Origin of the sequence: Nostoc sp. DedQUE05 (assembly GCF_034530955.1) — a bacterium.
Lineage (GTDB): Bacteria > Cyanobacteriota > Cyanobacteriia > Cyanobacteriales > Nostocaceae > Nostoc.
In genome coordinates, this window is sequence record NZ_JAVRCB010000041.1 from 1 (window position 1) to 57,671 (window position 57,671).

The 57,671-nt window shown below is 41.8% G+C and carries 49 protein-coding genes and 3 pseudogenes (1 of these 52 running past the window's edge); 22 read left to right on the top strand and 30 right to left on the bottom strand.

Features of this window, described 5'->3' with window-relative positions:
• Window positions 1–116: 116 nt before the first annotated feature.
• The 3 genes from RMZ42_RS25770 to RMZ42_RS25780 form a co-directional block, all read right to left on the bottom strand.
• Complete coding sequence (locus tag RMZ42_RS25770; RefSeq protein WP_322674086.1) at window positions 117–545, bottom strand: hypothetical protein; 429 nt, start codon at window positions 543–545, stop codon at window positions 117–119.
• A gap of 215 nt (window positions 546–760) precedes the next feature.
• Window positions 761–1,666 carry an FAD-binding domain-containing protein gene (locus tag RMZ42_RS25775; protein WP_322674087.1) on the bottom strand — a complete coding sequence of 302 codons (906 nt, stop codon included), beginning with the start codon at window positions 1,664–1,666 and terminating at the stop codon, window positions 761–763.
• Window positions 1,667–1,722: 56 nt separating this feature from the next.
• On the bottom strand, window positions 1,723–1,860 hold the full coding sequence (locus RMZ42_RS25780; protein WP_322674088.1) for a hypothetical protein: 138 nt from the start codon (window positions 1,858–1,860) through the stop codon (window positions 1,723–1,725).
• A gap of 11 nt (window positions 1,861–1,871) precedes the next feature.
• Between RMZ42_RS25780 and RMZ42_RS25785 the strand changes: the two are divergent.
• From RMZ42_RS25785 to RMZ42_RS25805, 5 genes and pseudogenes are all read left to right on the top strand, one after another.
• A pseudogene (locus RMZ42_RS25785) lies at window positions 1,872–1,943 on the top strand (4-Cys prefix domain-containing protein); the annotation flags it as partial.
• Between the two features lie 138 nt (window positions 1,944–2,081).
• Window positions 2,082–2,288 (top strand): annotated as a pseudogene (locus RMZ42_RS25790) (WD40 repeat domain-containing protein); the annotation flags it as partial.
• A 155-nt stretch (window positions 2,289–2,443) separates the two neighbouring features.
• A complete protein-coding gene (gene bcp, locus RMZ42_RS25795) occupies window positions 2,444–2,923 on the top strand; it encodes a thioredoxin-dependent thiol peroxidase (protein ID WP_322674089.1) in 480 nt (159 codons plus the stop codon).
• A gap of 107 nt (window positions 2,924–3,030) precedes the next feature.
• Window positions 3,031–3,657: a restriction endonuclease subunit R gene (locus RMZ42_RS25800; RefSeq protein ID WP_322674090.1), complete on the top strand. Its 627-nt coding sequence runs from the start codon at window positions 3,031–3,033 to the stop codon at window positions 3,655–3,657.
• 5 nt (window positions 3,658–3,662) lie between these two features.
• Window positions 3,663–4,820, top strand: a complete 1,158-nt coding sequence (locus RMZ42_RS25805; protein WP_322674091.1) for an IscS subfamily cysteine desulfurase — start codon at window positions 3,663–3,665, stop codon at window positions 4,818–4,820.
• A gap of 48 nt (window positions 4,821–4,868) precedes the next feature.
• Here RMZ42_RS25805 and RMZ42_RS25810 read toward each other — a convergent pair whose 3' ends face one another.
• Together RMZ42_RS25810 and RMZ42_RS25815 are read right to left on the bottom strand one after the other, a co-directional pair.
• Entirely contained in the window at window positions 4,869–6,644 is a 1,776-nt protein-coding gene (locus RMZ42_RS25810) for a GmrSD restriction endonuclease domain-containing protein (protein ID WP_322674092.1), read from the bottom strand.
• A 108-nt stretch (window positions 6,645–6,752) separates the two neighbouring features.
• The gene (locus RMZ42_RS25815) at window positions 6,753–7,694 is read right to left on the bottom strand and encodes a 1-aminocyclopropane-1-carboxylate deaminase/D-cysteine desulfhydrase (protein ID WP_322674093.1); all 942 of its coding nucleotides are present in this window, start codon (window positions 7,692–7,694) and stop codon (window positions 6,753–6,755) included.
• A 219-nt stretch (window positions 7,695–7,913) separates the two neighbouring features.
• Between RMZ42_RS25815 and RMZ42_RS25820 the strand changes: the two genes are divergently transcribed.
• The 6 genes from RMZ42_RS25820 (at window position 7,914) to RMZ42_RS25845 (ending at window position 16,469) form a co-directional block, all read left to right on the top strand.
• On the top strand, window positions 7,914–9,644 hold the full coding sequence (locus tag RMZ42_RS25820) for a diflavin flavoprotein (RefSeq protein WP_322674094.1): 1,731 nt from the start codon (window positions 7,914–7,916) through the stop codon (window positions 9,642–9,644).
• A 122-nt stretch (window positions 9,645–9,766) separates the two neighbouring features.
• Window positions 9,767–10,279: a phosphate-starvation-inducible PsiE family protein gene (locus tag RMZ42_RS25825; protein WP_322674095.1), complete on the top strand. Its 513-nt coding sequence runs from the start codon at window positions 9,767–9,769 to the stop codon at window positions 10,277–10,279.
• 260 nt (window positions 10,280–10,539) lie between these two features.
• Window positions 10,540–12,276 carry a diflavin flavoprotein gene (locus RMZ42_RS25830; RefSeq protein ID WP_322674096.1) on the top strand — a complete coding sequence of 579 codons (1,737 nt, stop codon included), beginning with the start codon at window positions 10,540–10,542 and terminating at the stop codon, window positions 12,274–12,276.
• Between the two features lie 410 nt (window positions 12,277–12,686).
• A complete protein-coding gene (locus RMZ42_RS25835) occupies window positions 12,687–13,553 on the top strand; it encodes a GNAT family N-acetyltransferase (RefSeq protein ID WP_322674097.1) in 867 nt (288 codons plus the stop codon).
• 47 nt (window positions 13,554–13,600) lie between these two features.
• Window positions 13,601–13,729, top strand: coding sequence for a hypothetical protein (locus tag RMZ42_RS25840; protein WP_322674098.1), 129 nt, complete (start codon window positions 13,601–13,603; stop codon window positions 13,727–13,729).
• Between the two features lie 940 nt (window positions 13,730–14,669).
• A complete protein-coding gene (locus RMZ42_RS25845) occupies window positions 14,670–16,469 on the top strand; it encodes an iron uptake porin (protein WP_322674099.1) in 1,800 nt (599 codons plus the stop codon).
• 202 nt (window positions 16,470–16,671) lie between these two features.
• Here RMZ42_RS25845 and rpmA read toward each other — a convergent pair whose 3' ends face one another.
• Complete coding sequence (rpmA, locus tag RMZ42_RS25850; protein ID WP_099099325.1) at window positions 16,672–16,968, bottom strand: 50S ribosomal protein L27; 297 nt, start codon at window positions 16,966–16,968, stop codon at window positions 16,672–16,674.
• A 29-nt stretch (window positions 16,969–16,997) separates the two neighbouring features.
• The gene (gene rplU / locus RMZ42_RS25855; protein WP_289800080.1) at window positions 16,998–17,405 is read right to left on the bottom strand and encodes a 50S ribosomal protein L21; all 408 of its coding nucleotides are present in this window, start codon (window positions 17,403–17,405) and stop codon (window positions 16,998–17,000) included.
• Window positions 17,406–17,951: 546 nt separating this feature from the next.
• Between rplU and RMZ42_RS25860 the strand changes: the two genes are divergently transcribed.
• Together RMZ42_RS25860 and RMZ42_RS25865 are read left to right on the top strand one after the other, a co-directional pair.
• Entirely contained in the window at window positions 17,952–18,185 is a 234-nt protein-coding gene (locus RMZ42_RS25860) for a Nif11-like leader peptide family natural product precursor (RefSeq protein WP_322674100.1), read from the top strand.
• A gap of 318 nt (window positions 18,186–18,503) precedes the next feature.
• Window positions 18,504–19,598: a DNA polymerase beta superfamily protein gene (locus RMZ42_RS25865; RefSeq protein WP_322674101.1), complete on the top strand. Its 1,095-nt coding sequence runs from the start codon at window positions 18,504–18,506 to the stop codon at window positions 19,596–19,598.
• Between the two features lie 117 nt (window positions 19,599–19,715).
• Here RMZ42_RS25865 and RMZ42_RS25870 read toward each other — a convergent pair whose 3' ends face one another.
• Together RMZ42_RS25870 and bchI are read right to left on the bottom strand one after the other, a co-directional pair.
• Entirely contained in the window at window positions 19,716–20,012 is a 297-nt protein-coding gene (locus RMZ42_RS25870; protein ID WP_322674102.1) for a hypothetical protein, read from the bottom strand.
• Window positions 20,013–20,184: 172 nt separating this feature from the next.
• Window positions 20,185–21,309, bottom strand: a complete 1,125-nt coding sequence (bchI, locus tag RMZ42_RS25875; RefSeq protein ID WP_322674103.1) for a magnesium chelatase ATPase subunit I — start codon at window positions 21,307–21,309, stop codon at window positions 20,185–20,187.
• Between the two features lie 402 nt (window positions 21,310–21,711).
• Here bchI and RMZ42_RS25880 point away from each other — a divergent pair, with 402 nt between their 5' ends.
• A complete protein-coding gene (locus RMZ42_RS25880) occupies window positions 21,712–22,977 on the top strand; it encodes a glycoside hydrolase family 10 protein (protein WP_322674104.1) in 1,266 nt (421 codons plus the stop codon).
• A gap of 93 nt (window positions 22,978–23,070) precedes the next feature.
• Here the strand turns inward: RMZ42_RS25880 and RMZ42_RS25885 are convergent, their stop codons facing one another.
• Window positions 23,071–23,772, bottom strand: coding sequence for an ATP-dependent Zn protease (locus tag RMZ42_RS25885; RefSeq protein ID WP_322674105.1), 702 nt, complete (start codon window positions 23,770–23,772; stop codon window positions 23,071–23,073).
• A gap of 116 nt (window positions 23,773–23,888) precedes the next feature.
• Window positions 23,889–24,284, bottom strand: coding sequence for a hypothetical protein (locus RMZ42_RS25890; RefSeq protein ID WP_322674106.1), 396 nt, complete (start codon window positions 24,282–24,284; stop codon window positions 23,889–23,891).
• 66 nt (window positions 24,285–24,350) lie between these two features.
• Between RMZ42_RS25890 and RMZ42_RS25895 the strand changes: the two genes are divergently transcribed.
• The 6 genes and pseudogenes from RMZ42_RS25895 to RMZ42_RS34805 all read left to right on the top strand — a co-directional run.
• Window positions 24,351–25,037: a response regulator transcription factor gene (locus tag RMZ42_RS25895; protein ID WP_322674107.1), complete on the top strand. Its 687-nt coding sequence runs from the start codon at window positions 24,351–24,353 to the stop codon at window positions 25,035–25,037.
• Window positions 25,038–25,105: 68 nt separating this feature from the next.
• Window positions 25,106–26,341 carry a HAMP domain-containing sensor histidine kinase gene (locus tag RMZ42_RS25900; RefSeq protein WP_322674108.1) on the top strand — a complete coding sequence of 412 codons (1,236 nt, stop codon included), beginning with the start codon at window positions 25,106–25,108 and terminating at the stop codon, window positions 26,339–26,341.
• Between the two features lie 307 nt (window positions 26,342–26,648).
• Window positions 26,649–26,990 carry a hypothetical protein gene (locus tag RMZ42_RS25905; protein ID WP_322674109.1) on the top strand — a complete coding sequence of 114 codons (342 nt, stop codon included), beginning with the start codon at window positions 26,649–26,651 and terminating at the stop codon, window positions 26,988–26,990.
• A 296-nt stretch (window positions 26,991–27,286) separates the two neighbouring features.
• On the top strand, window positions 27,287–27,502 hold the full coding sequence (locus RMZ42_RS25910) for a DUF2945 domain-containing protein (RefSeq protein WP_322674149.1): 216 nt from the start codon (window positions 27,287–27,289) through the stop codon (window positions 27,500–27,502).
• A 9-nt stretch (window positions 27,503–27,511) separates the two neighbouring features.
• Window positions 27,512–27,838, top strand: a complete 327-nt coding sequence (locus RMZ42_RS25915; protein WP_322674110.1) for a DUF3140 domain-containing protein — start codon at window positions 27,512–27,514, stop codon at window positions 27,836–27,838.
• Window positions 27,839–27,861: 23 nt separating this feature from the next.
• Window positions 27,862–28,011 (top strand): annotated as a pseudogene (locus RMZ42_RS34805) (response regulator); the annotation flags it as partial.
• Between the two features lie 224 nt (window positions 28,012–28,235).
• Here RMZ42_RS34805 and RMZ42_RS25920 read toward each other — a convergent pair.
• From RMZ42_RS25920 to RMZ42_RS25930, 3 genes are all read right to left on the bottom strand, one after another.
• Window positions 28,236–29,081 (bottom strand): GNAT family N-acetyltransferase, encoded by an 846-nt coding sequence (locus tag RMZ42_RS25920; protein ID WP_322674111.1) that lies wholly within the window; start codon window positions 29,079–29,081, stop codon window positions 28,236–28,238.
• Window positions 29,082–29,416: 335 nt separating this feature from the next.
• The gene (locus tag RMZ42_RS25925) at window positions 29,417–31,705 is read right to left on the bottom strand and encodes an FUSC family protein (RefSeq protein WP_322674112.1); all 2,289 of its coding nucleotides are present in this window, start codon (window positions 31,703–31,705) and stop codon (window positions 29,417–29,419) included.
• A 152-nt stretch (window positions 31,706–31,857) separates the two neighbouring features.
• Window positions 31,858–34,425, bottom strand: a complete 2,568-nt coding sequence (locus RMZ42_RS25930; RefSeq protein ID WP_322674113.1) for a dynamin family protein — start codon at window positions 34,423–34,425, stop codon at window positions 31,858–31,860.
• 143 nt (window positions 34,426–34,568) lie between these two features.
• Here RMZ42_RS25930 and RMZ42_RS25935 point away from each other — a divergent pair, with 143 nt between their 5' ends.
• Window positions 34,569–35,855: a hypothetical protein gene (locus RMZ42_RS25935; RefSeq protein WP_322674114.1), complete on the top strand. Its 1,287-nt coding sequence runs from the start codon at window positions 34,569–34,571 to the stop codon at window positions 35,853–35,855.
• An 805-nt stretch (window positions 35,856–36,660) separates the two neighbouring features.
• A complete protein-coding gene (locus RMZ42_RS25940; protein ID WP_322674115.1) occupies window positions 36,661–40,194 on the top strand; it encodes an NB-ARC domain-containing protein in 3,534 nt (1,177 codons plus the stop codon).
• A 231-nt stretch (window positions 40,195–40,425) separates the two neighbouring features.
• Here the strand turns inward: RMZ42_RS25940 and hemL are convergent, their stop codons facing one another.
• The 16 genes from hemL to hemF (RMZ42_RS26020) form a co-directional block, all read right to left on the bottom strand.
• Window positions 40,426–41,730 (bottom strand): glutamate-1-semialdehyde 2,1-aminomutase, encoded by a 1,305-nt coding sequence (gene hemL, locus RMZ42_RS25945; protein ID WP_416211835.1) that lies wholly within the window; start codon window positions 41,728–41,730, stop codon window positions 40,426–40,428.
• A gap of 140 nt (window positions 41,731–41,870) precedes the next feature.
• Entirely contained in the window at window positions 41,871–42,455 is a 585-nt protein-coding gene (locus RMZ42_RS25950; RefSeq protein WP_322674116.1) for a heme-binding protein, read from the bottom strand.
• Between the two features lie 37 nt (window positions 42,456–42,492).
• Window positions 42,493–43,236: a DevA family ABC transporter ATP-binding protein gene (locus tag RMZ42_RS25955; RefSeq protein ID WP_322674117.1), complete on the bottom strand. Its 744-nt coding sequence runs from the start codon at window positions 43,234–43,236 to the stop codon at window positions 42,493–42,495.
• Between the two features lie 84 nt (window positions 43,237–43,320).
• Window positions 43,321–44,496, bottom strand: coding sequence for an ABC transporter permease DevC (gene devC / locus RMZ42_RS25960; RefSeq protein ID WP_322674118.1), 1,176 nt, complete (start codon window positions 44,494–44,496; stop codon window positions 43,321–43,323).
• A gap of 148 nt (window positions 44,497–44,644) precedes the next feature.
• On the bottom strand, window positions 44,645–45,829 hold the full coding sequence (locus tag RMZ42_RS25965; protein WP_322674119.1) for an ABC exporter membrane fusion protein: 1,185 nt from the start codon (window positions 45,827–45,829) through the stop codon (window positions 44,645–44,647).
• Between the two features lie 128 nt (window positions 45,830–45,957).
• Entirely contained in the window at window positions 45,958–46,995 is a 1,038-nt protein-coding gene (hemF, locus tag RMZ42_RS25970) for an oxygen-dependent coproporphyrinogen oxidase (RefSeq protein ID WP_322674120.1), read from the bottom strand.
• 204 nt (window positions 46,996–47,199) lie between these two features.
• Complete coding sequence (locus RMZ42_RS25975; RefSeq protein ID WP_322674121.1) at window positions 47,200–47,355, bottom strand: hypothetical protein; 156 nt, start codon at window positions 47,353–47,355, stop codon at window positions 47,200–47,202.
• A gap of 104 nt (window positions 47,356–47,459) precedes the next feature.
• The gene (locus RMZ42_RS25980) at window positions 47,460–48,371 is read right to left on the bottom strand and encodes an alpha/beta hydrolase (protein ID WP_322674122.1); all 912 of its coding nucleotides are present in this window, start codon (window positions 48,369–48,371) and stop codon (window positions 47,460–47,462) included.
• Window positions 48,372–48,419: 48 nt separating this feature from the next.
• Window positions 48,420–49,412, bottom strand: coding sequence for a porphobilinogen synthase (hemB, locus tag RMZ42_RS25985; protein WP_322674123.1), 993 nt, complete (start codon window positions 49,410–49,412; stop codon window positions 48,420–48,422).
• A gap of 156 nt (window positions 49,413–49,568) precedes the next feature.
• Window positions 49,569–50,555, bottom strand: a complete 987-nt coding sequence (gene hemC, locus RMZ42_RS25990; RefSeq protein WP_322674124.1) for a hydroxymethylbilane synthase — start codon at window positions 50,553–50,555, stop codon at window positions 49,569–49,571.
• 5 nt (window positions 50,556–50,560) lie between these two features.
• Window positions 50,561–51,613 carry a uroporphyrinogen decarboxylase gene (gene hemE / locus RMZ42_RS25995; RefSeq protein WP_322674125.1) on the bottom strand — a complete coding sequence of 351 codons (1,053 nt, stop codon included), beginning with the start codon at window positions 51,611–51,613 and terminating at the stop codon, window positions 50,561–50,563.
• A gap of 127 nt (window positions 51,614–51,740) precedes the next feature.
• Window positions 51,741–52,859 (bottom strand): aromatic ring-hydroxylating dioxygenase subunit alpha, encoded by a 1,119-nt coding sequence (locus tag RMZ42_RS26000; protein WP_322674126.1) that lies wholly within the window; start codon window positions 52,857–52,859, stop codon window positions 51,741–51,743.
• 40 nt (window positions 52,860–52,899) lie between these two features.
• Window positions 52,900–54,324, bottom strand: a complete 1,425-nt coding sequence (locus RMZ42_RS26005) for a glutamyl-tRNA reductase (protein WP_322674127.1) — start codon at window positions 54,322–54,324, stop codon at window positions 52,900–52,902.
• A 97-nt stretch (window positions 54,325–54,421) separates the two neighbouring features.
• Window positions 54,422–55,855 (bottom strand): FAD-binding protein, encoded by a 1,434-nt coding sequence (locus RMZ42_RS26010; protein ID WP_322674128.1) that lies wholly within the window; start codon window positions 55,853–55,855, stop codon window positions 54,422–54,424.
• 5 nt (window positions 55,856–55,860) lie between these two features.
• A complete protein-coding gene (locus tag RMZ42_RS26015; protein ID WP_322674129.1) occupies window positions 55,861–56,487 on the bottom strand; it encodes an L-2-amino-thiazoline-4-carboxylic acid hydrolase in 627 nt (208 codons plus the stop codon).
• 844 nt (window positions 56,488–57,331) lie between these two features.
• A protein-coding gene (gene hemF / locus RMZ42_RS26020) for an oxygen-dependent coproporphyrinogen oxidase (protein WP_322674130.1) crosses the window boundary here: on the bottom strand, window positions 57,332–57,671 show its end. It continues 665 nt past the right edge of the window; 340 of the gene's 1,005 nt are visible here — the last part of the coding sequence; its start codon lies off the right edge, out of view; its stop codon occupies window positions 57,332–57,334.

A 57,671-nucleotide genomic window follows, 5' to 3' on the forward strand; every position in this document is an offset into this window, starting at 1 on the left:
CCCTCCCCTTATAAAGGGGAGGGAACTAGATTTTCTTGTTTCCCCCCTTGTAAAGGGGGGATTAAGGGGGGTAATTTGACTTGTATGTACACCGTAGCCCAATTTATAAGAGACATTTAGGGCGAAGGCTTTTGATAAACATAATTTTGCGCCACTTTCCAATAGCGCGAGAACCGTTTCAAGTCAATATAGCCGTCATAGCCAAAAAACGGTTCTACCTCTAACACTTCCACTGCTATAGAACGCTCCATTTGATTACAGATATCATCAAACCTGGGACTGGGACTATTGGCTGTGACAACTAAATTGGCATCATGTTCTTGAGCAAAAGCTAAAATTTCTTGTGCCACATTGCCACGGCGAATAACAACAGGTAACTCTAGCAAACATTCGTAGATAAAAGTCAGACGTTTAAGACTCAATTGCCATTCTTCTATCAAAGCCTCGTCCCAAACCCAGATAGCTGGAACATCCGAGTATTTGTGTAATGCGGGATTATTTGGACTGAGGCAATCTCCATGTACCCAAACAATTGGTTTAGTCATTTGTCATTTGTCATTTGTTATGGGGCATTTGTTATGGGGCATTTGTTATGGGGCATTTGTTATGGGGCATTGGGGATTGGGCATTGGGAATTGGGTATGCAGAAGAGACAAAGGTAGACAAGGAAGAGGGGGAAGACTTGGGAGAGACTTGTTCAATAATTCCTCCTTGTCCCCCTGCTCCAACTCATTACTCATTACTCATTACTCATAACTCATTACTCCCCTGCCCCTCTGCTCCCCCTGCCCCTCTGCTCCCCACTCCCCCTGCTCCTCTTCCCTTTTTTATCACGCTGCCAACTTTGGCTATTCGCTTGTTTGCTAAATTCGCCTTTGGGAAAAAGTCGCTGTTCTAATTCTTCATAACTGCCTTCAAAATCACAATGACCGTAAAGGGGACATTTCTGGCAATAAATGCCTTTGGTGTAGCGTTCTAAGTTTTCACGGTTGAAAAAATACGGTTTCTGACTAAAGGTGCTAGCAACCCACTGCCATGACATATTATTACTAGCAGGATCTCCATCTAAAAGATGCTCAAGAAACCATTTGGCTCCAGCTTGCCAACGAATACGCCGCCAATGAACAATATAAGCAGCTAGCCACATTCGGGCGTGGTTATGTAGATAACCAATTTCTCTCAAATCATGACTGAAACTGTCAATGCAAACTCTGCCCGTAATTCCTTCTCTGATATCTTGTGGCAATTCGGGCGCATACTCGCCCACAGTGTAACCAGTTTTGTAATCTTCCTGGTCTTTCCAGATTTCATCCCCCAACTTCATATACAACCGTTGCCAGTAGTCGCGCCAACCTAATTCGTTAATTAGTTTCGTAGCATCCTCTTGTTGCTGTACGTGATTGAGGACATAATCTCGAATTTCTCGCAAACTCAAAACGCCATAGCGGATGTAAGGCGAAAGTCGCGTGATAGCACCTGCGAAGAAATTACGTGTTTGGGCGTAGCGAAGGGGGTCGATTTTTTGCAGCGCTGTTTCTGCCGCTTTGCGTCCCCCCACAGTTTCGCTGATGTGGTTATCGCGTTCTGCTGCACCTGGGAATTGTTCGCGCAGGTAGGCTACCAATTCATCGCGGTTGGTAAATTGGCGTTGCATATCTTTAGGCATGTGAACTTTGAAGAATAAGAATAGATAAACAAAAATACCTGTAGGTTAAGTCATTATTATCGCGAATAAATATAAGCGATCGCTCTCACTCTGATGAGAGAACTTAAGCAAAGATGAATGAGTGCGATCGCATTGATGCCTATTTTCTCCAGGTTCTCAGTAAGTAAAGCTAAAATATTAGATAAATCTGTCACTTTTCAAGACGATGAGCCTGTGCATCAATCCTAACTGCCAAAATACTGACAACCCTGATAATCTACTGCACTGTCAAAGCTGTGGCTCTGAATTGCTATTAGAAGGACGCTATCGGGTAACTCATTTACTGAGTGATAAAGGTGGTTACGGTGACATTTATGAAGTTAGAGATCGCAGTGATATACCCAAAGTTTTAAAAGTTCTTAAGGAAGAGAAGAAATCTGTGGCAATAAGTCCAGATGGGCAGACTTTGGTTAGTGGCAGTAGTGACGAAAAGATTAAACTTTGGAATTTAAGCACTGGTGAAGAAATTTATACTTTCACTGGGCATTCAGATGCTGTTACATCTTTGGTATTTAGCCCAGACGGACAAACCCTAGTTAGCGGTAGTCGGGACTCTACAATCAAAGTATGGCGAATACAATAGCTTCAAACTAAGAACACAGACTTATTGGCGCCAATCTGAACACTGCCGATAAATTCATCACACGAGCAAATCAGATTACTCGCTCGCTCAATATATGTACAATTCTAAAGCGATATAAGGGCGGCCTACGCCTACACAATCTCTCACATCCCATCATGAGCAACATTCCTCAAGTCGGACAACCAGCGCCAGATTTCTCCACTCCTGACCAAAATGGCAATTTAGTCACTCTCGACGACCTCAGCAGTCAGTGGGTTGTCCTCTACTTCTACCCCAAAGATGATACACCGGGCTGTACCACCGAAGCGAAAGATTTCACCGAGTTGTATCAAGACTTCAGCGCACTGGGAGCAAAAATCTTAGGTGTAAGTCCAGATTTGGGTAAATCCCATTGTAAATTTATCAGCAAACATAACTTGTCGATCGCCCTTTTAAGCGACCCAGAACATCTTTTAATCGAAGCCTACGGCGCTTGGCGATTGAAAAAATTTATGGGTAAAGAATATATGGGTGTTGCTCGGTCAACTTTTCTAATTTCACCTGATAGAATTATTGTCTATACTTGGCCCAACGTAAAAACCAAAGGTCATGCTCAAGCAGTTTTAACTAAATTACGGGAATTAGCAGCCACGTAAAATCCAAAATGAGTCAGATTGGTCAAATCGATGTCGAAACCAGTAACGTTATCATCGAAGTAACAACTCAAACTGTTAGATAGTAATATATCCAGTTGAATAATATTATGGTTCAAGTCATCCAAGCGCATAATATCAGCCTTGCTGATTTAGAAGCAAAGTTTAGTCTGCAACAAGCTGAAAATGAAGATTTTTTTACAGAGTGGTTTGACACTCTTCCAGAAATCACAGATATAGAAAAGCAATATCTAGACAGGGTGAAAACTAATTTTATGAGATTGGTAAAACACCCACCGCTTTTAGAAAGTGCAGTTAAGATGATAGTGCTATCTCCTTTATTAGACTTGGCAGGATTCTATCAAGAGCCATTTTTTATCACTACTGAAGAATCTATTGAAATTGCCTTGGAAGAAGAAGAAGAAATTATTAAAGGACATATTGATGTTCTAGTTATTCAAGAAAAGTTGTGGTTGTTAGTAATTGAATCTAAAAGGGCTAGTTTTTCTCTTTTAGAAGCCATACCCCAAGCACTCGCTTCTATATTGTCTAATCCTAGTCAAGACAAACCTACTTTTGGATTAGTAACAAATGGTAGTGATTTCATTTTTGTAAAAGTGGCTAAACAAAATATACCAAAGTATGCATTGTCTGATGAATTTACGCTGTTGAGGAGAAAAAATGAACTGTATCAAGTTCTAAGCGTATTAAAAAATTTGAACCAAAGTTTGAGTTAATAATTATGTCTATTCGTTCTATATACCTTGATTCCCACGCTACTACACCCGTAGATGAACGAGTATTAGCAGCAATGATTCCCTACTTCACAGAAAAATTTGGCAACCCAGCAAGTATCGGTCATGTTTATGGTTGGGAAGCAGAAGCTGCTGTGAAACAAACGCGAGAAATTTTAGCAGCAGCAATCAACGCCACACCAGAAGAAATTGTGTTTACGAGTGGTGCAACTGAAGCAAATAATTTAGCTATAAAAGGTGTTGCGGAAGCTTATTTTAAAAAAGGTCAGCATATTATTACTATTGCCACTGAACATAATGCAGTTCTCGATCCTTGTAATTATTTAAAAAGTCTTGGTTTTGAAATTACTATTCTCCCTGTGCAAAAAGATGGATTGATTGATTTAACTGAGTTAAAAAAAGCTTTCTGTCCTGAAACGATTTTAGTCTCGGTGATGGCTGCAAATAACGAAATTGGCGTGTTACAGCCAATAGCCGAAATTGGGGAAATGTGCCATGAACACCAAATCATTTTCCACACCGATGCCGCCCAAGCTATTGGTAAAATTCCCTTAGATGTGCAAGCGATGAAAATTGACTTGATGTCTTTAACAGCACATAAAGTATATGGGCCTAAAGGCATTGGAGCGCTATACGTCCGCAGACGCAACCCCAGAGTACAACTGGCTCCCCAGCAGCACGGCGGCGGACATGAGCGGGGGATGCGTTCTGGTACATTGTATACACCGCAAATTGTCGGCTTTGGGAAAGCTGTAGAAATTGCTTTGGCTGAACAAGCGACAGAAACCCAACGTCTCACCCAGTTAAGACAAAAATTATGGGAACAGCTATCGCAAGTTGAAGGAATTCATCTCAACGGACATCCTCAACAGCGATTGGCGGGAAACTTGAGTATCAGTGTTGAGGGAGTGGATGGAGCCGCGCTTTTGCTGGGATTGCAGCCAGTAATGGCTATATCTTCTGGTTCTGCTTGCTCGTCGGCAAATACTGCTCCTTCCCATGTTCTCACAGCCTTGGGACACCCCCAACAGCTAGCTTATGCCTCGATCAGGTTTGGCATTGGCAGGTTTAATACAGAAGAGGAGATTGATATTGTGGCGAAACATGCGATCGCTACCATTCAAAGTTTACAAAATAAACGGTAAGCATAAAAGCCAGCAGAGCCTCTTTTTTAGACAATCGCTTTTCTAAAACTAAATATTATCTGTGCGATTCCCCATATCAAAAACATTAAATTCAATTCCTTCTAACTTCAGCCTCAAAGCCTCTAATAAGAGGTTTACCCTTTCTTCAATAAAAATAGTTAGGGCGTTTTCTGGAAGTGCATCGGCTCTTGACCATTCAAGAATGATCGTCGGTATAAGATGAGAGCGTAGCACTGCCTCTAAACCAGGCTCGTCATATTCTTTGAGATAATCTAATGGATTTTTATCGCTAATTTTCAAATTAGTGATTTGAGACAAATAGGCAATATTCATCAAGCTGTCACATTCTATTTGACTAGCAATGCCACTTTGCTTAATAAAATTAACTGGAAATATATGGTGTAAGTTAGGCTTATCTGTTAACAAATAATAAACATTAGACAAAACATCTTTATGAGGTTTTGCCCAATCTTGCGGCTTGTGGTTTGCATAAAGTGATAGGATTGCTCTGGATAAGCGACCTCTATAACTGTAGAAAGATTTCCTGAGCGAATTTTTATCAATATCAAACTTATTGAATGAGTAAGTACTATTAACCTTTTGTTGATTAACAAAGTATATATGTTCCCAGAGGTGTGTAGTGTTTGTTAGTAAATCTGCATTATGAAAACTATAATACCAAAAATATTTATTTAAAAAACTATAATCTGGTTTCTCATTCCGATAAAAGTATGCTGTAATAGTCAGGTAAAAATATCGGTAAGGGATTAATCTTCCACCTTTAATATGCAAAATATTATCAAAGAAATCACAAGTTTTAGCAACGGCTATTTTAAAATTAGACCATACAGCTTCAATATGTTCTGTTTTTAGCTTATTAAGATACATATCAGTAATATTTTGTATCCCAGCTTCGGGAAATTCAAGTTTTACCACTACAGCTAGCATCTGTAGCAATGTCCAATTATCAATATTGGCATATTGACTGCTAGAAATAATTTGTTTAAATTTATCAAATAATTCACGAAGATAAAATCCAGAGATATTATTTGTCTTATTTTCAGAACGAAAGGTCTTAGCAACCACAATATCAAAGATATCCAAGGGTTTACCAGCTTGATTAATCCGCTCAAATATTTGACAAACTTCCGCAACTTCAATACCTCGTAACTCAATAAAGGAAATTTTGTAATTAGCGCAAACTTCTCTAATTCTCCTAAATTGTTGCATGTAAGGATGATCGAATTCTCCATTAACACTCGTATAAATATTTCTTTCTATTTCCCCACGATCTTTAATGATATCTATTAAGCTGACAATTAGTTTATCTTGATAACGTTGTTTTTTTCCAATATTTGCTTTTAGTTGACCATTTCTATCATCGATTTCGTCCCAAAACAAAAACCTTTTTGTATAGCTTGTGTCATCAGTTGCATCAGTAAGTTCAATAGTCAAATCTATATATAATGTTGGATCAAAATTTTCGTTATTAGCAATATTACCCCCATGTATTGATGTTAATAAAGAAGTTGTTCTTTGTTGTCCATCTAAAATGTACTGATACTCATTAGAGTAAAAATTATCATCAAATTTTATACCACCTATTTCTCTATGACTTTCTAGCTTTGTATTAGTTTTCCAAATTAGAATACTTCCTAAAGGATAAAACTTATAAATACTATCCCAAAGTTTTTTAACATTCTCTTTTTCCCAGACAACATCTCTTTGAAAGGTTGGAATTTGATACTTATGTGAGAGAAGATTTTCCAAATAGAGAGGAATAGTCTGAGCATCCGGCTTTATGCGTTCAGTAGATGTAAACATTGAATTAACCTTACCTAACGTTGAGTAAATATCAAGATTGATGTGTAAATTTCACTTAGTTCAGTAAAATTCCATACAAAGGTAACTGATATTTAATTAAGTGGCAACTCAGATTTTAGAAAACCTCTGCAACTTTTCTTCCATACCCACATTGCCCTGTAAGCCGCCTGTGTGTACTAGCAACAAGCGATCGCCTCTACAAAAAAATCCCTGCTGTAGTAAATCCATCACTCCGTAAAACATTTTGGCGGTATATACGTAATCGAGGGGTACGCCATGTTCCTGTGTAAACTGTTGGCTAAACAGTATTAACTCGTCGTTCACTTTTGCATAGCCGCCGAAATGATAATTACATACCAATTCCCAGGAAGCAGGAGAATTATATGGTGTGGGTAAATCAGAAGCGAGGTAATTTGTCAACAAACTTTCGATTTCTTGTGCAAGAAATGCGCCTTTTTTTAATACGGGAAAAGCGATCGCTCTTTGTCTTTCATGCAACGAAAGCGCAATACCTGCTAGTGTGGTGGCTGTACCGCAGGCTACGCAGATGCGATCAAATGCGATCGTCGCATCACTAACTATCTCTGTACAGCCGCGCACACCATTTAAATTACTCCCACCTTCGGGAATGATAAACACCTCACCGAAACTTTGTCGTAGATATTCTTCTAACGCTGGTGTGTTGCGCTGTCGGTACATTTCGCGGTTCAGATACACAAGCTGCATATCCTGTTGTACAGCAAAACTCAGCGTTGCGTTTAATGGTAGCCTTTCCTCTCCACGAATTACGCCGATGGTGCGAAAACCGAAAAGATTACCAGCCGCCGCAGTTGCATAGATGTGATTGGAATAAGCGCCGCCAAAGGTTAGCAGTGTTGTGAAATTTTTCTTTTTGGCCTCTAAAAGATTGTATTTCAGCTTAAACCACTTATTGCCGTTAACCCACGGGTGCATGAGATCCAGGCGTAGCACATACAGTTCAACACCAGCGTGACGGGCGATTTCGCTGTTGATTTGCTGTAGAGGAGGAGTAATAAAGGTTAACGACATCTGTCAAGATTCTAACTTAGAATTTGCATTTTCTCACGTTCATTATCGAATATAAAAATAATGATAAACATTGAGTAATTCAATGGTAAGTCAAGCTAAATGATGAATAAATCTTTCTAATGATTAGCTTTAGAAATTAGCATTTTACTAATTGAGTGTTTCAGGTAAATATAGGAAACATAACGCTCGCTCCAGATAATATTCTTTTGGAGAAAAGAAATGGTTGCACTCACACAGCTTACTCAAGTTATTTCCAATCCTGGACGTTTGACGATTGAAACTGTCGAAATTGCTCCTCAAACAACTGCTATACGTTGTCTCGATTGGGATAGAGAACGTTTTGATATCGAGTTCGGTTTACGGAATGGTACAACCTATAATTCTTTCTTAATTCAAGGAGAAAAAGTTGCCTTAGTTGACACATCTCACCGCAAGTTTGAGCAATTATATCTTGAGGTAGTGACGGGATTAATCGATCCAACTAAAATAGATTACTTGATTATTAGCCATACAGAACCAGACCACAGTGGCTTAGTGAAAGATATTTTAGAATTAGCTCCTTCCATTACTGTTGTTGGTGCAAAGGTAGCTATTCAATTTTTAGAAAATATGGTTCACCAGCCTTTTAAATCAATGCAGGTGAAAAGTGGAGAACGCTTAGATTTAGGCAACGGACACGAACTAGAATTTATCTCTGCACCTAACTTACACTGGCCTGACACAATCTTTACCTATGATCGCAAAACTTCCACACTCTACACTTGCGATGTGTTTGGGATGCACTACTGTGATGATCACACTTATGATGAAAATATCACTTTACTTGAGGAAGATTTTAAATATTACTATGATTGTCTCATGGGGCCTAATGCCCGGTCTGTCTTGGCAGCTTTAAAGCGGATTGAAAAGTTAGAAATAGCAACTGTTGCTACGGGACATGGCCCTTTATTACAAAACTATATCTCCGAATGGCTGGGACGATATCAAAACTGGAGCTTAGAACAAGCAAAAACAGAGACTTTAGTGGCTCTATTTTATGTTGAAGATTATGGGCATAGCGAACATTTAGTCCGTAACATTGCACATGGATGCGCAAAAACAGGTGTAGCAATAGAATTAGTAGACCTCAATAGTGCAGAACCTCAAGAAGTTCGAGAATTAGTTGCACAAGCTTCTGGTTTAGTAATTGCAATGCCACCCCAATCTTCGGTAATGATTCAAGCTGCTTTAAGTACAATTTTGGCTGCTGTTCACAAGAAGCAAGCAATTGGTTTATTAGAGTCGGGAGGAGGAGAAGATGAACCAATTTACCCGTTACGCAATAAGTTTCAAGAACTGGGATTAACTGAAGCTTTTCCACCTATTTTAGTTAAGGAAATTCCTACCCAAGCAACGGAACAACTTTGTGATGAAGCGGGGACAGATATGGGTCAATGGTTAACCCGCGATCGCACCATAAAACAAATCAAATCTATCAATACCGAGTTAGAAAAAGCTCTAGGGCGGATTACCACAGGATTATACATTATCACTGCCAAAAAAGGAGAAATTCAGAGTGCGATGTTGGCTTCATGGGTGACACAAGCCAGTCTTGAGCCTTTGGGAGTAGCGATCGCAGTATCCAAAGATCGGGCAATTGAATCCTTGATGCACGTTGGCGATCGCTTTGTTTTAAATGTTTTAGAAGAAGGCAAATATCAAGGATTAATGAAACATTTTCTCAAACGTTTTGCTCCTGGCGCAGATAGATTTGCGGGAGTGAAAACATATCCAGCTAAAAATGAATCGCCCGTTTTAGCTGAAGCGCTAGCTTACATGGAATGTGAAATTACTAGCCGTATGGATTGTGGAGATCATTGGGTAATTTATAGCACAGTCCAAACTGGAAGAGTTGCCAACTTACATGCACTTACAGCCGCCCATCACCGGAAAATTGGCAATCATTACTAAATTGTCATTTGTCATTGGTCATTGGTCATTTGTCATTAGGCTCCTCTGCTCCCTACAGACGTGATTCATCGCGTTTCTACCCACTCTAGTACAGGCGCGATTCATCGCGTCTCCTAAAAACTATGTATAAATCTGTTGAAAATACCCCGATTACAATGTACGAAATTAATCGTGGGCGCGTTGTCCGAAGCTTGGAATTTATCCAAGATGTAATTGTAATTTCTTTGTGTATCGGTTTATTTAGCTTCATGGTGCTTCAGGTGAGAGATATGTTTCTCTCCTTACTTCCACCTTTAGATTTTCATGCTGTTACTGCCGATATTCTCTTTTTACTTATCTTAGTTGAGCTATTCCGACTGCTGATTATTTACCTACAAGAACATCGAGTATCTATTGGAGTAGCTGTTGAAGTTTCTATCGTTTCCGCATTGCGAGAAGTCATTGTTAAAGGTGTTTTAGAAACAAGTTGGAGTCAAGTTTTAGCAACTTGTGCCTTTTTATTAGTGTTAGGAGTTCTACTATTCCTGCGAGTTTGGCTACCCCCAACTTTTGAAGGTATCGACCCGGAACAAGAAGTATCTAAACGCTATAGAAGCCGAGCAAAGTCTGAACTAACACAAACCAATGGTCATTAAAAATAGGAAGTAGGCTTGCCGTGAGCGTAGTCGAACGGAAGTGGGTAGAGACGCGATTAATCGCGTCTGAATCTTCTGTTATGCCCAATGACGGCAGTTGCTCCACTTGGTGAGCGAGTCCGGTCTTGTTGTTTCAACAAAGAGGAACTCGCTCTCCCGAAGGGGGAGACCCCATCGCCCTTGGCGTCTCCCCTTGGGAGAAGACCGCACTGCCTCCCCAATGCCCAATTCCCAATTCCCCATTATTAAGAGAGGTTATTATGTCTGCTGCCACATTAATGCCCAACCATAGCAGAGATGTACAAGTTGCTGAAATTGGTAAAAATACTCTGATTTTGCGATCGCGGACTTGGGACAGATTAAAATTTGAAGTTGAATATTCCCGCCAACGGGGAACTACAGCGAATTCTTATCTGATTCAAGCTGATAAAAAGGCTTTAATTGACCCTCCCGGCGAGTCTTTTACCGAAATTTACCTTGAGCAACTAGCACAACATCTAGATTTCATCTCCCTCGATTACATTGTTCTCAGTCATGTCAATCCGAACCGCAGAGCAACTTTGCAAGTATTACTCTCTCTGGTTCCTCAAGCCACTCTCATTTGTTCTCGTCCCGCCGCCAATGCTCTCAAAACTGCCTTTCCCGAATTTGAATCACCTATTCAAGCGATGCGATCGCAGGATACTCTAGATTTAGGACAAGGACACGAGCTATCATTTGTCACCGTACCAACTCCCCGGTGGGCCGATGGACTTTGCACTTATGATTCTGCAACGAAAATTCTCTACACAGATAAACTTTTCGGCGCTCATATTTGCGAAGATACTTTGTTTGATGAAGATTGGAAAGGATTAGATGCGGAACGTCGTTACTATTTTGAATCTCTCCATGCGCCCCAAGCCAAACAAGTTGAAGTAGCTTTAGATAAAATCTCGGTTTTGGGAGCCAGATGTTATGCCCCAGCACACGGCCCAGTTGTCCGTTACAGCCTCAGCCGTTTTACTTATGATTACCGTCAATGGTGTCAAGGACAAAAATCTCAAGAATTGAGTGTCGCTTTGCTTTACGCTTCTGCTTATGGAAATACAGCAATTATGGCGAATGCGATCGCTCAAGGTTTGATCCAAAATGGAGTTAATGTAGAATCAATCAACTGTGAATTAGCTGATTCTGCCGAGATTAACCGCATTGTCGAAACTTGCGATGGCTTGATTATCGGCTCACCCACATTAGGCGGACATGCACCGACTCAAATTCAAACAGCTTTAGGAATAGTCCTCTCAGTGGCGGCTAAAACTAAATTAGCAGGGGTGTTTGGTTCCTACGGTTGGAGTGGCGAGGCAATAGATTTAATAGAAAGCAAGCTCAAAGATGCAAATTATCAACTAGGATTTGAAACACTTCGGGTGCGTTTCAGTCCTACTCCTGAGATTCTTCAGCAGTGTCAAGAAGCAGGTGCTTCCTTTGCCCAAAACTTGAAGAAAACCAAAAAACTGCGGACTTCTCGTCAGGTTGTAACAGAAACCCATGTAGATCGTACCGAACAAGCGGTGGGGCGGATCGTTGGTTCTTTGTGTGTTGTGACAACTCGTGATGAAGAAACTCACAAAGGGGTTTTAACTTCTTGGGTATCTCAGGCAACTTTTAACCCGCCAGGAATTATGATTGCGATCGCTAACGAGCAAAATGCAGAGTTAATGCATCATCCTGGCGATAAATTTGTGCTGAATATCCTCAAAGAAGGAAGAAATGTCCGACGTTATTTTTCTCGTCATAGCACTTTAGGCGATAATCCTTTTGCAAATCTTGACACAAAAACTGCTGATAATGGTTGTTTGATTTTGAATGAGGCATTAGCCTATTTAGAATGTACAGTGCAAAATCAGCTTGAATGTGGCGATCGATGGTTAATTTATGCCGTCATCGATCGCGGTGAAGTGTTAGAAAATGATGGTGTCACGGCTTTGGAACATCGGAAATCTGGCAGCTATTATTAATCTGACTTTTTATAGTATGTAGAAAACCTCTCTCTAAATCTCTCTCCTAAAAGGAGAGAGACTTTGAATTTTCCCCCTTCCCGCGACGAGTTGGCGGTTAGGGGGTTAGGTTTTTCGTGGGCTTTCCTAAATAACGTGAAAAGTCAAGTACACACAAGTCTTTTAAAGTTGCAATGGCATTGTTTCGACTGACAATGCCATTGTTTTGATCGACAATGACATTGTTTCACGGGATCTGGAAAACCTCACTTTCATTCCTCTCTGCTCTTAAGACTACGGTGTACACACAAGTCTTGCCGCAGCCATATCTTTATTAATAAATCTCGCACTACGTTTCTATTTTGCCTCTGATTTTTTTCATGCATCTCCCTTTAGTAGTTTACTATCTTGAAACGGCTAGTATACCTATTATGAAAAGCACAAACTTCATTTTGCGAGAGGGAAGGATTGAAGATGCTCATGAGTGCGGTTCAATCTCTTACCAAGCGTTTAAGATCCTCGATGAACGATATAATCTTACCACAGACTGGGCTTCTCCTGAAGCTACAATTAAATCGTTTTCGTCTCTACTTAAACGTCAAAATGTTTACTCGGTTGTAGCGGAGCTAGATGGACATATTGTGGGCAGTAATTTCCTCTGGAATAATGGGGCAATTGCTGGAATTGGGCCGCTATCTGTTAACCCCATAACGCAAGGACGTTCAATTGGTAGGCATCTCATGCAATACGTCTTAGATTACGCACGGCAGCAAGAGTTTGCAGGTGTCAGATTAGTGCAAGCTGCTTATAATAGTAGTTCATTATCCTTATATACTAAACTCGGATTTCGTGTGCGAGAACCGCTTGCAGTCCTAAAAGGTACGGCGCTTCAACTTGAAGTTTTAGGCTATGTGGTTCGTAAAGCAACCGCAGCAGATATCGATATCTGCAACCAACTCTGTTTTCAAGTTCATGGTCATGTTCGCCAGATCGAATTACTTGATGCAATTGAGCAGCAAACGCTTACAGTAGTTGAACATAACGGTTGCATTACAGGATACATAACTGTACTTGGCTTGGATGGACACGCAGTTGCACAAAGTAATCAAGACCTCAAAGCACTACTGAGCGCTGCAACAGCAATTTCCGAATCAGGATTTCTCTTGCCAACGCGCAATACTGAGTTATTGCACTGGTGCTTAGAGAAAGGATTGCACATAGTTCGACCAATGACATTGATGAGTATGGGACTGTACAACGAGCCAGTAGGCACATTTCTACCTTCAATACTTTATTAAATTGCCTATTGCTGCAACCACTAAACTAAGTCAGCACATTTGTAACAATGGTCAACAAAGTGCAAATGGAATGTGGCGATCGATGGTTAATTTATGCCGTCATCGATCGCGGTGAAGTGTTGGCAAATGATGGTGTCACAGCTTTAGAACATCGGAAATCTGGCAGCTATTATTAATCTGACTGTTCACTCTTGTCTAACAATACCTCTTTCTTTGTAAAGCTACGGTATACACACAAGTCTTTTAGAGTTGCAATGGCATTGTTTTGGCTGAAAATACGATTGTAGGACTTACGCATCGTACATAAGTACTAAACACAATTTGGGTATTTTAGCCATGTTTTGCATCCAGCGATCGCAAATGTCGGAATAAATCAGGGTTATCTGAAGCCTCTGAAAAGACTAAATACCCTAATACACGTTTTGGTTGATTTGTATAGTGCGTAAGTCCTAGATTGTTTCGCCTGACAATATAGCATTTCCTAGTCTGCTGAGGTACAAATCTCTGCATACCTCTGCGCTTAACTTTGCGTCCCTCTGCGCTTAACTTTGCGTCCCTCTGCGTTTCAAAATATTATCTGTACATCACTTAACTGGGAATCGCTATCAACTCATTATTGATTGCACGAACGATCGCGTTATATATTTTAATATTATCAAAAATTTATTTCTTATAATCTTAGATAATACTTTAATGTTATTTTTATATACCTCAAAAGCAAAAACTTTAAAAGTGTTTATTTTTGTAAAAAATATATGGTAAAGTACCACTTATCAAAACTATAGTGTATCTATAAACTTTAAGTAGTTTAAAAATTTCAAAAAGTAGTTTTTCAAGCAATGAAGTCTTTCCTAACGACTAAGTAATTGTTAAAATTGCAATTTTGAACTTGATAAAAGCTGCAACTACTCTAAGCCCATACATTGGCTTAGATATTATATGAATTACGTACAAAGAAATTTTGTACGGCAGCAATTCGCGTATTTAATCGGGAAACTTTCAGCAAACAGAGTATTTAATTCTTGATAGCTTGCTTTAGCAAGTTAGCTTTAGCTTGTGAATAATACAGTATTCGCAACAAACAGTGGTGTTTTCTTTTGTGTGTGAGGAACGGGTGTGAATTACTACAAGTTAATGTGTACCAAAAAAGTCAGTTGGCTGTGCTTACTTACTGCTTTAATTTCGCTGGGTGCATCTCCTGCAACTGCTCAATCAATTGCTGAAAATTATGTAAACAATTTTGAGAGCGCAGACAAAGACAACAGTAGCGGAGTTTCAACTAATTTTAATTCTTTAGAATCGAATGCGATCGCTCAAGTAAACTCTGTATCTCAATTATCTGATGTTAAGACAACAGATTGGGCTTTTCTTGCACTGCAATCGGTAGTGGAACGTTACGGTTGCATTGTGGGATATCCTGACAGTACTTATAAAGGAAATCGCGCCTTAAGCCGTTATGAGTTTGCTGCGGGATTGAATGCTTGCTTAGATAGAATCAACGAACTGATTGCTACTAGCACTGGTGACTTAGTTAAGAAAGAAGATTTAACTACTCTCCAAAAACTCCAAGAACAATTTACATCTGAACTTGCAACATTGCGTGGTCGAGTAAATGCCTTAGAACCTCGCACAGCTACCTTAGAGAAACAACAGTTTTCTACCACAACTAAACTTAATGGCGAAGCGATTTTTTCTTTGTCCACAGCGACAGGTGGAGAACCAGGCAGCCAAGATGCTAAATTAGCCTTCAATAATCGCGTCCGGCTCAATCTTACCAGCAGTTTTAACGGCAGTGATTTGTTGATTGTTGGACTTCAAGCTTACAACTTCAGATCGAGCGGTTCATTTTATGAAAGAGGAACCATTCAAGGCCAATTATTACCAAATTCAAGCTTTCTTGGCGCAGGTTCAACCAAGTTAAGCTTTGAACCTCAATTTCCTGGTTTTAACCCCCAGACATTACAACCTGACGGTGGAGCAAATTCAGTTAGTGTTTACAAGCTAGCTTATGTTTTACCGTTGTCTCAGAAATTCGTTGTCTTTGCTGGAACCAATGCAGAGATTACAGATGTTTTTCCAGCAATCACTCCTTACGCCAGCGATAGCCAAGGTGCAATCTCTCGATTTGCAGGTTATAACGCCGCAGTCAGAATTACAGGAGGAACTTCTGGTACGGGTTTATTAGCGGGTGCTGGTTTCTTGTGGAATCCTTCAAAACAAGTCGGACTTGGAGTGATTTATGGTAGTGGTTCGGCTCCAATATCAGAAGATCGCGGTCTTTTGAACACACCTTTAGGAGCAGGTGTCTTTAACGGTACACAAGCGATCGCAGCACAACTGACCCTCAAACCAATCTCAACTATTGATATCGGCATCAACTATGCACACAGTTACCACACAATTAACATTTTAGGTACAGGCTTGGGCAGCGCTGATATTGCTTCTATTCGATTTACTCCCAATGCAGCACAACTGGCGAGGTTTGGTGGTGACGCTACACTAGCAACTCTTGATGAGCCAATCACTGTAAATTCTGTAGGTGCAACAGTAACGTGGCGGTTTGCGCCGAAAACATCCCTGTCACTATCAGGTGCATTGCTTTTTGCTAATCTCTTGAATGTAGATGCCTCTACAACCTTTAGTAGCTGGTCGGCTGGGTTGCATTTTAGAGATATATTCCATGAAGGGAACACCGCCGCCGTCATTTTTGGACAGCCGCTTTACCGAGAATCTGTCGCCGGAGTTGCTTCTCGTCCAGAAGACGCGACTCCCTATCATTTAGAAACATTTTATAACTATCGGGTTAATGACAATATCTCCATTACCCCTGGTGTATATTTCATCTTTAGCCCGGAAGGCTTTAGTGCTAATGACACAGCAATTGTAGGCGCACTTCGCACTACTTTTGCTTTCTAGTAGTTCGCTTTCGTGACGCAAGCGGGGTAAAGGGTAAGGGGGAAGGTGGGGCCCCCTTTGGGGATAAGGGGCAGGGGGAAAGGGTAAAGAAACTCAAAATCCTTTCCCTTTAACCTTTAACCTTTTCCCTAAGAGTGCAAAAATATATTTTGCAAGAGGTCTCTTAATTTGGCATCAACAGCAAAATGTCCACCCTAATACTCTAACTTGCTACCGCTTCAGCAGGAGCTGCCTCAGCAGCAGTTATGGGTAAATAAACACTAACTTTTTTACGAGTTTTGCCCTTTCTCTCAAACATTACAACACCGTCGATTAAGGCAAACAAAGTGTCATCGCTACCAATACCGACGTTGTTACCAGGGTGGAATTTAGTGCCGCGTTGACGCACCAAAATGTTTCCTGCACGTACAACTTGACCGCCATAACGTTTGACACCCAGACGTTGGGCATTAGAATCACGACCGTTGCGTGTACTACCTGTTCCTTTCTTATGAGCCATGATTTCCTCTTGTGTATCTACTTCTTTTATTATTCAGCAGCGGTTTCAACTTCTTCAGCAGCAGTGTTATCTAGAACGGGGGTTTCCTTCTCCGGTTCTCCTTGGGCAGCAAACACTGCACCGTTGAGGGTGATGGAATCAATCATAAGTCTGGTAATTTCCTGACGATGCCCCCGTTTTTTGCGGGTTTTCTTTTTCGGCTTCATTTTGTATACCAGGACTTTACGACCTCTGTAATGTCGCATTACAGTCCCTTCTACAGTCGCACCTGTTACTAATGGCTGTCCAATGGTGACTTCGCCATCGTGCTGCACGAGTAATACGGAATCTATTGTAACTTTTTCATCTGGTTCGATCGCCAGCAGTTCAATGTCGTAAAACCGCCCTGGCTCTACTCGTATTTGTTTGCCGCCAGTTTCAATAATCGCGTAGGTCATGGAATTGTCCTTGAGGTTGCCGTACAGGTAGCTGGTTTTTATCTCCTGTAGAGATGCTTTTGCCAGCCTTTGTAATATGTCTACCTGATCCGAGCAGGAATTAGACAGACAATCTAACATACTATTTTATTAATACACGTCAAGTCAAGCTCTAAATTGCTATCTGGTCAGCCTGAAGATGAGAAATCAGTTAATTACTCTGTGCGATCGCTCATTTTCCAAGGGTGGGGAGAAATTAGCCAACTGTCGTCATAAGTATAGACATAGCCCACTTGCACGAATGGAAATTGTATTTATCAAAACTCAAAATAAATATTTTTTAGATAAAAATTGCTACTATCTTAGGGCTGAATCTGTCAAAAATTAACATTAGTTAGTATTAGCTTAAAACTTATATTTTTTTATCAAAATCAACACATTTTTCTTCTTTGTTTTAAGATGAGATATACGGTGTCTCATCTAGAAATTCTTTACAAAAGTTAGTAAATCCTCAAGAGTGAAACTATCACATTCAAACCTGATATTTCAAACAGGAGATTGATTGTCATGACACAGCAAAATGCTGCCCGACTTTTTGAAGCTGTAAAACAAGATCAAGCGTTACAGCAAAGACTCAAAGCAACAGCCGATCCAGAAGCCTTCATCAAAATTGCTCAAGAGCGTGGCTATGATTTCGACGCCAAAGAACTGGATAGTGAAATCAGCAAATTATCTGAAGAAGATTTAGCTGCCATTGTCAACCCAGGATGGGGGAATAGACGCCACATTAATCCTAGATAATTTCTGTTCTAGGAAACCGAAAGTATAGAAACAACTGAAATTGACAAGTTTTGCTCCTCAAGGGGATACTGTTGCATCATCTCCTTTAGGGGAATTCTTGTTAAACACAAGGCTCAAATCCCTGATTTCCTAGAGAAGTCGGGGATTTTATTGTTTGCAAATGATTAAGTAGAGCTGTTATGTACCAATCGTCAGCTTTATTTATGCTGTGACAGTATCTATGTAATATCTGAAGAGAGTTAAAAATCCTTTCTCTACTCTCCATCTCGCCACCTGCTTAACTCATGAGTTAGGATGACTATATTTTAATCAGGTGATATGAAAAGAATAGAAGTTGAGCAAAGAACTATTTTAATTGGTTTGGCTGGTAGCCACGGCTATGGTTTAAATCGTCCTGATTCCGACTTTGATTATCGGGGAGTATTTATTGCGCCCAAAAGGTACTATTTGGGATTCGATCGGATAGAACAAAAAGATACTGGTTGGGATGAACCAGGAATATTTCCATTCATTGATGGTAACAAAGACACGGTTATATATGAATTAAGAAAAATCCTCCAGTTATTAGCAGGCGCAAATCCCAATGTTTTAGAATTGCTTTGGTTGAATAACTATCCTTTTTTAAACGCAGTCGGACAGCATTTAATAGATCGTAAACAGTTATTTTTGAGCAAGAAGGTAAAACATACTTACACTGGTTATGCCTTTGCCCAAATCAAAAAGATGGAAACTCATCGTAAGTGGTTGTTAAAGCCACCGCAAAAAAAACCGCTACCATCTGACTTCGCTATAGAAGACGAAGCGCCTCTGAGCAAAGATGAGCTAAATGCTTTTTTGGAGTATCTTTATAACTTAATCAGAGGACGGATTGAGTTTTTAGAAGAAGCAGAACAATTATATCAATTGCTGACAGCAGATATTGATTTTAAAGGAGTATTAAAACAATATACTTTACCCGATGAAACTTTGGAATATACCCAAAAGTTAACCAATAGCCGTAAAGATTTTATCCGTCTGCTTCAGAAAAGCCAAAGCTATCAAATAGCTTTAAGAGAATGGAAGGCTTACTTATCTTGGCAGGAAAATAGAAATCCGGCTAGGGCAGAAATGGAAAGAAAATCGGGTTTTGACCTTAAACATGGAATGCACTGCATTAGATTGTTACGCAGTGGAGTAGAAATATTGCGGCGAGGTGAAGTGATTGTAGATAGGAGAATAGCTGGTGATGTTGAGGATTTAAAAGCTATTTTAAAAGGTGAGTATTCTTATGAACAGGTAATGAAAATAGCAGAAGATTTGGTCGCCGAAATGGAAGTTATTTGCGAACAATCTGCCCTACCTCATAAACCCGATCTGGAGCAAATTAATAACTTGTGTATGGAATTGGTGGAAATGCAAAAATGGAGTCATTAGTCATTAGTCATTGGTCATTGGTCATTAGTCATTAGTCATTAGTTATTGGTGCTTAAAAAAAACAAATAACAAATAACAAAGGACAAAGGACAAAGGACAAATGACAAATGACAAATTTTAAAGAGTGTACATTAAATCAGCAAAGCCATAGAGGCTGATGATGAGTAATAGGGATGCTGTTAGTTGGGTAATTCGTGTTTGGGGTGAGGGGGCGATCGCTTCCCGCACTAAGATGGAAATAGATGCCCCAACTACTAAGCTCAAGCCTAATATTAAATAGGGTATGTCAGGTAAAACACTGGCTATTGCCAGCATTGCGATCGCTAATAAGAGCATTAATAATTCTACAAACCTGGGCGGGTTGTATTGACTAGATAAAACAAAGCTGTTGAACCAAAAAGACCAAAATCTCATATTTCAGTACTAAGTTAAGAGTTAGGAGTTAAGAGTTAAGAGTTAAGAGTTATATCTAGTCAGTGCTGATTGAGGAATTAAAGTTGTGAGATATGAAGCAGCTTTCCATTCAAAACTCTTAACTATTAATTCTTCATCGGAGGCGGAGCGTTTCCGGCTCCGCTCCTAACTTTTAACCTCTAGCTCCTAATTTTTGACCTGTGCCGTTCTTTTGTGCAGTATCACTTTCTGGTAGTTCGACGCCAAAGACGCGGCTAAAAACTTTGGCAACTTTATAGCCAGAATCAATCGATTCTAAAGGGTCTTTCCGCAGTCTGTGACGCAAACATAGCGTAATTACACGATGGATATCATCAACTGTAACTTCAGTGCGTCCTTCATAAGCTGTTAACGCTTTGGCAGCGCGGTTACTAACAATGTCACCCCGCAAACCATCTACATCCAGTTCTGAACAGACTTCAGAAATTTTCACCCGCAGATCGTAGTCAATTTTCACTTCTAGCAAAAGCTGTTGAGCATTGACAATTTGCTGTTGTAATGCTTCTTGCTGGGATTTATAGTTTTCGAGAAATACTGGCGGGTTTTGGTCAAAATCCGCCCGTTGTTCTACGATTTGCACCCGCAAAGCTGGTTCTTTGACTGTGTGAATTTCTGCGTGCATCCCAAAGCGATCGAGCAGTTGGGGGCGTAGTTCGCCTTCTTCTGGGTTTCCAGAACCCACAAGCACGAAACGCGCTGGATGACGAATAGAAATACCTTCTCGTTCTACAGTGTTCCATCCACTAGCAGCGGAGTCGAGTAACACGTCTACAAGGTGGTCATCTAGTAAGTTGACTTCATCCACATAAAGAATGCCCCGGTTAGCCTTTGCCAGTAGTCCCGGTTCAAAAGCTTTGACACCTTCAGATAAAGCTTTCTCGATGTCGATTGTGCCACAAACTCGGTCTTCTGTAGCTCCTAGCGGCAGGTCTACCATTTGGACTTTTTTGTGAGCTACGGGAATCTCCGCCCCTTGTTCTAACAGTTGGCGGACTTCATCGCTCATCAAGTCAGGGTCGCTAGGATCGCTACTGAAGGGGTCATTAGCAACCACAGAAATTTCTGGTAGCAGATCCGCCAGCGCCCGGATAGTTGTGGATTTCCCGGTGCCGCGATCGCCCATAATCATTACACCCCCAATTTTGGGGTCAATCACGTTCAATAGCAGCGCCAGTTTCATTTCTTCCTGGCCCACAATTGCCGTAAAAGGAAATACTACGCGACGCGCACTTGCCGTGGATTGAGCAGTTGGACTCACTAAATTACCTTAACAATATTTTTCTTATTACAGTTCTTTATTGTGACACAGGTAGGGCATGGGGGAATGTGAAGATCGGGAGTAGGGGAGCAGGGGAGCAGGGGAGCAGGGGAGTAGGGGAGCAGGGGAGCAGGGGAGCAGGGGAGACAAGGGGGACAAGTCTCTCCCAAGTCTCCCCCCTCTTCCTCGTCTACCTTGTCTCTTCTCCATGCCCCATGCCCCATGCCCCATGCCCCATGCCCCATTCCCTATACCAATATCTATTGGGCACAAATGCTTATTAACTGCGTCAACTACCTTAATTTGTCTGTTTTAGTTTTTTGGTGCAAAAGTTCCATAAGCAAGGAACGAACAACTACCAACTCATCAATTCTGTACTAAGCATAAATACTTGTAAACTATATGGTTAGTAGATTCAATCGTAAAAACGAGCAATGGCGTGTGTGGGTAGTTAATGCATCATTCAAATTTATGAAATCATCTTTTCTTGTTCAAAGTTGGCGGCGACTATTCAAGTCTTTTTTTCCCATTCTCATTTTAATATCCTTTGTTACTGTATTGCTGGTGGACAGTTTCACCCCTGCGATCGCACAGATACCTCGTCAGGAAATTCGCGGGGTTTGGATGACCACTAATGATTTTGACACCCTCAAAAATCGAGACAAGGTGCAAGATGCAGTGAGTCAACTGCGGCGGATGAACTTCAACACAATTTATCCTGTGGTGTGGAATTCTGGCTATGTGATGTATCCTAGTGCCTTAGCACAACGTGCAGGTATTCAACCTTTTGTCTACAAAGGTTCAGATGGACATGATATTCTGGCAGACCTGATTACTCAAGCCCATCGCCAAGGATTGCTAGTGATTCCCTGGTTTGAGTTTGGTTTCATGGCTCCCCCAACCTCAGAACTAGCAATGAATTACCCGGATTGGTTCACACAAAAGCAAGATGGTAGTCAAACTTCAAACAGTGCGGCTGGTGAAGTGATGTGGCTCAATCCGTTCCATCCAAAAGTGCAACAGTTTATCACTAATCTTGTGCTAGAAACTGTTACTCAATATGATGCCGATGGCATTCAGTTTGACGATCACATGAGTTTGCCTCACGAGTTTGGCTACGACCAATATACAGTTGCTTTGTACACCAAAGAAACGAAGAATCCTCCCCCAAAAAATTCCCAAGATGCGGCATGGGTAAAGTGGCGGGCAGATAAGATTACGGCATTCATGGGAAAACTTAACCAAGCTGTGAAGCAGAGAAAACCCCAGGCGATTTTCTCTGTTTCTCCTAATTACTATGATTTTGCTTACAAGTTTCACTTGCAAGATTGGCTAGGTTGGATGCGACAAAATATTGTGGACGAGTTAATTGTGCAAATTTATCGTCCGGATCTAAAAAGTTTTGTGGCAAATATTTCCCGCGCAGAAATTCAAGAAGCGCAACAAAGAATTCCAACTGGAGTTGGGATTATGACAGGGTTACGAAATAACCCAGTTCCTATGCAGCAAATTAAGTCTCAGGTGCGGGCTGCCCAAGAACGGGGTCTAGGCGTAACCTTCTTTTATTATGAAAGTCTTTGGAACGACGATCTAGAATCTTTAACTGAGCGACAAGCTGGATTTAAAAATTTTTTTCCATCTCCTGCACTCCGCGCCAGAGCTGAATAACTTTTCTGTTTAAGATAATGTTAATGAGTTCGTAGTAAGGACTTTAATCCTTATTTTCTAAGCAATAAAGTGCTTACTACAAACTTTTCATTACTAGCTTGATATAACTTCTTGCTTCCCACTCCCTACTCCTAACTCAGCATGACAATCTTCTACCGAAGTACGTTGTCGCATAGCACTAACTAAAGTCTCATAGCTAGACCAATTTTCTTGCAATAGAGTTTTTGCCTGGAGAGCATGAAACCGCATTTTCTGCTGATAAACTGATTCAGAAAAGCCTAACATTGTCAAGACTCCGATCAACTTGCTTTTATCATCAGTTCCACCCTCAGCATTATTAAAAACCAGAGTTTCAGCAGCAATACCCGCCATCCAAACAGTGCAGTAGCGGTCTAGCATTTGGGCGCTGATTTTACCCACTTCTAGTTGAGATGCTAATTCGCCATCGTCAAAGCTAACGCCGCCTTGGCCAGGTTGTCCCTGTTTCCAGGCTTCCCAAGCGCTGAGTGTGTAGCCAGTAACGGGAATACCCAACAGGTAAGCAACTAAGAAATGTCCTGCTTCGTGGTGGACGATGCGATCGCGGTGTTCTTTTGAAAAACCAGCAATCCAATCTACAAAGATAGTACCACCCTTGCCTTGCAAGCTGAAACTATCTAATGTCGCGATGCCTAAGATGGTGAAGGTAGCAAGTGCTGGTACTGCCGGAGATAAGTTGAAGAATGGCCCCACCAATACCGATAGGGTCATGAGAAAGATAGATATTGCAACTAAATTTAGGCTAGTTTGGCTCATTGAGAGTTTTCTGAATGCAACTTAATATTTCTTTATTATGTAGGAATTAATGTATATTTAATTGTTTAGGTGTGGATTTGTGATTTTGGTTGATTAATTTCTTCTTTGGAAGTCCCTTAGTTCTCAATGCGATAACGTATCAACTGCTTTATTGCTGTTATTGGTAATCCTAAAGCTTGAGCGATCGCAGCATCGACTTGAGCGAATTCAGTCACAGGAAACTCAAATTCCATTTCCTTTAAAACCGAATCAGCAGTGTAAACTTTAACTTCAGTCAACTTTTGTTTGCGTTGAATTACAGCTTCAATAGACATGACAGCTAGTGAAACAGAAAACTGAATTTGATGTTTTGAGTCGGCGTGAATTTGGGCGGTTGGATCGTAGGTATAGCTCAATACTTGATGCGTTAGCAAACCCGTACTCAACCAAAAAAACAATCCGATTAAGGGTATTGGCAGCCAAAACTCTAGTCCTAAGTTAATGAGAAATTGCAACCAACGGGGTCGAGCCATAATACAGAAAAAGTTTGATGATTAATTCATCATAGGAAAAAGAAAAAAAGTACAGCGACATAATGAATGAGAATTTTACTTGTAGAGGATGATGTTACTCAGTTACAACCACTACAGGGTGCGCTATCGAAAGTCGGACATATTGTAGATGGTGCTGAAGATGGTGAAACAGCCCAATGGTTAATGCAACAGAGAGACTACGATCTGTTAATTTTAGATTGGATGTTGCCCAAAGTGAGTGGTGTTAGTCTGTGTCAACAGTATCGTCAAGCAGGAAAAACGGCTCCAGTGCTGATTCTCACAGCTAAAGATGCAATTTTGGATAAAGTATCTGCTTTAGATGTTGGTGCAGATGACTATCTAGTTAAACCCTTTAGTTTGCTGGAACTGTTGGCAAGAGTACGAGCACTGGGACGCAGAGCGCCACTCTGGCAAGGCGACACGCTAGAGTTAGCCGACCTACAACTTCATCTCAACACTCTAACGTTACAACGCCAGGAAGTTACAGTCCAGTTGTCGGGTCGAGAGTTTCAATTGCTAGAATATTTCTTTCGACATCCCAGGCAGGTACTTACTCATGACCAAATCGAACAAGCACTTTGGGAGTGGAATATACAACCAGACAGTAAAGCGATCGCCATGTTAGTGCATCGACTGCGGCAGCGCTTACAGATGGTGAAAGCAGAAGATTGGCTGCAAACCGTTTACGGTATGGGATATAGATTGCTTGCTCCTGAATCATGCGATCGCTAATCCCTAACATGTTCAACCGGAGTAGGCGTAACCTAGCTCGCTGGTTTACGCTCTCTATGGGAAGTATTTTGGCGATCTTCGCGACAATACTTTACTTTTTAGAAGTAAAAGAGCAATTGCGGGCATTTGACCAAGAACTTTACAATACAACTCAGTTGATGGCGGCTGGCGTTGAAGATGGACTTTACCAAGAACAGCAACGTATTAGTCTTGAAGATGTCCCCATCTTGGGTGGTGAAGCTTTGCCCTTTGACAATAAAATTATTTATGCCCGTTGGTACACTCCCAAAAAGCAATTACTAGAGTTTTTTGGTGTCATTCCATCAGAGCAGTTAAATAATCGATTAGGATTTCAAACAATTGAGTCAAGCGATCGCGTTTTTACCAGTGTTCGCCAAAATAAACAGCTGCGTCAATTAACAGTTCCTGTTTTTCAGGATAAACAATTAATTGGCTATCTAGAGATAGCCGCTTCTTTAGCGCCTGTTGAAGAAACTTTATGGTCGTTGAGACTGTTTTTAATAGTAGGTGTACCCATTGCTTTAAGCGTAATTGGTTTGACGGGGTGGTTTCTTGGTGGAATGGCCATGCAGCCAATTCGCCAAGCCTACGAGCAATTACAGCGTTTTACAGCCGATGCTTCCCACGAGCTACGGACACCCCTTCAGGCAATTCGGAATCATGCTCAGTTTAGTTTGCTCGAACCAATCGATCCCAATCAACAGCAAAGTTCCCTGGAAAATATTGACCAGATTGCTGAATCAATGGGCATGTTGATTAGTGATTTATTATTTTTAGCTCGAAATGAAGGACAGTTAAAGCCAGAGGCACTTCACCTCGTCAATTTGGTTAGCTGGCTGGGAGCATTAGTAGAGGAATACACTCACTCAGCAAAGGTAAAAAACTTAGAATTCACCAGCGAATTTCCTGAACAATTGGTAATGTTGAGAATAAATCCAGATTTAATGCGGCAAGCAGTAACAAATCTTCTTAGTAATGCCTGCCGCTACACGCCGTCTGGAGGTAGAGTTTGCTTACGAGTCTTCTTTGAGTCTCGTTGGGTAGTAATTGAAGTACACGATAGCGGTATTGGGATTCCAGAGGCAGATTTACCGCATATCTTTGAGCGGTTTTATCGAGTAGATAGTGTGCGATCGCGCCATACAGGAGGCTTCGGGTTAGGATTAGCGATCGCTCAACAAATTGTCCAGGTACATGAAGGACAAATTATCGCAATCAGCCGTTTGGATGAAGGCTCTACATTTCAAATCAAGCTACCCTTCACGCTTAAACCTTTACCATAACGAGCAATTCATACTGGGCAAGCAAAGATTTTAATTAGACCTCTTGGCAAAAGTACTTTTTGCACTCTCGTGGGTAAAGGTTAAAGGTTAAAGAGGAAGGGAAAATACAAAACCTTTACTCTTTCCCCCCGCCCCTTATCGCCAGAAGAGACCCCACCTTCCCCTTTTCCCGACAAATGCCAAGAAGTCTATTGTTTGTTAGTGAAGGAATTTCTTGGCTTAAGACCGTGCTGTTACTTTCTTGTTACTTTTATCCGGCAATCTGAAAATAAGCGTGAGTTACACATCAGATTGGAGGTCTTAACAAATGAATTTCAATCCTATACCCAGCATCGTTTTAACTAGCTTGTTTGCCTTGCTAATTTCTTTTGAGGTGGAAGCGCAGAAAGCACCAAACCAAATTGACAATTTGCCAAACGCTCGTGTTACTACTATCTCCGGTCAAGTTACTAAGCTTTTAGATGACGAGTTCATTCTCAACGATGGTAAGGGACAAATCATTGTTGAGGCAGAACCTCATTTGGGGCAACCCATTAACCTCTCTGTAGGAGAACAAGTCACCGTAGTTGGCAACTATGATAACAATGAGTTCAATGCCCTTAGTATTACTCGTGCCAACGGTGAAACTATTCAAATTCATGACGATTAAATCTCCGATACTTCAGGTTGTTCCCATGAATCTAATTTTGATTGCTGAAGACTAACCGGCGTTGCTGAATCAAGGAATGATTCTTGTAGGGTGGGCGACACGAGAGCCTCGAAATACAAGGGATGGGCATCTTGCCCATCTCACAAAACTAGCAAAATCATCCCGCTTTCTCTGCAACGCCGACTAATCTTGTTTGCTGTTTTTTTCTCTATCACTAGAATGATGGCTACTTTTCCAGTCGCAGACATAATGTGACCTTAGTAGGTATAAAACATCAAATAGGATAGGAGATGAATGTGGCTGAAGAATTTAAAAAAGGCGATCGCGTTGAATGGAACACTTCACAAGGTAAGACAACTGGCAAAGTTGTAAAGAAGCTCACTTCACCTACAGATATTAAAGAACATCATATTGCTGCAAGTGAAGATAACCCTGAGTACTTAGTTGAAAGCGATAAGACAGGGAAACAAGCTGCTCACAAGCCTGATGCTCTGAAGAAAGTAGAGGAGTAATGCTTAGTTATGAGTAAAGATGTTAAAGCCGTGGTTGACGAGTTTTATCAAGTTGTCAATATGACACCTAAAGAACTAGAGTCTTGGCTAGATACGGATGAGTCACAAACTGTCGGACAAAAGGATGGCGACGATGAGTCAATCGGTCATAAATCTGGACAGCGTATCATCCAGCTATTGCAGAAAAAGGATGATTACACCGACGACGATCTTTCGCACATGAAGAAAGTTATTAGTTACGTCCATCGTCACATGGCACAGAAGCCATCGGGTGATTTGGAACACACACGCTGGTGCTATTCTTTGAAAAATTGGGGACACGATCCACTTAAGTAAAGTACTTTGTAGCCTGCCATTTAGGTGGGCAAATTCCTGCGATCGCTCTTAGTGCTTACGCCGCAGAAACCACACAAAAACAGGTTTTTACAGCCGGATTTCAACTCCATATCGCTAAACCAGCCGATCCTGCCAGATTGGTAGCTGCGATCGCATCTCTTGTGAAGAATTGAACTTTTAAAAGTCATCAGGTTTGAAGCACGCAGACTAAGTAAATTGGTGAGAATAATTCAAACTATATTAACTAATGTAAAAAATATTGAAATTAGTTTCTAGTGAGCGGCTCCAGCCCTTACTACAAACCTTTAATTATTTATGCCATCCTACTTAAGAGAAAAACTTACGCGCTTACAGTGGGATTATATAGTAAGGATGTAAACACGTTGTTTGTCCATCTCTAACCTAGTTCTACACTTGTCACAGCAAAGATGCGATTAATAGGTAAACTAGGAATTTCTTTAGTGTACATCCGAGCAGTTTGAGAGACTGGCTGCAATTGGTAACGTTGAACTAGGTCAATCGCTTGTAGATTTGCATCCGGCACATCAAAAAACACTGGAGCATGAGGATTTTGTGCAAGCAAGGCTTGAAACAATGCTTCAGCAATCTGTTCGTCATTAGCAAATAGTGGCCCAACCCTAAAACCTGTATGGGCAGGTCGGATAACTCCGTAACCAGCAACAGATCCATTTTTGAGAAACCCGAAAGCAATACTTTCTGGCTGTTCAATCCAATGTTGCAGAAACAGCGATCGCTTAGAAGGAAAAAATTGGCGATCGTAAGCCACCAAATCTTCAAAAGGCACTGTTTTCAGATCCACGATTCCAGCAGGCACAACACCGCCACCTACCCCTTCATAACGAATATGGTTATAAGCGATTTTGAAACCAGACTTTTTGTAGTTATCTTGTTGAGCTACTGCACCATCCAAGCCGATGTTACGATCGGCACCCAGATAGTCCATTGCTGTCTTCCAAATTTTTATACCCAACCCCTGCCCACGAAACTGGGGTTTCACAACGTAAAAACCTATAACGGCAAAGTGTGGATCGTAAGCAACAGCAGAAATGCACCCCACCGGCTCACCATTCAACTCACCCAAGAAAAAACCGCTCTCGTCAGTTTGATAAAAAGATTGAGCATCATACTTTCCTGGATTCCAACCTTCGGTTGCTGCCCAAGTAATCGCCAAATCCATTTCCGACCTTTTCATTGAGCGGACGACGAAATTCTCAGTGGTCATAATATCTTCTTACTGCTAGGCTGTTAACTATTTAACTTTGCTTTTGCAAACTAAGTGATAACTCTTAATATTACTTTTTTGTATAGCTGCGACTTCTAGTCGCTTGAGCATCTTTTATTCAAAAAATACTGTCTATTACCATATACTAATACACGATTTTGCAAGTGCGATCGCCATTTTTTTAGCGGTGATTTAAAGATTTTAGGGAAATTCTGACAAATCAAGAGTGAGACTTTGTGCGACACAATTCTAAATAAATTAGTCATGCTTTTGTCACAATTTTGCAATAGCTCTGTGAATATAACCCAATTTATCCCACTATTTTGCAACGCCAATTATTCTTGCAGACGAGCAATTACACAGTGCATAACTTTAATTTCATTAACAATTCGATCCAGTTCTGTAGAGAGGGGAGTTTGTTCTCGAACGGCTTGTAATGTGGGAGTTAAAGTGTTGGAATTGGTAGCAATCTCTGATAACCGAGCAGTATGTAGCTGTTGGATTTGGTTGTGAATTGCTTCGAGATCGCTATCTAGCGCTGGTAATGGTTGGGGTGAGTGTCCCTGTCCAAGAGCATCTGCTAAGTTTTCCAAAACTTGGACAATGGTATCGGCAAGTTGCTTGAGTTCAGTAAATTGGTACTCGCCGCTAAATTCCCGCAGATGTTCTGCCAAAGTTGTTACCGAACTGAAAAAGCCACGAATGTATGCCATCAACGTCATTACAGGTTCGATTTCTCCCTGAATATGACGAGGTTCGCTGAACAATCGTTGAGCTGCGGCGTTAGCGTTGACGTTTTCTAGTGCTGCTTGGTGGCGTAGCATATTGATAGAATCAGCAAACGCATTATGTTCTGGATGGAGATAGTTAGCTATTACTTGCTGAAAGTAAGCAAGATTAGCTCGAATTGTCTTTTCCAGTTGTGCAGGAAGTTGCTGTCGTTCCCAACGCGGGAAAAGCAAATAGCTACCAAGCAGTGCTAAGGCACCCCCAGCAAAGCTATCGAAGATCCGCAATACTCCAACCTGCCAGCCACCTGCACTAATCATGTTGAGTAGCAATATGATGGCGGGAGTGAGTAGTATGGTGAATATACTGTAGCTTAACGATCGCACCGACATCGCCACAAACACCAGCAGCAGGAAACAAACTGCGATCGCCAATTGATTCTTAACTAGTAAAATCAGAGCAATGCCAATAATTCCACCTAAAATAGTACCGATGACTCTTTGGACTGTTGTCTGTGACGTTCCGCCAAAGTTGGGTTTGAGTGCAACTAAAGCTGTGAGCGTGATCCAGTAGCCTCTAGGTAGTTGGAATAGCGAGGCAATTAATTCAGCAAAAGTTACGATCAGTGCGAGGCGCAACGCATGACGAAAGAGGACTGAATCAAAAGTGAAGTTATTTCGCAGCGTATCAATGATTGTAGAACGTTCTGGTTGGGCTGGAGGGGAAATATCTCGTTGGGTAATGCTGTTACGCAGTTTTCCTTGGCTTAAATCTGTAACAATCTCTGCATCAGTATGAATTTGCTCTACTAGCTTTGTCAGACTGGCTGTAATTTTCCCAAGGTTGAGGAGATCGGAATAATCATCTGTTTGAGCATTGATAGTTTGATTGAGGACTTGCGAACGCAGAACTTGCCTTTGGTGTTCTAGTGCTTCAAGACTCCGATCGAGATCCCCTAAGTGAGGTGAGTTTTTTCCTTTGGCAATCGCTTCTGATAATATTTGCAGAGCAATTGCTGACTGTTGTATCACTTGTTGAATTTCTGGTTGTAACCGAGAAAATAATTGATGTTCGGATGCGATCGCTAATAGTTCGTTCAGTGCGACAACAGAATTAACAATTTGATTAACATCCTCGATTAATACGAGTAACTGATTTCCTCGTAGGTTAGCTCCTCTTTGCCTAGTCCAAATAGTTGTCCAGACGCTACGGGCAGATATCAAGTTTTGAATAACTGTATCCTGAGCTTGCAAAAATCGCTGTTCCCACTCCTGACGATCCTTTGGATTTAATGCTCTGTGGCCTACCAAGTCCACAAAATTGCTTAATGAGAAATAACAGTTAGCAACTATCTGCATTGCAGGTACATAAGGACGCACCACCCACAGTCCTAATGACAGGACAGTTGTCCATGTTCCACCAGCCAGACATAGCCCACAATGTTGAATAAGAGTAGGCAAATTAGAAAATGCAGCAAATCTAGCCAGCGCAATCACAAACATGATCGAAGTAATCAAGCTGACAGATGCAGCCACGTTGCCATAGAGATTCGCTAAACCTGCGATAAATATTACCAAGAACGTGGTCGGGACAGCTAACCAGAGATGACTGCTAACCAGACTTGCGATTAAAAACATCACAGTTACCCCAATCGTAGCTGCGATCATCGCGATCGCTCGCTGACGGTAGGCTCCCTCAACATTCACCATCCCAACAAACCAAGCTGCCATAGTGGCGATCGCACTTTCAGCAGTATGACCTGTAATGATGCCAATTCCAATCGGGACACCCAGTACAAAAAGGCTACGCAATCCAGAGGAAAGGGCGGGTTTACCTGGCTGGAGTTGAAACTGCTGCAACAACCAACCCAGAGGACGTTTATCTGTAAATGACATTATGAGACTGGCGATTATAACAAAGCGCGATCGCTTCTTACAGCATTTTAGCCAGATATAACTGCGTGGAGGATGGCTTTATATTCGCTCCAATATAAAATCACTCCAATACTACTATTCTATCGATATACCAATACACGTAAGGGAGGCGATTAAACAATGGCGCATTTACTGACAATGGTTTCCAGCCCATTCTGTACCTGCTCAAGTTCTTGGCGCTTTTGGTAAATCCACATCTTTTCAGCCTCACGTTGTTCCAGGGTTTCGTTGTGAGCTTTTTCCTGCTGTTCTAGGAGATTTTCGTAAAGTGCGATCGCTTGTGCGATTACTCGACTAGCTGATTCAACTCGGCTATTAAAAACTGAGCCAACTATTTCATCTAATTTTTCGGAGAATTTATCCATTGATTCATCGAATTTTTCAAATCCTAGTTCAAAAATTTTTCCCTTTATTTGGTCTTTTAGTCCATCGAAATCTAGCATTCCTAAACCAAACGAACCCGCAATTGCAGCAGCTACACTTGCAACAATTACGGCAATAAAACCAAGTCCTGTAAATACAATTAATCCAGCAGCTAAAGCACCACCTATTCCAACACCACCGCCAAATCCTCCCATACCCATAAAGTCATCATTTATACCATTAATTGAAAGTTTAAGCTGTTGACTGAAATTTGTTTGTATATGTTCGTCAAGGCTTTGAAACTGACCTTGAATTGCATCTAGTTCATACGCAATACTAGTTTCTAAATACTTAAGATTTTTTTGCAAAATTACATCTTTAAGTTTTGTATTTCCCCATTCATCTATTTCTTTTGACAAGTCTCTAATAAATTGATTTGTATAATCTCTAATGAGTTTGTCTTGGCTCCAAACAGGGCTGTGTTCAGAATGCCAGTGTTGACTTTTATTAACCATGCGATCGCCTAATTCTTCACGCCATTCATCCCAAGATTCAGCAATTTGCTCAAACACTAATTCTATAAGTTGATCTGCCAATAGATGGATTCTGACATCGCGCCCACTAGCTTCTCCTATTTTTTCTAAAATTTTCTGCTTTTCTGCTTCAGAAATTTGAATTTTTCCATCTAAAGTACCATTCGATTTATATAGCCCATCTAAACCTTTTTCAATAACTCTATTTATTTGACTAATAGAGTGCTTAATTTTTACTCTTCCACTATCAAACGTCAAAAACTTCTCAATAGACTGAGTAAAATTTTGGAACGCCTTGAAATACTCATCTTCATTCCCTCGTAAAATTGCATCCAGTGCAGCTTGAGCAGAAATAAAATGAACACGGTTTTTACCTGCAACTATAGGATTTTGACCTTGTACAAATCTTTCGATCCTCTGTTGCACTTGCTCACGTCCTTTTTCACTACGCACTAAATCTATAAAATTTCCTACTACAAAAAGATTGTTAGCAGGTTCATTTTCTTTACCATGATTTAGTTGAGTTCTCACATCCTGGAGTAAATCGCGTTCTACCTGAGTTAGAGAACGGGAGGCATTAGTTAGGAATATAACTGCATCCGTGTCCTTCAGCAGTTTTTGAGTAATGGCAGTGCGGTCAGGGTGTTCGTTTAATCCTGGAGAATCTACAATTTCTACCCCACTACTACATAAGTCTAAATCAGGATGCTCAAAAACAATTTCATCAATTTCATCATGTGCTAGTTCATCACTGAGACATCCAAGTGCTGCATCTTCTGAAATTGTTGCTTTTAGTTGATATTGCTCAAAAGGAATTTCTTCTTCTTGCCCATCTTTATAACGACAGACTACCCGCTTTTGGCTTCCATATTTTAAAACTGTTACTATCCCACTACAAGGAATCTCTCTCGCAGGTTGAATTTCCTCACCTAGTAAGGCATTAAGTAAAGTTGATTTTCCTTGACTAAACTCGCCTAGTACTGATAGCCGAAAGCGCTGGGATTGTATTTTTTGAGATACTTTCCCTAACTCCTTCATCAAAGTGTGAGGTAAGAAGCCACGATTGGTACAGTCTTGGATTATCTGAAATAACTGATAACAACAATTGTCTACTTGTTTGCGATATTCTTGAAACTTTTTCAATTCTCCGTAAGATACATTTATGTGTGGTTTGGTTATTTTGTTTTTTGGTTTAGCAGGTAAAGTGGCTAACATATCACTAGCAGCCTTAACAAATATAGTATCCAATTCTTGAAAACGAGCAGGATTGAGTAAAAAATGTACTTCATCTAAAGCAATAGGCTCCAGATTTTCTTGATGAGTAAAACCAGCTTCTAAAATTGCTAAATGTTGTGATTTAATGCCTAAGTGCTTGGCAAGTATCTCCAAATATTTTTTCTCGTGGGGGTCAATTTCACCATCTGCTGCTGACATTTCATAGCCAAAGCTAATTAACAAAAGCTTTTCTGACTCTGAAAGTGGAGCCGCTAAGGATAGTAAGTTATTAATTTGCTTATAAACTTGATTTTCTTTGACTCCCTTAATCATCAAATGTGTCAACTTACGCACATCACTTTCTGGATTGCTAAATCGATAAAGGGTTGTTAATAAACGTTGCTTTTCTGACTCTGCTACTATGCCATCTACAAATATCACTCCCAGCAGTACCGTAACTAAATTTGCCAGAAATATCACAGGTGGCGTGAGATTCTTTTGAGTCAGTTTTTGTCCGGTAATCTGCGACAATAGCTCAACAGTCTGAGAGCTAACTAGTGAAGTATCCATAAATTATGTAAGGTGAGAAAGTTTTTCAGGCTTAGTATGCCCAGATTTAGACAAAATTAATTGATATACCGAATAAATACGGTTATATTTACTTTTTTATACCAGTTAGGCTCAAGAAAATTAGCTTTTAGCAACCTAAAAATATGCTGTTTCAATTTGCGCCTGCAATTCAAGCTGGTATTGATGCTGGGAGATATCTACAAGTCTTTAGCAATGGAGTACCCATAAGCATGGTTAGAGATAAAGTTAGCGGGCAGTTTATTGCCCATGCTATTGGTGCTACTGTTAACAACAGTCCTTTATCTCCACTGATGGCAGCTTCTAATCTAGTAACCAGTGGGATGCAAATGTATCAAACTCAGCAAGGTTTTACGGCTGTACTGAATGGCTTGCAAACTATACAAAGTAGCTTGGGTGTGCTGCAAGCAACTACAGCTTTGATTGGTGTGGGAACGATCGCAGGTGTAGCATTAACAGCAGTCAACCTGCATCAGACATTGAAATTAAGAAAAGAAGTAGAGCAATTAAGGCTGGAAGTCAAAAACGGTTTTATTGACTTGAAACAAGCTTTAAAAGACCAAGGAGTAGAAATTAGGCAAATAATCGAGCAAGTAGCTCAAGATATTAAATTTGAACAACATCGCACAGTTTTAGTGAGGGCGTATGGAGTGTTTATCCAGGCGATGAACCGCTTCCGTTCAGCGATGCAATTGCAAGATTTCAGCCGGAGAAACGCTGAGATTGATGGCGTGAGGGGAATGTTATTTGCGGCTTTAGCAGATTACAGCAACCCCCATTTACTGGAAGAAACCTGTGCAGCTGGTCAGCTACGCAGACTCGAATGCGCTTGGGCAATTGAACAGGCGATTGTTGCAACTTATCAAGTACAGAATGAAGTTTCAGCAGTGAGCGATCGCTTGTCTCATCTCCAAGATAAAATCTGTCAAGATGCTCTCACCGTGATTAATCGCTGCGAATCACATGATGAGCTTGATTTTCTCTTTCCCGAAATTATCCGCATTAAAAATCATGATTTAGCAGTATTGGATTCGTGGCAAAATCATGTTGATTGGATGCGATCGCTTCCTTCATCAGATTTAAAGCTTTTAAGTAGTGCTGATTTTAATAGTCCAGAGACTCACTACTCCACAATCAATGTAGCAGAACCGCCAGAACAATTAGTATATGAGAGTTTAGCCGAAAAATCTCATTTCTATTCGCTTCGTGACCAGTTACTATTTATATTCGAGCCTGAACTACGTCGAGAGTATGAATTTTATATTAGCGATCGAGCTGGAATTACTGGTTATAAAACATTAGTTACATCTAATTTGCAACAGGCATCAGACTTAACTGTTGGTAATCTTTATTACTATTTTAAGGTGAGAGATGAATCTAAAGATGAGACAGAGTTAGTTTCAGCTAACTAAAACACATACAGAAATTCTTGAAGTAACTATTTTCTCAAGTCCGCATAGGCGGACTTTTTTATATAGCTGCGACTTTCAGCTACTTAAGCATTATTTACTCAAATACTACTGTTATATTACCAATTTGCTCTTTTATTTTATTTTGTGATTAGGCAAATTTTGCTAAACCTGATTCAAGAATTTTTCGTTTTATTCCTGTATCTTGTTGTCAATCTACCCAATTTGTAAATTTATTTATACTAGATACAAATAGAGAACTATGGAGACTGGCAATGCAGATGGTTGAAAACAACTATACATATCGAAAAATACAAACAGTTTTCTCTCATTTATTTACTCTCAAACAGATGCTTGAGTTTTTAGATTAACTATTAAAATTAGCTCAAAAATAATTGAGAAAAGTTCATCTTTCATTAAGATTAAGTCATCATAGTCATCATTTTTATCCCCAGAGACTCGAACAAAAGAAAATCGCGCTCGTAAATTTATTTTTTTTAGCGATCGCATCTTTGCTAGTTTATTAGTTCAAATGTACTATATTGCTTACTCAAGTTTCGGGTGGGTGTCGGTAAAATTGGATGTATATCAATCACCATAAAGGTTTGAAGTTTAGCACTCCTGACTAGTCTAAACTCCAGTATTGAGTGGAAAACGTTTTAGTCAATTTTGCGAAGTTTCGGTTAAAAAGAAAAAAGTCATTATTGACACCATCAAAAAAAACCGAAAACAGTTATAAATATATCTTGGGTGAAAAAGTACTTAAGTTCTGTGCTAAATCTATCTTTGTCTGTAGAGGAATTTGGGTATGCTAAGACGCAAGCGCGGAGTTATACTCACTTCTGTCGGTTTACAGAAGTTTGAGGAAGCAAGGCACAAGTTTGAGTTTCGAGATAATTTTGGCAAGAGATTTACTCTTGAAGAGTTAAGCTACCGCACTAACTTAGATCCTCTAACAATTAGAAAAGTTTTGAACCGTAGGAAGGGAGTCGACAAGCGAACACTTGAGGCTCTCTTTCTTGGTTTTGATAGCTGCCTATGCGAAGGCTACTATTCGACCTCAGACCCCAATTGCCGTCAAGATTGGGGGGAAGCTGTTTCTGTTTTAGCATTTTACGGACGTACAGAAGAACTCAGTACTCTGGATGAGTGGTTGCTGAAGGATAGCTGTCGATTAGTGACCATTCTCGGAATGGGTGGAGTAGGGAAAACTAGTCTGTCGATCAAATTGGCAGAACTAATGCAAGACAAATTTGATTGTATTGTCTGGCGATCGCTGTATGACGCTCCACCCATTGATACATTCTTGGGTAGCATCATTCAGTTTCTGTCTGACGAGCAAGAAACTGAGGCAGAATTGCCGGAAAGCGTTAGTGATAAGATTTCCCAGCTGCTTAACTACTTTAAGGAAATGCGCTGCTTGGTCGTGTTCGATAATGTAGATGCTGTATTACGTGGTGGGAGTCGAGCAGGACAATACAGGGTTGGATATGAGCAGTATGGCGAACTCCTCAAACGAGTAGGTAAATCAGATCACCAGAGTTGCTTGATACTCACAACGCGAGAAAAACCGAAAGAGGTCGCCTCTCTAGAAGGAGAAGCCTTGCCAGTGCGAACTTTGCGATTGGGTGGACTAAAAGAAGGAGAGGGAGAGGAAATTCTTAAGAGTAAGAGGCTCAAGGGTTTAGAAACTCAATTCAGCGCACTGGTTATACGCTATGGAGGCAATGCCTTAGCCTTAAAAATTGTCGCAACTACAATTCAAGATTTATTTGATGGTTATATTTCTGAGTTTTTAAAGGAGGAAACCACCGTATTTGGCGATCTTCGCGACCTATTAGACCAGCAATTTGAGCGTTTATCTGATGAGGGAAAGCATGTAATGTACTGGCTAGCGATTAATCGGGAGCCAGTGAACCTCTCTAAGTTACGAGAAGATTTAGTATCGCCTTTTCCACAACTGAATTTAGTTGAAACGCTGGAATCTTTGGGACGGCGATCGCTCATTGAACGACATACAACTTGCTTCACCCTACAGCCAGTCGTCATGGAGTACGTGACAAGTCGCTTGGTTGAACAAGTTTGTGAGGAGATTGCTAACCAGGAGTTTTCGCTTTTTAAAAGCCATGCTCTGATCAAAGCTACCGCCAAAGACTATGTAAGAGAGACTCAAATTCGTCTGATTCTCTATCCCGTGATTAACAGGTTAATTCCAGTCTTTGAAGGCAAAAAAAACTTGGAATATCAACTGACTCAAATTTTACTCAAGCAGCAACAGAAGTCACCTTTGGAGCCGGGATATGTAGCAGGTAATATTTTTAACTTACTCAATCAGCTAGGAACTAATTTAACGGGCTATGATTTCTCTGGTCTAACCATTTGGCAGGCTGACCTACGAGATGTAAATTTACAAAATACAAACTTTGCTTACGCCAATCTAGCCAAGTGTACGTTTACTGAAACTTTTGGTGCTATTCATGCGGTAGCTTTTAGTCCTGATGGAGAACTTCTGGCGGTAGGTGACAGTAATGGAGAAATTCATCTTTACCAAGTTAGCGATGTGCAACCAGTCTTCATCTGCACGCGACACAAGAGTTGGGTAACATCACTGACGTTCAGCCCTGATGGTAAGATTCTCGCTAGCGGCAGCACAGATTACACAATAAAGCTATGGGATGTTAGTACTGGTCAGTGCCTTCGCACCTTAGAAGGGCATACAAATGAGGTTTGGTCGGTTGCATTTAGCCAAGATAATTGCACATTAGCAAGTGGCAGCGATGACTGCACCGTGAAGCTATGGAATAGCAGCACTGGAGAATGCTTGAAAACACTTGAGGGACATCTTAGTTGGGTACTCTCTGTTGTCTTTAGGGGAAATACTCAACTGTTGAGTGGTAGTGACGATCGCACCGTTAAATTGTGGGATATCAACACTGGAAAGTGTATGCAAACGTTTGAAAAGCATCATAATAGTGGAATCCGGTCAATTACCCTCAGTCCAGATGGTCAGATACTAGCAACTGGCAGCGAGGATCAAACTATTAAGCTATGGAAGACTCAAACGGCTGAATGTCTCAAAACACTTCTGGGGCATTCTAATCGAGTTTTTTCTGTGGACTTCAGCCCACAAGGCGACCTTTTGGCTAGTGGTGGGCACGATCATACCGTGAAGTTATGGAATGTCGATACGGGTGAATGTTTCAAAACGCTGCAAGGACATTTCAGTTGGGTCTTTTCAGTTGCCTTCAGCCCCCAAGGTAAGTTTCTGGCTAGCGGCGGCCACGATCAAACAGTGAAGCTATGGAGTGTCGAGACAGGTGAATGCCTCAAGACCTTACAAGGATATACCAATCAAATACTCTCTGTCACCTTTAGTCCTGTTAGCGCCAGCTTGTCGTCAGGCATTGGTCAAATTTTTGCCAGTAGCAGCCGCGATCGCACTGTGAGGTTATGGGATGCCGCAACTGGCGAATGCCTCCAAGTGTTAAAAGGACATTCCAACTCGGTTCATTCAGTTATCTTTAATCATGAAGGAAATATCCTAGTCAGCAGTAGTGTAGATAAAACACTAAAAATATGGGATGTTCGTTCAGGTCAAACCTTAAAAACCTTACAGGGACATCGCGCAGCAGTTTTATCGATTGCCTTTAGTCCAGACAGCCAAACCATAGCAAGTGGTAGTGAAGACTGTACTATAAAACTGTGGGACGTTCGTTCAGGTCGAACCTTAAGAACCTTACAGGGGCATGACGCTGCGGTTTGGTCAGTTACCTTCATCTCTCAAGGAGATATATTGGCGAGTGGCTCCTGGGATCAAACGGTCAAGTTATGGGATATTCACACGGGTAACTGCCTCAGAACGTTGGCAGGACACACGAGTTGGATTTGGGCAATTGCGATCGCTCCCGATGGTAATACCCTGGCAAGTGCTAGTCCAGATCGAACAATCAGGTTGTGGAATCCAGACACGGGTGAGTGCCTCAAAGTTTTACAAGCAGACACAAACTGGTTGCAATCCATCGCCTTTAGCCCTGATGGCAGAATACTGGCTAGCACTAGTCACGATCTGACAATCAAGTTGTGGGATGTCTCTACAGGCGAGTGTCTGAAAGTTTTGCACGGACATACAGGCTTGGTTTGGTCAGTTGCTTTTAGTCCAGACAACCAAACCTTAGTTAGTGGCGGTGACGATGAAACGATTAGACTTTGGGATATCGTAGCAGGCAAATGCTTAAAAACCATGAGAGCAAGTAAGCCCTATGAACAAATGAATATTTTCGGAGTTAAAGGTTTAACTGAGGCGACAACTGCCACGTTGACCTCTTTAGGAGCAGTTATCTAAGTTCAAACCATTAGCCTAGTAGTTCGCTTTCGTGACGAAAGCGGGGTAAAGGGTAAGGGGGAAGGTGGAGTCCCCTCTGGGGATAAGGGGCGGGGGAAAAGGTTTTAAATCCCTTACCCTTTACCCTTTTCCCTTTCCCCAGTGTTTATCTTTGATTCTGTGGCAAACAGAATTATCTTACCCTTTCCCCTTTCCCCAGCCTCACCCAGCTTTCGTTGGCTTGACAGACCACTAGCGGGACTTAGACATAACTGTTTGGGCTGCTTGGAGGGTGCGATCGATGTCTGCTTCGGTATGAGCTAAAGAAGTAAATCCGGCTTCAAATTGAGATGGAGCTAAATAAATTCCATGTTCCAACATACCGCGATGGAAGCTAGCAAATTTACTTAAATCAGACTTTTTGGCATCCTCATAATTGCGAACTGGACTTTCGTTAAAGAAGAAACCAAACATGCCGCTAATGCGATCGCCGCAGGCAGCATGACCTGTTTGTTTAGCAATTTCCAGTATCCCTTGTGTGAGTCGCTTTGTAATGCGATCGAGATACTCGTAAGTTCCAGGTCGTTGCAACAACTCTAGCGTCTTAATTCCTGCCGTCATTGCCAGTGGATTCCCCGAAAGCGTTCCGGCTTGATACACATTTCCGGCTGGAGCAACCATCGACATAATTTCTTGGCGACCACCATAAGCGCCTACGGGTAGACCGCCACCGATGACCTTACCTAAAGTAGTTAAATCAGGAATAACACCAAATTTTTCCTGCGCTCCACCGTAAGCGATGCGAAAGCCTGTCATCACTTCATCAAATACCAGCAGCGCTCCATACTCCTGCGTCAGTTTTCGCAAACCTTCAAGAAAACCCGCAGCAGGTGGAATAAAACCTGCATTTCCAACCACAGGTTCAACAATGACACCAGCAATTTCATCAGGATTTTGCTCGAATAATACTTTTACTGCTTCTAAATCGTTGAAAGGAGCAGTCAGCGTGTTGCTAGTTACGGATTTGGGTACGCCAGGAGAATCGGGCAAGCCGAGAGTGGCAATACCAGAGCCAGCCTTCACAAGAAACATATCGGCGTGTCCGTGGTAGCAGCCTTCAAACTTGATTACTTTCTCCCGCCCCGTAAAAGCTCGCATCAGACGAAGCACAGCCATACAAGCTTCTGTGCCGGAGTTGACAAAACGCACCATTTCGATACTCGGAACAGCATCGATTACCATCTGTGCCAGTACATTTTCGAGATAACAGGGCGCACCAAAGCTAGTTCCTTTTTCCAAGGCATCGTGCAGAGCAGCAATGACTTCAGGATGAGTGTGACCGCAGATAGCAGGCCCCCAACTGCCGACATAATCGATATATTGATTGCCATCCACATCCCAGATGTAAGCATCCTTGACGCGATCGAACACAATCGGCTGTCCGCCAACAGATTTGAAAGCCCGTACGGGAGAACTGACTCCTCCTGGCATTAATTTTTGGGCAGCAGCAAAGATTTCCGCCGATTGGGTGGTTTTTAAGCGAGTCGTTGCAATCATAATTTTTTCTCCTGAGATTTTGACTTGGGTTCTAGAGTTATAGCAACAGGCAAGGTGGTTAGGACATCAACAGACGATAAAACTTAGACACAAAAAGGCTTTTCACCCAGTCCCCAGTCCCCAGTCCCTTGCTATAAAAGTTAGCTGAAACCAACCGATTTCAATTCGAGCATGACTTCATTGCGTCTGAATGCGGGCAAGATGAAGGGAGAATCATAGAAAGCATAAATCGGTTTACCTTTTGGCTCGATACCTTGTTGAGCCAGAAAAGCAGATAATTTGACTTCCTTTTCTTGCAATTGTTCATCCCCAGCCGAGCCGGAGAAACGAATTGCCGCAACTTTGTTGCTGGGAACTTCTTTGATAGTAATGCGAGAGTCTTTTGGTTTCGGCAGCGTTGCTAGGGTGTATTCTGAGGGCATCACGAACTGTACCGCCCAAGTGCTAGCAATATTTCCTCGCGCTTCTTGTTGAATGACGGGCGCAGTCATGGCGATTTTTTCACTTGGCTGAGATTGCGTGACGGGCGCAGTCATGGCAATTTTTGTTACAGACGTGTTTTCACCAAATATGTAAGCGGCAAGAATCGAAAATGCAGCTTTGTTTGCTCGATCTCTTTGGGCTTCAATGAGTGTTTCGGCAACAATTTTTGGCTCGTATTGCCGTATTTCAATATCATCATAGGATTGCAATACGCAATATTTTGCTTCTTCAGTTTGACTCATCAGACTTTCACAAATAACTAAAATTAATCGTATAAAACTAGTCGCCTACTTCTTGTACTAACCGTCCATCTTCCATCTCGATGATGCGATCGGCAATATCGAGAATTCGATTATCGTGAGTGACGAGTAAAATGGTGCAACCTTGCTCTTTAGCTAAACGCTGCATGATATCTACAACATCGCGACCTGATTTTTTATCGAGAGCAGCAGTAGGTTCGTCGGCAAGAACAATTTTAGGATGACTCGCTAAAGCACGAGCGATCGCAACTCGCTGCTTTTGCCCTCCAGAAAGACTGTCTGGATAATAATCGATGCGATCGCCCAAACCAACACTTTTGAGAGTATCCGTCGCCAGCCTATCCATATCTTGCTTGAGGTATTCATCGTGCAGTTCTAAAGACATTCGGACATTCTGCTTGGCAGTTAAGAAAGTCAACAAATTGTGTGCCTGAAAAATATAACCAATCTGCCGCCGTACTTCCATCAATTGCCGCTTACTAGCCCCACACATTTCCTGTCCCAAAACTTTCAGGTTGCCTTCTTTAGCGGTTCTCAATCCACCTATTAATGTTAGTAAGGTGGTTTTACCAGAACCAGATGGCCCAGTCATAATTACGATTTCTCCAGAATAAATGTCGAGATTAATATCAAACAAGACTTGCTTGCAGAGTTGTCCCCGACCGAAGTAGTAATCGAGATGGCAAACTGAAATAACTGGTTGTTGGGAAGGATTTTGAAATTTGAGTTTTGAGCTTCGATCGAGACTAATTTCTTGCAGCATGAGAGTTCAACTGTAAATTTGGGTTTCGTTCTAGAAAACTATGAGTTTTGAAATGCGGTATTTTACTAAACTTCAACTCAAAACTTAGAAGATATCAGCTGGATCGGCTGCTCGTAATTTTTGTATGGCAAGCGTTCCCGCTCCAATACACATGACGAAAGTCAAAATTAGCACAGTTACCGCGCGAGCTAATTTCATTGCAGTCGGTAAAAACGTCACGGATTGAAAAAAAATGTAAAATCCACTTGAGAGCAAAAAACCTGGAATAAAGCCCAAAACTGCTAAAATAAAAGCTTCTTGAGCGATAACTTTAATTAGATATATATCGCTGTAACCCATTGCTTTTAAAGTTGCATATTCGGGCAAATGATCTGAAACATCAGTATAAAGAATTTGATAAACAATGACTGCTCCAACTAAAAAACCGATTGCGACACCAAGGTTAAAAGTCGGGCCAATAGAGGAGCCTGTAGACCAATATGCACTTTCACGAGCAGTGAATTCAGCGATGTTTAGTACTAGTAAATCATCCGGTAGCTTGGCTCGTAAATCAGCCTGGATCTGCTCAATGGAGGCATTTGATTCTACGTCAATAATACCAAGATCGATGTCGTTTGCTTGGCGTTGAGGAAAGAGTCGTAAAAAGGTAGAATCGCTGACGATCAGATTGCCGTCAGCAGAAAAAGAAGAACCGAGCTTAAATAATCCAACTATTTGAATTTGATAATCGTTAGTTTGGACGATCAGCGGATTCTGTTTTTTCAGCAAACTAGGAACGTCCCCAAGCTGAGGAACCAATCCAGCCCTATCAAATAACGCTCGATTCAATAACTTCAGTTTATTCAATTGTTGATTGACTTCTGGCAAGTCAAATGCTGGCTGATTTGGATCGATTCCATAGACGAAAAGTTTACGGCTAGCTCGATTTTCAGGATTTCGCCACGATGCTTGACTCACATATAGCGTCGCCAGGGATTTTACACCGTTAACACCTGCTATTTTATAGAGTTTATTTCTGGAAAAACTTTTGATAGATTGCAAGTTATCAGACAGTTTATTGACTAAAAATAAATCTCCTTTAAGCGTGGTATAGGGAGTAACTTGCGAATCAAATAGTGCATCCCTAACTCCCAGTTGAAAAAACATTAGAAAATCGGCAAAAGCGATTCCTGCTATAGCAACGAACAATCGAGTCTTTTGACGGCTCATTTGCCGCCAAGCAAGTGGGGTTTTACGAAATAATTTATCGAATATAGTCAAGTTGCTTCGCTCCCATTCAAAATTATAAATTCAAAATTCAAGCAACATATCTTTGGGTGAAGTGAAGACGCGATTCATCGCGTCTCTACAAAATGGTTTGTTTGCCGCATTATTTTTGAGAATTAGTATTAATTTTGCTTGTTCCCTTTTATTTGTTATTCGGCTGAATGGCAACTTGTACTTGCAAGTTAGTTAAGTTTGCAACTCGTTTGCTAGCTTGGGGATCGAGTGCAATTCTCACTTCAACAACTTTGCGATCGAGATTTTCTCCAGGTTCGCCGCTAGTTACTTCTTGTTGGATCACCTGTAATCCAATCAGCCGAACGGTTCCGCGCAACTCTTGGGAGAAGGACTCGCTGGAAATCTTTACTTGTTGACCTTCACGAACTTTGCCAATATCAGTTTGATATATCTCTGCGATCGCTTCCATCGAACTGGTTTGTCCGAGTTCGGCAATGCCTTTCTCGCCAACAACTTCTCCGGGTTTGGCCTTAATATCGAGAATCCGACCTCCTATAGGTGCGCGGATATAAACTTCAGCGAGATCGGCTTCAGCTTTTTTGACTGCGGCGATCGCTTTATTAACTTCGGCCTGGGCTGCTTGCACGTCTACCGGACGTACCTCAGCAATCTTATTTAGGTTGGCCTTAGCTTGCTGGATTTGCTGCCGTAGGGTATCTACACTCTTATTTTGGTTAGCTTTAGCTTCGGTAAGCTGTGCTTGCGCTGTTTCTAAAGCAAGTTGTTTTCGATCTACTTCTACAGCAGAAATCGCGCCGTTTTGGTAAAGCGAGGAATAGCGATTATACTCAGTATTGGCAGTATTAACTTCGGCTTGCCAGCGAGAGATAGTGGCTTCTCTAGTAGATATTTCGCCCTTTAACTCTTCTTCCAAGCGATCGATTTCAGCTTTTTGGGCAGCAATCTCTCCAGATTTGGCGCCAGCTTGCACCTTGGCTAACTCTGCTTGGGATACTTTGACTTGTGCTTGTGCTTCCAGTAGAGCATTTTGCAGCCGATCGCGCGAATCCATAATGGCGATCGCTTGACCGGCTTTAACGCTACCGCCACGCTGTACAAGCAATTTGGCTACGCGATCGTTGCTTAAGGTAGCAGGTACGGATACTTTAATGACTTCCGTTGCTGGTTCTATCCGTCCTAAAGCGGTAATTTCTTCAATCTTTGGTTTCGGTTGCACAACTTCAACAGGTTTGCCGATTGGTTTTGATTGAGAAATACCGTAGAAAGCGATAATTCCTGTAAGTGCAGTACCAGCAAAAACGACAGCCAGCGTCCCTTGCTTTGAAGGTTTTGAGAGCGATTGTAAATTCATGTCAATACTTCAAATTTCAGCGAGGACTTTGGTAAAATTGTCCTTGGTCATTAGTCATTTGTCCTTTGTAAATACAAATGACTAATGACAAATGACAAATGACATTTCTGATGTTTTGACAGCAAAAGTTAAACTACAAGAGATGTCAGGCTTGCCCAATCTTGAGGCTTTAAGAATACTTCGTACAACTCGGCTTCTGGGGTGTTGGGTTCGGGTTGATAGCCATACTCCCAACGCACTAATGGAGGTAAAGACATCAAAATTGATTCTGTGCGTCCGTTAGTTTGCAACCCGAAAATCGTGCCGCGATCGTAAACTAAATTGAATTCAACGTAGCGTCCGCGCCGATATAATTGAAAATTACGTTGGCGATCGCTGTACTCCATTGACTGCCGCCGCTTGATAATTGGCGTGTAAGCAGGTAGAAAAGCTTTACCACAATCTTGTGCAAATGCAAATAATTCTTCCCAATTGCGGGTTTGTGGTATGTCAACGCGATCGCTGTTATCTGCGGCTGCTCCTTTGGGATCGGGGCCTCGATAAAGCTGACCTTGACCGTCTTGATAGTCAAAAAAGATGCCGCCAATGCCCCGCATTTCTTGACGATGTTTGAGATAAAAATACTCGTCGCACCAAGGTTTAAACACTGGATAATATTCGGGATCGTGCGCGTCACAAGCCTGTTTTAATGTGTAATGAAAATGAGCCGCATCTTCAGCAAACGGATAGTAAGGCGTTAAATCGATGCCGCCGCCAAACCACCAAACCGGGCCAGCTTCAAAGTAGCGGTAGTTGAGATGAACGGTTGGCACATAAGGATTGCGCGGATGCAATACCATTGAAGTGCCGGTGGCATAAAACTGATGTCCATTAGCCTCTGGACGTTGTGCCAAGATTGAAGGTGGCAAATGAGAACCCCAGACTTCAGAGAAATTAACTCCACCTTGCTCGAATACTGCACCGTCGCGGATGACGCGCGATCGCCCGCCACCTCCTTCGGGTCGTTCCCATGCATCTTCCTGAAACGTACCTTCGCCATCTAGCTGTTGCAAACCCTGACAGATTTCGTCTTGCAACTGTCGCATGAACTGGCTAACTCTAGTCTTGGCATCAACTGGGGGTAGAGGTTTGGATTGAGTTGTTGGAGCAGTTAAAGTAGTGTTCATGAGCAATACCTGTTTTTCCTATTTCTTAATAGCGAACATTTTTGTTTAGCCTTCTAACTTTTTAGATCCCCCTAAATCCCCTGATAAATTGGGGGACTTTAAGAGACTCTTTGCCCCCCTTTTTAAGGGGGGTTGGGGGGATATAAGACTTTGAAAACACGCCCTAGCCCTTCTTAAAAAGGCTACCGCGTACACAAAAATCTTTTAGAGTTGTTGCGTAACGTAGGGAAGGTTAATTTTTGCAGGTCGATGCATTAAAGTTGCAGGTCGATGCATTAAAGGTGCAGGTCGATGCATTAAAGGTGCAGGTCGATGCATTAAAGGTGCAGGTCGATGCATTAAAGTTGCAGGTCGATGCATGAAAGTTGCAGGTCAATGCATTAAAGGTGCAGGTCAATGCATTAAAGTTGCAGGTCGATGCATTAAAGGTGCAGGTCAAGAAACTAGGGAAGTTTCTCAAAAATTTACTGCGCTAACACAGGCAAATACTTCCGAATTAATCCGATTATTACTTCTGGCACTTCCAGTTCTGGATTCAACCCAACATCTTCTAGTTCGATAAATGCTTGGATTGCTTGTGGATTTAGATTTGCAAGGCGACGCCCTACATCCGGCCCTGTAAACTTTGCTTGGCTTCCCCAAATAAAGATGGTAGGTGTTGTCAATCTTGGAATGTATTCTGATAGATCGAAGGATGAGTTACCTTGTAAAAATGACAAAGCAGCATACTCAGCATTTGGCTGCTGCGCCGATTGCACAAAAGCTTCTACAATTTCGGGAGAAAGGCGATTGGGTTGAGCAAAAACTCGCTCAAAAAAGTCACGAATGCCAAAGCTGCTGACTTGTCCTGCATAAAGAACGCGATCGAGAATAGGAACACTGGCAATTTGAGCGAAAAAACTATTGCTATAGTATTGCCTAAAGTCTTTAATGCCTGACGGAAGCGTAAGAATGAGTGATTTAAACAGGTCGGGACGTTTGACTGCGGCTCGGATCGCAAATGCTCCAGTTAGGGAAGAAGCAATTATTGTTACAGGGGCTTGGCACGTCTGCTCGATGAACTCAATTAGCATTGCGATGTAGTCGGCTGGAAGATAATTTTGTTCGGGACGATCCGATCGCCCCCAGCCAATCAAGTCGGGTGCTAACACTCTATACTCTGCTGCAAATGCTGGATACACCTTCGACCACGCGTAGGCAGATGCTCCGCCTCCAATACCGTGGAAGAATATCAAAGTTTCGCGTTCGCGTAGCGTGCCCGATGGCGTATCCCCCACTCCATCGGTTGCCCAAAGTTCACCTTGGTTAGTGTAATAAGCCATCTTTCCCAAGCTAGTTAAAACGGAGCGTTGAACAAAACCGAGTGGAATGAACATGATAAATTCTTCCTCTACACGAACGACATGAAATCGAAACTAGAAAGTTTAATTGCCAAGTTTTGCTAACCAACGGGCAGCATCTTTGGCATGATAGGTAAGAATTAAATCAGCGCCAGCCCGTTTAAAGCCGAGCAGCGTTTCCATGACCACCCGTTCTTCGTCAATCCAACCGTTGAGGGCAGCAGCTTTAACTATCGAGTATTCGCCAGAAACGTTGTAAGCAGCAACGGGGAGGTTGCTTGCTTCCTTGACGCGCCAGATAATATCCATGTAGGCCAAGGCTGGCTTGACCATTAACATATCTGCACCTTCGGTAATGTCGAGTTCGATTTCTCTTAAGGCTTCACGACCGTTACCAAAGTCCATTTGGTAGGTTCTGCGATCGCCAAATTGCGGTATTGAGTCGGCAGCATCCCGGAAAGGCCCGTAGTAAGCCGAAGCATACTTAGCAGCATAGGACAAAATCGGCGTATCTTGGAAACCAGCTTCATCTAAACCCGAACGAATGGCTTGCACGAAACCATCCATCATTCCTGAAGGTGCAATGATATCTACGCCAGCTTTGACTTGGGAAACTGCCGTTTTTTTCAGCAATTCCAGTGTCGGATCGTTGAGAACGCGCCCAGTTAAATCACCTAATTCTAGATAACCGCAGTGTCCGTGACTGGTGTATTCGCACAGGCAGGTATCGGCAATGACGATTAATTCCGGGACTGCTTGTTTGACGGCAGTAGCGGCTTTTTGAACGATGCCGCAATCGTGCCAAGCCCCCGTAGCGTCTGCATCCTTGTCTTCAGGAATGCCAAATAAAATAATGGCTGGAATGCCGAGGTCGTAGACTTCCTTGGCTTCTTCCACGATTTTATCTACAGAAAGTTGGTAAACTCCTGGCATGGATTTAATTTCGTTGGCGATCGCCTTACCCGGTACAGCAAAAAGCGGGTAAATTAAATCACTAGTGGTCAGTACATTTTCGCGCACCATCCGCCGCAGTTGGGGATGGCTTCTCAGCCGACGCGGGCGATGAATTGGAAACATAATATTAAAATGAACGATGAAATAGCCAATAGACTTCTTACAAAAGTGGGCTAAAGGGGAAAGCGGCTTACAAAAAATCCTTTCCCTTTAATCGCATTTTTCCCCCTGCCCCCTGCTCCCTGCCCCCTGCCCCCCTGCCTACTTAGTTGCAACTCCCTAACTCCGCTGGACTGTCTGGAAAATTTCAGTCAAAATCTCTGTAGCTCCCTGTTGCCGCAAGTTATGAGCTAATTGAATACCTAAATTTTCTGCTTCGCTAGCAGTACCCGTAACAGAATCTTTGACTAGACGTTTGCCATCGACGCTGGCGACTAATCCTGTTAATGTAAGATTATTGTCGTCCAGTTGCGTATTAACACCGATGGGTACTTGGCAACCGCCTTCTAGTTCTCGCAAGAAGGCACGTTCGGCTAAAACGCGATCGCGGGTGGGGATGTGTTCGATTGCTTTGAGTAATGACAGCACTTGCAAATCGTCAGCGCGGCATTCAATCCCTAAGGCTCCCTGTCCGACAGCGTAGAGAGAGAGTTCGGTGGGGAGAATTTGATGAATGCGATCGCTCATTCCCAATCGTTGCAATCCTGCGGCTGCCAAAATCAGCGCATCGTATTCTCCATCATCCAGCTTTGCCAAGCGCGTATTTAAGTTGCCGCGCACATCCTTAAAAGTAAAGTGGGGGAAGTGATAACGCAATTGTGCAAGGCGGCGCAGGGAAGAAGTGCCGATAACTGTGCCTTCTGGCAGTGTATCGATTTGCTTATCTTTATACTTTTCATGCACAACTAAAGCATCTGCCGGGTTTTCCCGTTCTGTTACAGTTGCTAACGCTAACCCCTCTGGCAAGCAAGTTGGCAAATCCTTGAGAGAGTGAACTGCAAAGTCAATCTCTTGGTTGAGCATTCCCAATTCGAGTTCTTTGGTGAATAGTCCCTTATCGCCAATCTTGGCTAATGCCACATCCAAGATGTTATCGCCTTGGGTGGACATGGTGTGGACTTCAAAGGAAATATCGGGAAAGTGCTTTTGGAGTTGTTCTCGAACCCAGTAAGTTTGTACGAGTGCGAGTTGGCTTTTACGAGAACCGATGCGGATGGTGCGAACGGGAGTGGAAATATTAGATGAAGCGGGTTGAACTGAAGTCATAACTTTTAGTTGAGATTATTTGACGCGTAGTTGAGCTGCTTGACTGTCTCGAAAAAGAAAGCAACATTCTCTTCTGGAGTGTTCGGTAAAATCCCGTGACCGAGATTGAGGATGTGCTTCTGGTTCCCCGCTTTACGGATCGTGTCCAGAATGCGATCGCGGATCAGTTCTTTAGTACCAAACAACACGCACGGATCGATATTTCCTTGGACTCCAATATTTGCACCAAGTCGCTGCCGCGCTACTGCCATATCCACAGTCCAGTCCACGCTGACGATATCAACACCGGATTGCGCCATTAACTCTAGGATTCCAGCACTGTTGTTGATATACAAAATCAAGGGCGTATCTGGGTGCGTTGCCTTAACCTGTTGCACGACTCGTTGCAGATAAGGTAAAGAAAACGTCTGGAAATCTTCAGGGCTGAGTTGTCCCGCCCAAGAGTCAAACAGTTGCACGACTTGGGCACCGGCATCAATTTGGTAGCGGGCGTAAACTGCGATCGCATCTGCCAGTTTCCCTAAAAATTGATGCAGCATCGCAGGTTCGCAAAAAGCCATCTTCTTGATAATGGCATAGTCTTTCGAGCTTTTACCTTCAATTGCATAGGCAGCTAGCGTCCAAGGTGCGCCCACAAAGCCTAAAACCGTAGCTTGAGTGTTCACTTCTTGGCGTAGCGTCCTCAAGATTTGCTGCACGAAAGGTAAAGAAGCTTCGGGATCGAGGGCAGTCAGCGCCTCAATTTGTGCTTGCGTGCGAATTGGCCGCTCGAATATTGGCCCTTTACTTTCTAGAATGTCAAAGGAGATACCCATACCAGGCAAAGGCGTGAGGATATCGGAAAACATAATCACTCCGTCGGGTTGGAAAGCACGGAAAGGTTGCAGCGAGATTTCCACAGCTAAATCAGGGTTTTCGGAGCGATCGCGGAACGAAGGATACTTTTGACGCAAATCTCGATAAACTTTCATGTAGCGACCTGCTTGGCGCATCACCCATACCGGAGGGCGATCGAGTACTTCACCTCGCGCAGCTTGCAGTAACGTATAATTCCCCATACATTTCTCCCTGGATTTAATAATTGTGATTTCAAGACCGAGTATGCAAAATTGCCTTCAATAATTTGTGATTGGCAACAAATAATCCAATCTTGTAGGGTGGGCATCTTGCCCGCCCTCGCTTCCGTTATGGATGGAAGAAATAAGTCAAATCCTCTTCCCTTCTGCCTTCTGCCTCCTGCCTCCTGCCTTGTTTTTGAGGAGAAGGTTGGATTAAATTTCCGTTCGAGTTGTTTGATTGGTTCTGATAAGGTTTCATACCCCATCCCATAGCCAAACATTTTTGCCGAAGTTTGCGATAAGCAAGAGATAAATTATCGCAAGGAACGTGAACTTCGTCTGACAACTTATCGGGGACTGCTATCGGATATTCAGACTCAACCACTCCCTTATCTTCCATTACAACTTTGTAAGCTGCTCGTTGAAATATGCCATCGGCCCAAGGGAAAGTTAAAAAACTGCGAAACTGAATTCGCTTGGTTATAGTGGTGCGATCGTCAATAGGAACGTGAACAGTAAAATTAACCAGCTTGCCACGACCGAAGTCAACCACTAAACGCGTGATATTGGGCATATAAAAGCCCAAAGTCACTTTTACATTAGCTTTCAATGGGCGAAAGACAAAGGCGAAAATGTCTTTTGCTTTGGTATAATCTCGGACATTAACTTTGGCGTGACCCTCCCATTCCCCGACATTCAGCTCGTAATCTTCCATTTTTTGCTCTAATGCAAACCCATTCCCGAAGGACTTGGAATGAATAATAGATACGTGAGACATATCCATATCATTCTCTAGCGTGCGGGTGTAGTGAGCGTTGAGTTCGTATTCAAAGAAAATTTTCTGTAGCCTTGGGTCTTCAAATTCTGGCAATGGTGGGATTGGCGGACGTTCTTCTTCAGGTAAATCACCATAAAATAGCCAGATAAAACCGTATTTTTCCTGTATTGGATAGCTATCTACACGAGCATTCTTAGGAATAGGAATTCCGGGTTGATTAGCAGGAATATTAATACATTTCCCATCTGCTTGAAACTTCCAGGCATGATAGGGGCAATGGATACAATCATCTTTTACCCAACCGAGAGATAAGGCAGCACCACGATGGGGACACCGATCTTGGAGAGCTATCAGTTGTCCTTCACCGTTACGGTAGAAGACAAATTTCTGATTTAATATCCGAACTTGCTTGGGCTTTGTAGTAACAGCGGCGCTGAACTCACAAGCGTACCAGAAGTTTTTTAACATACTTACTTCCTGTTGTTGCTATTAAGAATCATGGAGTTTCTTAAGTTACGCTTTGAGCAATAACTTCTTCAACTTTTGCATGGACTTCAATACTTTCAAGTCTCATTTGAGCAACTTTGATGTTTTTTGCTGCTATCTCTACGGTGCTGATTGATAGAGAGGATGTTTGGGCAACAACATTAGATTGCACCTCTGGCGTATCTAGATTAAACAACACTTGTAGAACCTGGAGGACAAGACGTTGAGCTTCCAAATCACGCTGCGTCCGCAGTTGCACCATCGGTTCGTGGAGAATTTTGTTGATAATCCTTTGAGTTAGGGCTTCGACGGCTTCTTGATGTTTTTTAGCAAAATCAGACCCCATACGGGACAAAGCTTTTTCTAACTCTTGTTCGCGAATTTTTTCCATTTTGTCTCGTAAACAGCTAATAATGGAAACAGTTTCTCGCGATCGCAACCAACTTTGAAATGCTTCTAAATCCTCTTGGATTAATGCTTGCGCCTCTATTGCCATTTGCCTACGACTTTCTTGATTCTGGGCAACGACGGTTTTTAAATCATCAACATTAAACACCCGCACGTCAGGTAACTCATTAACGTCGGCATCAACGTTACGAGGCACTGAAATATCAACCAGCATCAAAGGCTGTTCGGGTTGCAATGCAGCTTTGAGTTTGGCTTTATCAAGCAAGGGTTCAACTGAAGCAGTGCTGGTAAAAACCAAATCTGAAGCTGCCACTAATGACATCAATTCAGCAAGCGGATAATATTGCACTCCAGCATCACTAAATTGATTGGCCAATTCCTGAGCGCGTTCGATGGAACGATTGACAATGGAAATTTGAGTTGCGCCTTTAGCGATGAGATGTTGCACCAGTCGCCGAGCCATGTTACCAGCGCCGACAATTGTCACTCGACAAGCCGATAACTTCTCTACTTTGATTTGGGCTAATTCTACTGCCGCAGAGCTAACCGAAACCGCACCCGTACCGATTGATGTCTGCGTTCTCACCCGCTTTGCAGTGGTAACGGCTTGCTTGAACAACTGATTGAGGATGCGATCGCCCTGATTGTGTTGCTGAACCAATTGGTAGGCGTGTTTAACTTGAGCCAGAATTTGTCCTTCTCCCAACACCAAGCTATCCAAACCAGAAGCAACTTGCATCAAATGTTTAACAGCATCTTGCTGTAGCAGAGTAAACAAATATTGATGTAAATCTGAAAAAGGCAGTTTACTGTACTCGCAAAGAAACTCCGTCACCTCTTGAGATGCTAAATCTATCTTGTTGACAACTACGTAAATTTCTAAACGATTGCAAGTGCTAAGAATGGCAGCTTCTTCAATGTGAGAGTATTTACACAGTTGAGCGATCGCGTTTTCAATTCGCTCTTCTGGAATACTCAGTTTTTCCCGAATTTCAACCGGAGCTGTTTTGTGACTAAGACCTACAAGTGCGATATTCATGTTTCCTCTTTTGAAGTTTGTCTTCTTCTAGAGCCTCGGTCAAGTAATATGGATGGTGAATCAGAGTTGATTTTAAACAAGATGATTCAGAAGTGACTTATACTGCGATCGCAGATTTAGTAGCAACTTCCTTAACAAGTTGGTTTTTCGGTTGGGCAATCTGTTCGTATTCAAAAAAGCCAGAGTTAAATGTTCCTTTGGGATCGTACTTCCTTTTGATTTCATTAACTTTTGGCCAGTAATCGCCAAATTGGCTTTGCCACTGTTGAATAGTAAAATCTATCCAGCAAGTTAAATATCTTTTTCCACCCATTTCTAAACTCAGATTACTGAGCTTTTTCAATTCAGCCAAGATGGGTTGAACTTGCGATTTCGGAATGCTGGGATAAATCCCAAACCCAATAATTAGTTCTTCCTCTTGCGGTAAACGAAACATCGGCATCTTGTTATTCCGGTTTAACAAGCAAAAACAGCCCATTTGTGCTTTACTAATATCGAGAAAAGAAGGCAACTGTTTGAGAGCCGTTTCGATGTAATTTTTAGCAGATGAGGCTGGAAGAAAAACATCCATCCAAGGGTGAGCGATATCCTTACTATCTACTTGAATCATCGGTTCGATGAATTTTTCAAATCCCAAGTCTTCAGTATGGATATGACGGTAAAAATTTAAGCCAGCAAGGATTTCTTTATCATCAATAGCATCAATAGAATTTGCTTCAACAGTAATCCGCAACGTGTAAAACCATTGAATCAAAGGTTGCATTATCCCTGTAGCTCTGGATACTCCTTGCAAACAGGGAACTGGGAAAGATACAAGATGATCGACTCTTTGTTCGCTGACTAAAACCCGTTTGTCATCTAAAAGAGCATCTAGATTGTCATAAAACAATAAATAGGTGCGGGTTTGGGAAGGGTAAACTTTGAGTTTGTGCTGAACTTGGGTAATAATTCCAAATTGACCGTAACCGCAAAGTACGTGATTAAAAAGTTCGCTGTTTTTTTCAGGCGTACACCAGAGAATCTCGCCTTCTGCTGTTACCACTTCTAAACCAAGACAATTATCAGCTTGATTTCCGTAACGAAAAGAGGCTGCACCTATACCACCCGCAGAATGAGTTCCTCCTAAAGAAACACCAAAATAATTGGTTAATACGGGAGGAACTAAACCATCAGGAATACAAGCATCGATTACTTGATTCCAAGAAGTTCCCGCATCAGCTTTAAACCAAAGTTGGTCTTTTTGGATATCTCGAATTTTATCGAGATTCCTCATATTTAAAACGATTCCATCTTGGTTTAAAGACTGACCGCCTAACGAATGTCCCGCAGCGCGTGAAGAAACTACTAATCCTTGTTGAGCAGCATATTTAACAGTTTGGGCAATATCGTTAGCGTTTTGAGGAGTAACAACAACTTGGGGAGACTTTTGGAATATACCACCAAAATCTTGAGAAACTTCTGTCAAAATTTCTGAAGCGTTGCTGACTTCACCTGCAATCAAATGCTTCAGGTCTTGAATGATGCCATTCATAAAAGTTACGATCCTTTAGAAAGAGACGTTTTTAAAAGGTTCATCCCAATCTGCAAGATTTTAGGAGTCAAGCGAATCAAATCGAGAATATGAGAGAACAAACTGGGTGATTTTTGTGGCTTTACTTCTAACCCTTTGGCAGGTCTTTCATACTTGAACATACAAACACAATCACCATCTGCCTGCTTGCTAATAATTGCGGCTTTCATCCCAGGAAATGCTCTCCTGGTTGCTTCTTGTTCCATCTCGCAAATAACTCGGCAAGGACTTTCAAGCCCATATTCTTTGGCAATTGCAAGAACCGGACAAACTCGTTGAATTTCTAGTGCAGCATCTTTTCCTGCTTGGGAAATATCTACAACTTGCATTTTGAAGCCCATGATCCGAAAGATCGGAATTGCATCGGTAAAGCCTTTGGCTATGGTGGTATTGTCAATGAAAGCACCCATGAACGCCTTTTGATGAGCGGGGTAAGCTAACATCATTTGTTCAAAAGCTGCATCTTCTCCAATTTCATCTGCCAGCTTTTTGTAGGCTGCAAATCGATTCCTAAACATACTCACTGCTTTGGAGGAATCCATTTGCATCACATCGTTCATGGTAATGTCGCCAATACCTATAACGTTGTCCATTGACACTTCTCCGTATTTTTTTACTAATTTGAATGACCTGGAAAAATGAGGTAATCAACGGCCGATCGCTGCTAGATTAGAGATAGCGATCGCCATAAACTCTTTTACTCTTAGATTTCTACGATTGACAACATAAATAACAGTTTATCAATCCAACCTTTGATCCCATTCTCAATCAGTTTAGTTGTCCAGTTCTCAACCAACTGTCTACTAGAGATTTTTTAATTATGGAGTTTATTCTCTTTACTAATTCAGAACTAGCATGTCCTTGGTGATTCAGTACTAGCATGAAATGAACTCCATAAGTATAGTAAAATCAGCGTCAACGTTAGGTATCTGCTAACAAACATACACAGAAATACAATGTCAACTTCCCGCAATTGCTTGATTGAGAAATAACTCAACCATTGAACTTGTAAAAAATTGCTAATTTCAGTTTTGAAGTTGGCAAATTCAGTTGAATTAGACCAGCGAACTGATTTGTGAATTTTTAGCCAAATACTTGTCGGCAATTTTTCCATAAACACCTTGTTACTTCCTGTTTAGAGGCTATCTCTAAAGAAATGTGAAGAGTAAAATTTAGGCGCTTCTCATACCATTTCACTCAATTATTGATAAGTAGAAGGCAGGAGTTATAAAGTAAAATCCTCAACAGTAAAAGGTTTCACTGGATTGGATTTTACATTTAATTATGTCCGTTTACTTACAAATTACTTTTCTTACTTTCCCTGCGCCTGCTCAAGAAGAATGTCATTTCTATCAATCTTCAGGTGAAATGGTATTAAGACTTGGGTAGCCAACATTTTTTATCGGCTGCTGTTTTCAAATCTGCTGTTGACCGCCTTTACACCCACTGTTGGGGATTTCTCAGTACCTCTAGAAGCTTTGCTTCTTCACTATCAGCAATGGGTTGGTCGTTATAGTTCCAAAACGCTTCTCCAGGCATACAATTGAGGACGCTTTGCGTACTTACAATCCCACTTGTTAGTCCGAATCGAACACCTCTATCATGCAGGAGAATAAATTCGGCATAACGTCCGCGTCTGATGCGCTGCCAATATTTTTGCTCTTCCGTAAACTCCATATCCTTACGTTGTTTGACAATCGGAAAATAGGCAGGGATGAAAGCTTCAGAACAAGTTTTTACAAAGGAAAATAAAGTTTCGGCATCGGAATGTTGTAAA

Excerpts from the sequence above, each read along its gene's own strand:
- RMZ42_RS26005 (WP_322674127.1), bottom strand. The coding sequence starts at position 54,324 with ATGAATATCGCACTTGTAGGTCTTAGTCACAAAACAGCTCCGGTTGAA.
- RMZ42_RS25975 (WP_322674121.1), bottom strand. The coding sequence starts at position 47,355 with ATGCATCGACCTGCAACTTTAATGCATCGACCTGCACCTTTAATGCAT.
- RMZ42_RS25840 (WP_322674098.1), top strand. The coding sequence starts at position 13,601 with ATGGTCAACAAAGTGCAAATGGAATGTGGCGATCGATGGTTAATTTAT.
- RMZ42_RS25860 (WP_322674100.1), top strand. The coding sequence starts at position 17,952 with ATGACACAGCAAAATGCTGCCCGACTTTTTGAAGCTGTAAAACAAGAT.
- RMZ42_RS25885 (WP_322674105.1), bottom strand. The coding sequence starts at position 23,772 with ATGAGCCAAACTAGCCTAAATTTAGTTGCAATATCTATCTTTCTCATG.
- RMZ42_RS25940 (WP_322674115.1), top strand. The coding sequence starts at position 36,661 with ATGCTAAGACGCAAGCGCGGAGTTATACTCACTTCTGTCGGTTTACAG.
- RMZ42_RS25930 (WP_322674113.1), bottom strand. The coding sequence starts at position 34,425 with ATGGATACTTCACTAGTTAGCTCTCAGACTGTTGAGCTATTGTCGCAG.
- RMZ42_RS25810 (WP_322674092.1), bottom strand. The coding sequence starts at position 6,644 with ATGTTTACATCTACTGAACGCATAAAGCCGGATGCTCAGACTATTCCT.
- RMZ42_RS25835 (WP_322674097.1), top strand. The coding sequence starts at position 12,687 with ATGAAAAGCACAAACTTCATTTTGCGAGAGGGAAGGATTGAAGATGCT.
- RMZ42_RS25825 (WP_322674095.1), top strand. The coding sequence starts at position 9,767 with ATGTATAAATCTGTTGAAAATACCCCGATTACAATGTACGAAATTAAT.
- RMZ42_RS25950 (WP_322674116.1), bottom strand. The coding sequence starts at position 42,455 with ATGAGTCAAACTGAAGAAGCAAAATATTGCGTATTGCAATCCTATGAT.
- RMZ42_RS25925 (WP_322674112.1), bottom strand. The coding sequence starts at position 31,705 with ATGTCATTTACAGATAAACGTCCTCTGGGTTGGTTGTTGCAGCAGTTT.
- RMZ42_RS25915 (WP_322674110.1), top strand. The coding sequence starts at position 27,512 with ATGAGTAAAGATGTTAAAGCCGTGGTTGACGAGTTTTATCAAGTTGTC.
- RMZ42_RS25805 (WP_322674091.1), top strand. The coding sequence starts at position 3,663 with ATGTCTATTCGTTCTATATACCTTGATTCCCACGCTACTACACCCGTA.
- RMZ42_RS25830 (WP_322674096.1), top strand. The coding sequence starts at position 10,540 with ATGTCTGCTGCCACATTAATGCCCAACCATAGCAGAGATGTACAAGTT.
- RMZ42_RS26000 (WP_322674126.1), bottom strand. The coding sequence starts at position 52,859 with ATGTTAAAAAACTTCTGGTACGCTTGTGAGTTCAGCGCCGCTGTTACT.
- hemC (WP_322674124.1), bottom strand. The coding sequence starts at position 50,555 with ATGACTTCAGTTCAACCCGCTTCATCTAATATTTCCACTCCCGTTCGC.
- rpmA (WP_099099325.1), bottom strand. The coding sequence starts at position 16,968 with ATGGCTCATAAGAAAGGAACAGGTAGTACACGCAACGGTCGTGATTCT.
- RMZ42_RS25820 (WP_322674094.1), top strand. The coding sequence starts at position 7,914 with ATGGTTGCACTCACACAGCTTACTCAAGTTATTTCCAATCCTGGACGT.
- bcp (WP_322674089.1), top strand. The coding sequence starts at position 2,444 with ATGAGCAACATTCCTCAAGTCGGACAACCAGCGCCAGATTTCTCCACT.
- hemL (WP_416211835.1), bottom strand. The coding sequence starts at position 41,730 with ATGATTGCAACGACTCGCTTAAAAACCACCCAATCGGCGGAAATCTTT.
- RMZ42_RS26015 (WP_322674129.1), bottom strand. The coding sequence starts at position 56,487 with ATGGACAACGTTATAGGTATTGGCGACATTACCATGAACGATGTGATG.
- RMZ42_RS25895 (WP_322674107.1), top strand. The coding sequence starts at position 24,351 with ATGAGAATTTTACTTGTAGAGGATGATGTTACTCAGTTACAACCACTA.
- RMZ42_RS25905 (WP_322674109.1), top strand. The coding sequence starts at position 26,649 with ATGAATTTCAATCCTATACCCAGCATCGTTTTAACTAGCTTGTTTGCC.
- RMZ42_RS25775 (WP_322674087.1), bottom strand. The coding sequence starts at position 1,666 with ATGCCTAAAGATATGCAACGCCAATTTACCAACCGCGATGAATTGGTA.
- RMZ42_RS25920 (WP_322674111.1), bottom strand. The coding sequence starts at position 29,081 with ATGACCACTGAGAATTTCGTCGTCCGCTCAATGAAAAGGTCGGAAATG.
- hemE (WP_322674125.1), bottom strand. The coding sequence starts at position 51,613 with ATGGGGAATTATACGTTACTGCAAGCTGCGCGAGGTGAAGTACTCGAT.
- RMZ42_RS25770 (WP_322674086.1), bottom strand. The coding sequence starts at position 545 with ATGACTAAACCAATTGTTTGGGTACATGGAGATTGCCTCAGTCCAAAT.
- RMZ42_RS26010 (WP_322674128.1), bottom strand. The coding sequence starts at position 55,855 with ATGAATGGCATCATTCAAGACCTGAAGCATTTGATTGCAGGTGAAGTC.
- RMZ42_RS25955 (WP_322674117.1), bottom strand. The coding sequence starts at position 43,236 with ATGCTGCAAGAAATTAGTCTCGATCGAAGCTCAAAACTCAAATTTCAA.
- RMZ42_RS25815 (WP_322674093.1), bottom strand. The coding sequence starts at position 7,694 with ATGTCGTTAACCTTTATTACTCCTCCTCTACAGCAAATCAACAGCGAA.
- rplU (WP_289800080.1), bottom strand. The coding sequence starts at position 17,405 with ATGACCTACGCGATTATTGAAACTGGCGGCAAACAAATACGAGTAGAG.
- RMZ42_RS25800 (WP_322674090.1), top strand. The coding sequence starts at position 3,031 with ATGGTTCAAGTCATCCAAGCGCATAATATCAGCCTTGCTGATTTAGAA.
- RMZ42_RS25980 (WP_322674122.1), bottom strand. The coding sequence starts at position 48,371 with ATGTTCATTCCACTCGGTTTTGTTCAACGCTCCGTTTTAACTAGCTTG.
- RMZ42_RS25935 (WP_322674114.1), top strand. The coding sequence starts at position 34,569 with ATGCTGTTTCAATTTGCGCCTGCAATTCAAGCTGGTATTGATGCTGGG.
- RMZ42_RS25965 (WP_322674119.1), bottom strand. The coding sequence starts at position 45,829 with ATGAATTTACAATCGCTCTCAAAACCTTCAAAGCAAGGGACGCTGGCT.
- RMZ42_RS25870 (WP_322674102.1), bottom strand. The coding sequence starts at position 20,012 with ATGAGATTTTGGTCTTTTTGGTTCAACAGCTTTGTTTTATCTAGTCAA.
- RMZ42_RS25865 (WP_322674101.1), top strand. The coding sequence starts at position 18,504 with ATGAAAAGAATAGAAGTTGAGCAAAGAACTATTTTAATTGGTTTGGCT.
- RMZ42_RS25880 (WP_322674104.1), top strand. The coding sequence starts at position 21,712 with ATGGTTAGTAGATTCAATCGTAAAAACGAGCAATGGCGTGTGTGGGTA.
- RMZ42_RS25890 (WP_322674106.1), bottom strand. The coding sequence starts at position 24,284 with ATGGCTCGACCCCGTTGGTTGCAATTTCTCATTAACTTAGGACTAGAG.
- hemF (WP_322674120.1), bottom strand. The coding sequence starts at position 46,995 with ATGAACACTACTTTAACTGCTCCAACAACTCAATCCAAACCTCTACCC.
- hemB (WP_322674123.1), bottom strand. The coding sequence starts at position 49,412 with ATGTTTCCAATTCATCGCCCGCGTCGGCTGAGAAGCCATCCCCAACTG.